The sequence below is a fragment of the Ruegeria sp. CDSA193 genome, assembly GCF_059611885.1.
On the sequence record NZ_JBXWPN010000008.1, the window covers coordinates 57,121 to 111,549 of the forward strand.

Consider the following 54,429-nt stretch of genomic DNA (forward strand, 5'->3'; position numbering starts at 1 on the left):
CCCATTCACCAGCATCATGTCATGGTAAAGCACCGTTTGAACCGGCTTTGCTGCGTCAGGTTTGTCGTGTAATCCCACACAATTTTTCTGATCTGAGCGCCTGTAGCGCATTCAGATACAGCAGATTTTGCGTTGAGTAGGAAAAGGCAGGTACCGGCGAGGCAGGCAGTTTTGGACGTTTGCGGCCTCTGAGCCTGCCATTGGTCTGTGGCAACAGGCACGGCTTAAACACTTTTTCACGCTCTGTCAGGATGCTGTGGGCAGATTGTACCGGGATCACCTTTGATGAGTCTTGCAACCAAACTGGCACAGGAAAGACGCGCACGGCTTGCCGCTGAACGTCTGCTGGAGATGAAACAAGCCGAGCTATCAGCGGCCAACCGGAAATTGGGCCTGCACGCGATGGCTCTGACCAAACGCATTGGTGAAACGCGGGCCGAGGTTGAGACGGTGCGCGATGAAAATGAAAAAGTTAAATCGGACCTGACATTGGCCAATGCCAAAATCGAAGTGGCCGAACGGCGGCTATGGCATTCGATCCAGACCTTCCCGGACGGGTTTGCGTTTTTCGACGAAGAGAGCCGGTTGATCGGGGCAAATGCCTCATATTTCAGCCTGTTTGAGGGGCTGGATGAAGTAGCGCCCGGTATCAGCTATGGCAGAATTCTGGAAACCCTCACGCAGGAGGGTCTGATTGATACCGTCGACGAGGCACAGGATGATTGGCGCGCCAGGATGCTGGCCCGTTGGAAGTTGTCCAACCCGCCGTCAGAAATCGTCAAACTGTGGAACGGGCTCTATATCAAGCTGATTGATCAACGCGGTGGCGGTGGCGATGTGGTCAGCCTTGCGCTTGATATAACCGCCTCGGTCCGGCATCAGGCCGAACTGACCGCTGCGCGCGAACGGGCCGAGGCCGCAAACCGCGCGAAATCTGCATTCCTGGCCAATATGAGCCATGAAATCCGCACGCCCATGAACGGTATTGTTGGCATGACCGAGTTGATGACCGAAACCGCGCTGGATGAAGAACAACGGCTCTATCTCAACACGATCCGCAATTCCGGTGAAGCCTTGCTGGTGATCATCAACGATGTTCTGGATTACTCGAAGATTGAGGCGGATAAGCTGGTCCTGCACCCCGAACAGTTCGATTTCGAACGCTGTATCCTTGAGGTGGCGATGCTGCTGCAGCCCAGTGTTCGTGACAAGGGTTTAAGCCTTTTAGTCGACTATGACCTGTTTTTGCCAACCCTGTTCGTGGGCGATCCGGGCCGGGTGCGTCAGGTCTTGACCAATCTGGTTGGCAACGCGGTCAAGTTCACCGCGGAAGGGCATGTCTTGATCCGCGTCACGGGGGTCCCCCGCGCGGAGGCCCAGGCCTGTGATATTCATGTTGCCATAGAAGATACCGGTATCGGTATTGCCGAGGATAAAGCGGCGCATATCTTTGGTGAATTCAATCAGGTCGAGGATGAACAAAACCGACAGTTTGAAGGGACCGGGTTGGGTCTGGCCATCACCAAACGACTGATCAAATTGATGGACGGTGTCATCTGGGTCGAAAGCGAGCCGGGCGAGGGGTCCTGTTTTGGATTTCGGATAACGCTGCCGACGGTCGAAGGTCCGCAACCCGCCCCCCCGAATCTGGAAGGATGTCTGCGCCATGTGGTCGTGGTTGAAGATCTGGCTGTCAATCGCGCGATCCTGTCAAAGCAACTTGGTCGCCTGGGTGCCAAGGTTACCGAATGTACCACCGGAACCGAGGCGCTGGCTATGCTTGATGACACGGTAGATCTGGTGCTGTGCGATCACGATCTGCCGGACATGGACGGGCTGGATTTGGCGGCCACGATAAAGGGCCGGGGGTGGACGGATACCTCTGTCGTGGTCATGTCGGCCAACCCCGGCGTGATTCATGCTCATCCGGCCTGCGAGCTTATTGACGGAGTGTTGCAAAAGCCGATCCCTCGTTCAGAATTATATGCACGTCTGACCGCTCTGGGACGATCAGCGAATTCGATATCGAATGGTTCCGACACGCAAAACCCAACGGTTGCGCAGGTCAGACCGATTGCCGAGGATCAAAGGCTCATGCGGGTTCTGGCTGCTGAGGACAACAAGACCAACCAGCTGATCCTTCGCAAGATGGTCAAGGATCTGAACATTGATCTTCGCTTTGCGGGCAACGGGCTTGAGGCGGTCGCCGCCCATCTGGAATTCGACCCGGATTTGATATTCATGGATATCTCGATGCCCGGAATGGACGGTAAACAGGCTACAGGTGAAATCCGCCGCCGCGAGGTTGAAACCAATCAGCACGTCCCGATCTTAGCCCTGACCGCACATGCAATGAGCGGAGATGATCAGGGTATTTTATCGGCTGGATTGGACTACTACCTGACCAAACCGCTGCAAAAACAGAAAATCCACCAGATGATCCTTGACCATCGGCCAGACGGAACGCAACCGGTTCTTGATGACGAAACCCGAGCGTTCTAGGCTGCCGACATGACTGATGACCGTGGATTTCACCCCCGCGCGCTGGGCGAGATTGCCATTCGCTGCGCAGATATGGCCGCTATGGTGCAGTTCTATGAACAGGTGATCGGCCTGCAGCGTCTGAGCGGTGACCATGACAGCGCTTTAACCTTCTTCCGGATAGCCGAGGGGTTTGGCGGCCATACGCAAGTTCTGGCCCTGTTTCACCACAGCACCGCGCCACGACCGGGGCAACATCGGGCCGGTGCAGAAGGTCCCGTAACAGGAGCGGGATCGTCGCTGCATCATATCGCATTGTCGCTGCCCTTCGACGAGCAGCCGGCGGTCACGAGTTGGTATGACAAGATCGGCCAACCCTATCGCGTCGAGCAGTTCGGATGGGTTGGTTGGCGCGGAATTTTCACCGAAGACCCGGAAGGCAACACAGTTGAACTGGTCTCTTACGACCCGTCGATGCTGGCTGAGGCCTGATAGGGCCGGATAAAGACCGGCTTGTCGTTCTCTGACAGGTCGGGTCGGTATTCATAGCCGCCCGAGTCGAACTCTGTCAGGCTGGCGGGTTCGGACAGACGGTGTTGAATAACATAGCGGGCCATCGCCCCGCGTGCCTTTTTGGCAAAGAAGCTGACGATCTTTGGCGTGCCGCCCTTGTCTTCCATGAAGACCGGCGTGATGACCCGTAATGTCAGCGCTTTGGGGTCTACTGCACCGAAATATTCCTGACTGGCGCAATTCAACAGCACATCGCTACCGATCCCGGCTGCCTGAGCGTTTAGCGCCTTGCTTAGTTGGTCGCGCCAATAATCGTACAGGTTCTTGCCGCGCCGGGTCTTCAGCCTACTGCCCATTTCAAGCCGATAGGGCTGAATGGCGTCCAGCGGACGCAATATGCCATATAGTCCGGACAGGATACGCAGGTGATCCTGGGCCCAGGCTATCTCTTCCGCATCCAGCGAAGTCGCTTCGAGCCCCTGATAGGTGTCTCCGGCAAAGGCCAGTGCGGCCGGGCGTGTCGCCACAGCATCGGGGGCGTCCGAAAAGGCGCGATAACGGTCGCGGTTCAGGCGGGCCAGATCATCGCTCAGATCCATCAGCTTTTTCAGGTCGCCCAGCGTCAGATTGCGGGCGGTTTTCGACAGGCGGATCGCGTCATCCTGAAAGTCGGGTTGCGTGACCTCAACATTCCGTTCTGCCCAATCCAGCCGTTTGGCCGGGGAAATCACTACCAGCATAGTCGCCCTCGTTTCTTGCCTGTTGGTGGGTATCTAGCTTGCCATACGCAGCACGTCCAGAAAGGCGGCGCCAAACCTTTCGTGACGGCGGTCACCCAGAACCTGTTCGATGGCGCGCGGGTCGTCTGATCGCAACTGCGCCACCTTTGCCAGTTGCGAGGCGGTACAGGTCAGCGGCTTGTCGATTCCATCAGGGCCGCGCGACAGTTGCGACTGAACTTCGAGCAGGCGGTCGTAAATCTCGCCCTGATCGCGCCCGGCCAGTTTGCGGCGGGCCGGGTGCAGTTCTTCGACCGCGCCGGTCAGAACCTCCAGAAACGTGGCCCCGTAGCGTTCCAGCTTTTTAGCACCGATCCCGCTGATCCGGGCCATATCGTCCAGCGTTGCAGGGCGGGTTTCCGCCATTTCGATCAGGGTGCGATCGGGAAAAATAACATAGGCCGGGACCCGCGCGGATTCGGCCAGCGCACGGCGTTTCGCCTTCAGTGCGCTCAGCAGCGGTGCGTCTTCTTCGGATACCATCTCTTTGACTGCAGGCCGACGGGTTGCTTTGCGGATCGTGTCCTTACGCAGGTTGATCTGCGCCTCGCCTTTCAGGATCGGCTTGGCGGCCTCAGTCATGCGCAGCGCACCGTGGCGGTCGGGATCAGGACGGACCAGATCATGGCCCATCATCTGCCGAAAGATCGCCTGCCATTGCGGGCGCGACCAGTCCTTGCCGATACCATAGGTGGACAGCGCATCATGGCGGCGGGCGCGGATCTTGTCGGTCTCGTTGCCCAGCAGGATGTCGATCAGATGGCCTGCGCCGAACCATTCCTCGGTGCGCAGGATCGCGGACAGGGCCATACGAACCGGGGTGGTGCCATCGAACACTTCCGGCGGGCTGTCACACAGATCGCATTTGCCACAGGGTTCGGTCTGTTCACCGAAATAACCCAGCAAAGTCTGACGGCGGCAGGCCAGCGCCTCGGCCAGGCCAAGCAGGGCGTTCAAACGGGCGTGATCGGCCATCCGCCGGTCAGAGGGAGCAAGCCCCTCGTCTATCTGTGACCGGCGCAGGCGAATGTCATCTGCCCCAAACAGGGTCAGGGTTTCTGCCGGGGCGCCATCACGCCCGGCGCGGCCGATTTCCTGATAATAAGCTTCGATGGATTTGGGCAGGTCCGCATGGGCGACCCAGCGGATGTCGGGCTTGTCGATGCCCATGCCAAATGCAACCGTGGCCACCACGATCAGACCATCCTCGCGCGCAAAGCGGGTCTCGACGATGCGGCGATCCTCGGGATCCATGCCGCCGTGATAGTGACAGGCGGTGTGGCCTTCGGCACGCAGGGCATGTGCCAGAACCTCGGTCTTGTTACGGGTGCCGCAATAGACAATGCCGGATTGGGTTTTGCGCGCGGCGGCAAAATCCAGGACCTGTTTGCGGGGCCCATCCTTGGCGGCAAAGGCCAGGTGGATGTTGGGCCGGTCGAACCCGCGCAGGAACTTGCGTGGGGCCGCGCCGTCAAACAGCTTTTCGACAATCTCGTCCTGCGTTTCCGCATCTGCTGTGGCGGTGAAAGCGGCCAAAGGCACATCCAGCGCACGTCGCAGCTCTCCGATCCGAAGGTAGTCGGGGCGGAAATCATGGCCCCATTGACTGACGCAATGCGCCTCGTCCACCGCAATCAGGCTGACATTGATCCGCCGCAACATGCCCAGCGCCGATCCGGCGGCCAGACGTTCGGGAGCCATGTACAGCAGCTTGAGCCGCCCGGCCTCTAACGCTTCCCACACAGCATCGGTTTCTTCGGGCGTGTTGCCGGAGGTCAGCGCGCCGGCCTCAACCCCGGCCTCTTGCAACCCGCGCACCTGATCGCGCATCAGGGCAATCAGCGGAGAGATCACCACCGTGACCCCATCGCGCATCAGCGCAGGCAGTTGGAAACACAGGGATTTGCCACCGCCCGTGGGCATGATGGCCAGCACGTTTTCGCCCAGCGTGACGGCATCGACGATCTCTTCCTGACCCGGTCGGAAATCGTCGAATCCAAAGACATCTCGCAGCAAAGGCGCGGCGTCAAACATGTGCGGGGGTGCCCTGTTTTAAGGTTTATCTGCTCTTAAGACAGGACAATCACATACTAAGATTCACTGAACAAGAGGTCAGTTAAAGAAGCTTTGGTTGTTGTAAAGAATGGTGCGCAAAATCGCGATCCCGATTAGAACGACCAGAGGTGTCAGGTCCAGCCCACCCATGGATGGCAAGATACGGCGGATAGGTCCATAGAGCGGTTCGAGGATACGATTGAGGCCGTACCATATCTGCGCCACCATCTGTTGATGCAGGTTCAGCACCTGGAAGTTGATCAGCCAACTCATGATCACATGGGCCAGAATGAAGTACCAAGCGATGCTAAGTAGCATTTGCAGGATATCGTATAGTGACTGCATGGGGCCTCCAGTTTTCGCTTGTGATGAGACCTAAGCGCCCCTGCACAAAAGAGCAAGTCCGCGCCAACAGAACGCTTGCGAATTGGGCCAAAGCCCCGTCTTATGACGCCAACGATAAAAAACGGGGCAGGTATGGCAGAGATTTCCAAGCGCAAACGCATCTGGGGCTGGTGGTTCTTCGACTGGGCAAGTCAGCCCTATCACACGCTGTTGGTGACCTTTGTTTTTGGGCCCTATTTTGCCGGAGTAGCCGCCGAGTATTATCTGAACGCCGGGCTGGGTTCCGATGCCGCAGACGCACGGGCGCAGACGGTGTGGGCGAACTGCATGACCATCGTGGGGCTGATCATCGCCTTCGGTGCCCCGCTGATGGGGGCGATGGCGGATGTTTCGGGCCGTCGAATACCATGGATATTCGGCTTTTCCATCATGTACGCGGTGGGCTCTGCTGCGCTGTGGTACACGTTGCCGGACGGGTCAAACATGTGGCTGATGCTGTCGGCCTTTGGCCTGGGTTTTGTCGGGGCGGAATACGCGCTGATCTTCGCCAATTCTCAGCTGCCCGATCTGGGTGATGACAGTGAGGTGGGCGAGATATCGGGTTCGGGTTTTGCCTTTGGCTATTTCGGCGGGCTTATCTCGCTGGCAATCATGCTGGCCCTGTTTGTTGAGCAAGGTAATGGCAAGACCCTGATCGGCATGGATCCTGTTTTTGGTCTGGACGCCGCAGCACGCGAAGGCACGCGATTTGTCGGGCCGTTCACCGCCGCGTGGTTCATTCTGTTCATGATCCCCTATTTCCTGTGGGTGCGCGACGATCCAGATGTCGAAAAGAAAGGCAGCGTCAAAGAGGCGCTGCAGCTGCTGGTCAAATCAGTCTCTAACCTGCGCAATCGCGTCAGCCTAGCCAGCTATCTGGCCTCGTCCATGTTCTATCGCGATGCGTTGAACGGGCTGTATACATTTGGCGGCGTTTATGCGCGGCTGGTGCTGGAATGGGATCTGATCAAGATCGGCGTATTCGGGATTGTCAGCGTTCTGGCTGCGGCAGCCTTTGCCTGGCTTGGCGGCAAGCTGGACAAGAAATACGGCCCCAAACCTGTCATTCTGGTTGCGATCTGGGTACTGATCTTTGTCTGTATCACCGTCGTGATGATGGACCGGACCCAGATCTACGGCATCACCTTGCCCGAAGGGTCGGGCCTGCCGGATCTGGTGTTCTTTGGTTGCGGTGTTCTGATCGGCGGCATGGGGGGTATCCTACAATCGGCCAGCCGTTCTCTGATGGTGCGCCACACCGATCCCGTTGCCCCGGTCGAGAGCTTTGGCCTGTATGGCTTGTCCGGCCGCGCCACCGCATTTGCGGCCCCGTTGTTGATCGGGATTGCCACAACCCTGACCGGTAGTGCGCGACTGGGGGTGTCACCCATAGTTCTGTTGTTTATTCTGGGACTGTTCCTAATGCGCTGGGTGAAACCGGAAGGGGATCAGAGCAGATGATTTTATTACGTTTTTTCGCGGTCATTGCCGCAATCACATTCGCCGGTACCGCAGGTTCTGAGCCGCTGGCCAAGCAGTTATTCGGAGGCCAAAAGCAAAGTTCACAACAAAAACCGGCCGCTTTCGGCAGTTATTCGCGCGGCTGTGCGGCGGGGGCGGTACAACTGCCCGAAACCGGACCCACATGGCAGGCCATGCGCCTGTCACGCAACCGCAACTGGGGCCATCCGCAGGCGATCGACTATGTCCAGGATCTGAGCCGGTTTGCGGCCAAGCAGTCAGGATGGAATGGTCTCTATATAGGCGATATCAGCCAGCCGCGCGGTGGGCCGATGACATCGGGCCACCGCAGCCACCAGCTGGGTCTGGACATCGATATCTGGATGCTGCCCGGTGACAACATGCGTCTTTCCCGCAAGGCGCGCGAGAATATCTCTTCGATTTCCCTGCGCCGCTCGAACGGTGCCTTCGTCAACGGCAACTGGACCAAACAGCATCACGCAGTGCTGCGTGCAGCGGCAAAAGACAAGCGCGTGGCGCGGATATTCGTCTTTCCCGGTGCCAAGGTGCAGATGTGCAATGACGAAAAGGGAAACCGCGCTTACCTGCGTAAAATCCGGCCGTGGTGGGGCCATCACTATCATTTCCACGTGCGGCTGGCCTGTCCAAGGGGATCAAGCGGCTGCGTGAACCAGGATCCGCCGCCCAAGGGTGATGGTTGCGCCGAAGCACAGCAATGGGTGAACAACATCCTCAACCCGCCGCCGCCCGATCCAAACGCGCCAGCACCCAAGAAACGACGCGAATACCGGCTGGCCGATCTGCCCAAGCAATGCACAAACGTCTTGCAATCCAACTGATCGCGGCGCTGCTACTGACAGGTATGGTCTGGGCGGAGGGGGTAAAGCCTGCCGCTTTGCTGAACAATTTTGCCTGGCGACATCAGGCGGATTGGTTCGGCGGATATTCCGGAATTCACATCTTTGACGGTGGGACCCGTATGATCGCGCTGAGTGATCGTGCAACGATGTTGGACGCTCGTATTGATCGAAGCGAGGGTGCGATTACCGGCATCGAGATCCAGCGGCACTGGCCCATCCTGTCCAGCACCGGCAAGGTTCTGGTGGGCACAGCGGGCGATTCCGAAGGCCTGGCAATCGCCCCTGACGGTGGGGTCTATATCTCATTCGAGGGTGTGCACCGGGTGGCTTATTATTCCGATCCGACCGGCCCGGCGCAGGTTCTGCCACGCCCCAAAGCCTTTGAGGTTCTTGACCATAACGGCTCGTTCGAGGGGCTGGCCATTGACGGGCTTGGGCGGCTGTACACCCTGACCGAAAAGAGCCGTACCGTATTGGGGGACATACCGGTGTATCGTTGGGATGGTCAGGCCTGGTCGACACCTTTTGTCCTGCCGCAACGGGGCAAGTTCCTGCCAGTGGCGGCGGATTTTGGCCCCGACGGGCGGTTCTATGTGCTGGAACGATCGGTGTCCCTGACAGGCTTTCGGTCGCAGCTCAGGCGTTGGGAACTGAATGGTGACACTCCGCAATCCGAAGAGATCTTGCTGCAAACCGCGCGCGGGACGCATGACAACCTCGAAGGCCTGTCGGTCTGGCGTGACGATCAGGGAAGGTTGCGGGTTACGATGATTTCGGATGACAATTTTCTGGCCATTCAGCGGACGGAACTGGTGGAATATCTGCTGCCCGATTGACAGGCTTGAAACAAAGGTCTAAACGCACGGCTTGCCTTGGGACAGTCCCTTGGCCAAGTCGCCGCTACCTTGTCAAAACGGGCATCAAAATATGCAACGCGCTTTTATTCCCGGCATCCTTGCCATGGCCACCATCGTTGTGGCTTCGAACATTCTGGTCCAGTTCCTGATCCTTGACGGGCTGTTGACCTGGGGTGCTTTCACCTATCCGCTGGCCTTTCTGGTCACCGATATCATGAACCGCGTCTATGGCGTGGCAACCGCCCGCAAGGTCGTGTTTGCCGGGTTCGTCACCGGCATCGTTTGCTCGCTGATCGGCAGCCAGATCATGCTGCAGGGCGACGGGTTCACCTATGCCGCTGTGCCGCTGCGGATCGCTGTTGCCTCTGGCACTGCTTTCCTGATCGCCCAGCTGACCGATGTCACCGTGTTCAATGCAATGCGCGGGGGTCGCTGGTGGCGCGCGCCGCTGGTCTCAACCCTGGTTGGGTCCGCACTGGACACCGCGCTGTTCTTCACCATCGCCTTTTCCGCCTCGATCGCGATCTTTGGCGCCAATGCAGACGCTGCGATCAGCTGGGCGTGGGAGCCTGTTCCCTTCATGCTGTCTGGCCCGATGGCACCCCTGTGGGTCACGCTGGCCTTTGCGGACTGGCTGGTAAAGTTGTCGCTGGCACTGATTGCGCTGATCCCCTTCAAGGTGATCGTTGCGCGCCTGACCGCGCAGCCCGTGTAAAAAACGCTTTGAGAATGGCACAGCTTGTGTCACCATCCTTGTTAACCGCAACAGATAGAAAAGGAGGTGATCCAGTGTCGAGAAAGAGATTGGAGAGAGGTGTTGGAACAACCGGGGGGATCGCCCGTTAGGGCAGCCCTTGGCGGAGCGCTCGCTCCGGCTGGTCGATTGATCTAACCGACCCAACCTCCTGAACTTTCGAAGGGCCGTCCTGCTAGGGCGGCCCTTTTTGTTTCCGCACAGCACTTGTAAGGTCCGCCCCATGTTGCGGATCAATGACGATATCACCCTGCAAGACTGGGAAATGACCGAAAGCTTTGTGCGCTCTTCCGGCCCTGGCGGGCAGAACGTGAACAAGGTTTCGACCGCAGTCGAGTTGCGGTTCGAAGCGGCGCGCTCGCCCTCACTGCCTGATCCGGTCAAGGCGCGGCTGAAACGGTTGGCTGGGCGGCGCTGGACCAAAGAGGGCGCGATCATCATCCAGTGCGAGGAAACGCGTAGCCAGGCTCGCAACCGCGAGATTGCGCGGGTGCGATTGGCCGAACTGATCACCCGCGCGCTGGTCAAACCCAAACGGCGTATCGCCACCAAGCCCACCTATGGCTCGGTCAAACGTCGATTGGCCGCCAAAAAGGCCCGTTCGGATGTCAAATCTCTGCGCGGCAGGGTCGACGAAGATTGATCTGGTAACTTCTTTGCGCCTTGCTACTCTGCCCTGACAGGCGACAAGGAGGCAAAGCCATGAGGTTGGAGGGAAAAACCGCAATCGTAACAGGCGGCGCGTCCGGGTTCGGGGCCGGTATCGCGCTGAAGTTCATTGCAGAGGGCGCACGCGTGATGATCGCGGATATCAACGGCGCTGCGGCCCGCGAAATGGCAGAAACGCTGGGCGCGCAGGCCATCGCGCAGCAGGTTGATGTGGCCAGCACGGCATCGGTTCAGGAAATGGCGGACACCGCCCGCGACGCCTTCGGCGGGCTCGACATCCTGGTCAACAATGCCGGAGTGACCCATCTGCCGACCCCGCTGGAGGACGTCTCCGAAGAGGATTTCGACCGTGTCTTCAACGTGAACATGAAATCCGTCTATCTGACCGCCCGCGCCTTTGTGCCGATGATGAAGGCACGCGGAACCGGGGCGATCCTGAACGTCGCCTCAACCGCCGGGCTGTCCCCGCGCCCCAACCTGAACTGGTATAACGCGTCCAAGGGTTGGATGATCACCGCAACCAAAACCATGGCGGTGGAACTCGCCCCGTCCGGCGTGCGTGTCAACGCGATCTGCCCAGTTGCGGGCGAAACCCCATTGCTGAAATCCTTCATGGGCGAAGACACCCCCGAGAATCGCGCCAAATTCCTGTCGACCATCCCATTGGGTCGCTTCTCGACTCCCGAAGACATGGCCAACGCCGCCTGCTTTCTGTGCTCGGATGAAGCCAGTATGATTACGGGCACCACGCTCGAAGTGGACGGGGGCCGATGCATTTGATCCGGACTTCATTTGGCTCAAAATATCTCCGCCAGAGGCAGCGCGCCGAGGCGCGCTTCCCTGCCCAACGTCAGAGGTTTCGATGACTCCCGGATCCAAAAACCTGATCACCGATGTCCCAGGGCTGAAGGTCGGCAACGCGCAGGACGAGGCGTTGAAATCGGGCACAACTGTTCTGACAGCGGACAAACCCTTTGTTGCTTCTGTCCATGTAATGGGGGGCGCGCCGGGCACGCGTGAAACTGACTTGTTGGCACCGGACAAAACCGTTGATCAAATCGATGCGATCGTGCTGTCTGGTGGCTCGGCTTTCGGGTTGGACGCCTGCTCAGGGGTTACGGATGGTTTGCGGGCCGACGGGCGCGGCTTTGCTGTCGGGAATGCGATTGTGCCCATCGTGCCGGGAGCAATTCTGTTCGATTTACTCAATGGCGGCGATAAAACTTGGTCCGAGAATCCATACCGCGCTCTCGGAAAGGCAGCCTACCACGCTGCCGCAGAACGTTTTGCGCTCGGTTCAGTCGGGGCAGGAACCGGCGCATTGGCGGCTATGCAAAAAGGTGGCCTGGGTTCTGCATCGTTGGTTCTGGACGACGGCATCACTGTAGGCGCGCTTGTGGCAGCCAATCCGGTCGGCAGCGTCACGACACCTGGGGATCGCCACTTTTGGGCGGCGCCATTCGAGATCGACAACGAATTTGGCGGCCTGGGGCCAGACCTCTCATCGGGTCAAGCACAGATTCAGCAAAGCCGCAAAGCTCTAGCTATGGGGCAGGTTGACCCGGACCGGGCCAACACGGCCATTGCAATTGTCGCAACTGATGCAGCGTTAACCAAGACACAGTGCCACCGCCTGGCGGTGACAGCTCATGATGGCATCGCTCGCGCGATTGTGCCTGCGCATACTTCACAAGATGGTGATCTGGTTTTCGGCATCAGCACCTCCGGTCAAGCTGTTGACCCAAGCGTGCTGCCTATGATCGCGCATGCAGCCTCGGTTTGCCTGTCGCGGGCGATCGCCCGTGCGATTTATCTGGCGTCACCCAGTGCAGGCGATCTTCTGCCCTGTTGGGCAGACGTACATGACTTAAGTTAAGGACGACCCGATCCCGGCTGTGACACAGTGCCATCGCGCGGCAATCTGCGCGTTGACTCTCTGCTGCGCCAGAGGTCCTTTCTGTGCAGCCAATTCGTATCGGAGCAAAAGTTATGAATCGTATCCTCGCGACCGCAATTGCCGGCCTACTGGCCCTTCCAGTCTATGCTGAAGGTGACACCGAAGCTGGCAAGAAAGCCTTCAACAAATGCAAATCCTGCCATCTGATTGCTGATCCCGATGGCGAGGTGATCGTAAAGGGCGGAAAAACCGGCCCGAACCTCTATGGGGTTGCAGGCCGTACTGCTGGGACGGTCGAAGGGTTTAAATACGGTGACAGCATTGTCGAAGCCGGTGAAAACGGCTTGGTCTGGGACGAGGCAACCTTTGTCGAATATGCCCAGGACCCCAAAGCCTTCCTGCAATCCTATCTGGATCAGACCTCGGCCAAGTCCAAAATGACCTTCAAGCTGAAAAAGGGCGCTGAGGACGTTTACGCCTATATCGTCAGTGTTTCGGGCGAATAACCTGGGAAACCACGCAATCGGTAAGACCAGAAAAGGCCGCAGCCCCTGCGGCCTTTCGTGCGGTTGATAACCGGATCAATAGACGCCAGTTTGGAATCGCGTGGTGCATTGCCCGCTTTGCACCACAGCCAAGCCTATCAGGCCAAAGCTATTCCGGAATTCCCGGTCGCACAGGCGGATCGGCAGCAGGAGACGACAAATGGGAATCATGATCCCGGCCTGGGTTGATGGTGAATTGACCCCCGTTGAAAAGCTTGAAGCCCATGAAAAGGGTCTGCGGCACAAAGCGGTGTCGGTCTTTGTTGTGCGCGGCACCGAGATTTTGCTGCAGCGCCGGGCGATGGGCAAATACCACACGCCGGGTCTTTGGGCGAATACCTGCTGCACCCATCCTGACTGGGGTGAGATGCCCTCGGTCTGTGCAGTGCGTCGCCTGCATGAGGAACTGGGGATCACTGGGCTGTATCCCGAATATCGTCACCGGCTGGAATATCATGCCGATGTCGGCAATTCCCTGATCGAGCATGAGGTGGTGGATGTTTTCCTCGCTCATGTCCGCGGGCCATTGAAGATCGAGCCGAACCCCGAGGAAGTGATGGATATCCGCTGGATCGACTACCACGATCTGCTGGCCGAAGTGCAGCGCCATCCCGACCGGTTTACACCCTGGCTGAAGATCTACCTGCACAACCACGCCGACACGATTTTCGGCCCCGATCTGATTATCTCGGCCAAATCCTGATGCACCTCGGCGCTTTGCGTTTCCTGATAGAAGGCTATCGAGCTGCGCGTTCGATCAAAGGGAGAGGCAGCGCAATTCGATTCAATTCGAACGCAAAGCGCTCTGGGCTTGCAAGGCCCGCCCAAGGGGCCTAAATCAACCCGTCATGGCCAAGCAGAAGACAGACCCGAATTACAAAGTCATCGCCGAAAACCGGCGTGCCCGCTTCGATTACGCGATCGAAGAGGATATCGAGTGCGGCATCATGCTGCACGGGTCCGAGGTCAAATCCCTGCGGGCAGGCGGTTCTAACATCGCCGAAAGCTATGCCACGGTTGACGACGGAGAGCTGTGGCTGGTCAACAGCTATGTCGCCCCCTACGAACAAGCCAAGGTGTTCAAGCACGAGGAACGCCGCCGCCGTAAGCTGTTGGTGTCGCGCAAGGAACTGTCAAATCTGTGGAACGCGACCCAGCGCAAGGGCATGACCCTTGTGCCGCTGGTGCTGTATTTCAACCATAAGGGCCTGGCCAAGATTAAGATCGGCATCGCCAAGGGTAAGAAAAACCACGACAAGCGCGAAACCCAGGCCAAGCGCGACTGGTCACGGCAAAAGCAACGCTTACTGAAAGATCACAGCTAAAGGCGCTCGATTATCGGTTGTCAGATAGATTTGATCCTCGCGTTCTCAATCAGGCTACCGGGGCTACAGATGCGGCAGATGTCAGGTTTGAGCCCAAAACAACGAATGCTGCAACCTGCACCAATGGCTGCTTCGAGATTATCTGAAAAAGCGGCCAACGAGCCGCCGCTATGTTGGCTGGGCGACGTCTATCACCCAACCAACCTGTCGAGGTCCGCGGATCAGAAGGGCGCAAACCCGTCCGATGGATCGGTCGGGACCGTCCAGCGCGCGCGCGGATCGATTGTGGGCGCGAACGCACCAGGATGCGGGATCTGGCCGTTTTGACCGTAGAGCCACAGCACGAAATTGGAGCGTTGACCTTCGGTGATCGGTTCAGACGCATGGGGGACGCTGCCGTGGTGGATCAAGGCCGTGCCGGGCTCAAAGTGCAGTTTTTCGACCCGTCGCGACGCGGGATCAATGAAGCTGACAGCGGAGCCAGAAAAGGCCTCGTCCGGTAGATTTAGATTGATATTCAGCGTGACCGATGATGCGTCTGAGTGAGGCCGGAGCGACGTGTCGTTATCTGCTTGCCACTGGATGGAAAACCCGAAGGTCTGCGTGTCGTATCCCATCACATCCGGGAACAAGAGCCGTGAGATGGGCCGCATATAGGTGTTCATGAGGTCGCGGTAGAACGTCTGGAAGGCTGAGGCCCCAAGATGCCCTTCCGAGCGCGGGTCAAGCATTGCACCGCCCCGGTTGAGGGAAATGCCATAGGGTGGGCGCAGCGGAATGCCTGCATCGGCGACGCTGTCCAGATAGCTGCGCAAAACGAACAGCCGTTCGGGGTCAAAGAACTGGGTTTTGTAGACACCGGGGAAGACCTCTTCCCATAGTTTTTTCACTTCGCCTTCGGTTGCCGGGTCTTTCCAGGCCCCCTCGACCGCTGCGCGGAGACGGTCGTCATGAACAGATGCATCCAAGGCGGTTTGATTGGCCTGCTCCCATTCCTTCCATGCGTGTTTGAACAGCTCCTGGTTGTCATTCCAGAATTGCGCGACTTGCGGGGCGCGTTGCAGCATTGCTTCGCGTGTGGGGCGTTCCACGGCGCGTGCGCGCTCTAATGCAGATTGTGTCATGTCCTGTCTCAACTTTCTGATGGTCAAGCCTGTTGCTTCCGAGACATCAGATATTACCCTTAGATTGCGTATGAATGGACATATTTTTGATAACAGAATTCGTTTTCTCTACATAATAGAGGTGTGGCGCCTAGGACCCGGCCCAAGCCGCTGACCGTCCGATCTGTTGGATCAGATAGTCCATGAAGACGCGGACCTTTGCGGAGACTACGTTGCTTTTGGGGTAGATCAGCCAAAGCGCCGGATTGTCCGCCAGTGTGTACCCAGGCAGCACCTGCACAAGGGACCCATCATTCAGCTCGCTGTAGACCGCCCAGAGGGAGTTAATCGAAATGCCGGCACCCTTGAGCGTGACACGCACTTGTGTCAGCCCGTCGTTCACGATCAGCCTGTGGGAGGCTTTGTGGAGGTCGAATGTTGCTTTGGCTCCGTCATCTGACACCAAGGCGCGCGGCTCCAGATCCTTGAAGGCGACCAGACGATGCGCCGCGAGGTCATCCGGTGTGCCGGGCACCCCATGTGTTTCCAGATAGTCTGGTGCTGCACAAAGAATACGTGTGTCGTTTGCCAGTTTGCGCGCCGTCAGACTGCTGTCCTCCAGAATAGAATTGCGGAGGGCCAGATCATAGCTGCCCTCAATCAGGTTGAACTGGGTATCTGATAAATGCAAATCGAGCGTCAGGTCTGGATAGGCATCCATAAAAGCGGGCAACAGGGGCGCGATATAGAGCTGGGCAAAGGTGCTTGGAGCGGCAAAGCGCAATGTCCCGCTCACCTCGGCCTTGCCTTTGCCGAATGCGGCGAGGGCCGCTTCTTCCTGTTCGATCATCTCTCGGGCGTACGGCAAGAAGTCCTGCCCCTCTAGGGACACCGAGACTTTCCGCGTGGATCGATGCAACAATTCGGCGCCCAGCAGTTTTTCAAGCTTTGCGAGCCGCGCGCTGGCTACCGCCGGTGCCATCCCTAGCGTTCGGCCCGCCGCGCTGATGTTCAGCGTTTCAGTAGCAAGGACGAAGAGGCGGAGGCTTTGCGTATCCATATTGTATATTTTTCCAGAAAACTGAATTCGATTATCTACCGTTTATATATCTGCGCAGCGGTATAGGTCAAAGCTCAAGACAGAGCGGAGAGCGGAATGACTCAGACAGCGACAGTGAATTATCACGTCCACAAACCGGAGCGTCAGGCGTTCGAGCTTGATGCCGGTGGCATCGTTGGCAATCTGATCGCGCCAGAACTCACCCCAACCGAAGTGAAAGTGCGCGACGCGCGCAGGTCAGCCACAGACCCATCATTCGAGGATGACGCTGTCGCGTTTTCTTTCGTCCCAACAGCGGTCTCGTTCGCGCAAGACGATGATGCCTGGCAAGCGGAGTACGACGCAGAGCTGACGTCGCTTCTGACGACCAAGCTGGACGCGCAGGAGGTGATCATCTTTGATCACACGATCCGGGTGGATGACCCTGACGCCGCGCGCAAGCCCGCGCGAAACGTCCACAGCGACTACAGCCCTGACGGCGCAGAACAGCGACTGATCGACATTCTTGGTGCTGATACAGCGGCAAAATGGAGCGCGGGGCACTACGCCTTCATTAACATCTGGCGACCGATCGAGGCGGCGATCAACTCAGCCCCGCTCGGGTTTATCCTGCCGTCGAGCGTCGCCCCGGAAGACTGGATCCTGCTTGATCTGATCTATCCCGACCGCAAAGGACAGATCATGGGGTTGGCGGCAAACCCGAATCATCAGTGGATCTACATGTCGAAGATGACCCCGGATGAGGTCGCCTACTTCAACATCTTCGACAATCAGGGACGGCCCTCCATCGGGCACTCCGCGTTGGACATGGTCGAAGACCCAAACGTCATGACCATCCGCAAAAGCATTGAGAGCCGCACCCTAGTGCGTTTTGCCTGATCCCATCATCGGACCCACGAAACACGAGCAAACGGAGAGAGACAATCATGACCAAGACAATTCTTATCACCGGATCAACAGACGGCATCGGTCTTTTGACGGCGCAGACCCTCGCAAAAGAGGGGCACAAAATTCTGCTTCATGGACGCGGTGCAGCCAAACTGGAAGCCGCCGTCAACGAGGTCGGCGGCGACGTCGAAACCTATGCCGCTGACCTGTCGCGTATGGCCGATATCCAAACCTTCGCGGCAGAGGTGCGCGAGAAACACGACCGCCTTGATGTGCTGATCAATAACGCGGGCGTGCTGAAAGTCGCGGAGACCCAGACCGAGGCCGGCCATGATGTGCGGTTCATGGTCAACACCTTGGCGCCCTATGCGCTGACCCGCGCGCTTCTGCCGATCATTCCGAAAGACGGGCGGATCGTGAATCTATCCTCTGCCGCGCAAGCGCCGATTGATTTGGCTGCCATGCGCGGGGAAAAACAGCTTGGCCACAATGACGCCTACGCGCAAAGCAAGCTCGGCATCACGATCTGGACCCGCGAATTGGCGAAGGAGTTGACCGACGGACCCGTCGTCGTCGCCGTCAATCCCGGATCGTTGTTGGCTTCGAAGATGGTCAAGGAAGGCTACGGCATCGCGGGCAACGATCTGTCCATCGGCGCGAACATCCTGCGTGAAGCGGCGCTCGGGTCGTCGTTCGCGGATGTTTCGGGCAAGTATTTTGACAATGACAGCGGCCAGTTCGCGCAGCCACATGCGGCTGCACTGGACGCAACTCATTCGGCGCAGGTGATGCAAGGCATCGAAGATGCTTTGAAATCTCTCAGCTGATCCCACTGACGCCCGTCTGACGTCGGGCGTCTTTTACACCACCTGAAGCTGCAACCCTCCGGCGACATGCGTTGTCCGGACCCAAGAAAGGACTGACTGATGAAATACGAGAATTTTCAAACCTTTGACGTGAAGGTCCAAGACGCCATCGCAACGGTGGCATTCGATTTTGGAACAGTGAATGTGCAAGGCCAGGAAATGCTGGCCGACCTCAACAGCCTTGCCATGCGGCTGGAGCGGGACCGCGATACCAAGGTGGTCATCTTCCAATCCGCGAACCCCGAGGTTTGGGTCTGCCACTACGACACCGAGCTGCTCAAGGACATGTCGACCGAAGCTGTCTCCCGCGATGAAGCCCAGCTGCTCGATTTGCAAGCGGTCTGCGAACGCATCAGCAAGGTGCCTCAGGCCACGATCGCGAAGCTGGAAGGCTTCGCACGCGGTGGTGGCCACGAGTTGGCCCTGGCGCTGGACATGCGCTTTGCGGCGCGTGGCAAATTCAAGTTCATGCAGATGGAAGTCGGCATGGGTATCCTGCCCTGCGGCGGCGGTGCGTCCCGCATGGCCCGTCAGACCGGTCTGGGCCGCGCGCTGGAAATCATCCTGAGTGCCCGAGACTTTGACGCCGATGAAGCCGAGGCAATGGGCACGATCAATAAAGCGTTGGATGCTGATGAGATCGACGACTACGTAAACACCTTGGCGCAGCGGATTTCCAAGTTCCCGGCAGAGTCCATCAATGCCTGCAAGCAGATGGTCTACGAGTCGATCGACAAGCCTATCGATGAGGCCCTGAAGGCCGAGGCCTATTGGCTCTACCAGGCAACGAGCAAAACATCAGCCGTTAAACGCTTCACGATCGCAGACGAGCAGGGCCTAGAGCACGACATGGAAAACCAGCGGAACTGGGAAAACCTGGTCATGGATGTTCAGGATATCAACTGAGATTGATTGGATTAAGCGGACATCCGGCCTTGTGCGTCGGATGTCCGTTTTGTCCCGCGGTCCCGACATTGACCAAAAGCCTTACTCGCAGCATTGACTTGCCGTAGAAATTCACCGTTCGCACAGGTGGCCCCATAAGAACCCAACTTTGAACAAAGCAGAGCCCAAATGCGGCTGCGATCAGAACGCCATGGCCGCCTGAACAGCGCGTTGCCAGCGGTCATAGGCGGCGTCGCGTTCCTCTGTGGAGAGTTTGGGTTCGAACCGGCGATCCAGCGCCCAGGTTTCCGCGAACTCCTGTTGATCAGGGTAGATGCCTGCGCGCATACCCGCCAGCCAGGCCGCGCCCAGTGCGGTGGTTTCCTGCATCACGGGTCGGTCGACCTCGGCGCCGAGGTAATCCGACAGGCCTTGCATCGCCCAATCAGATGCGCTGGCACCGCCGTCGACGCGTAAGATGACATCGGTATCTGCGCCCCAGTCGCCCTGCATGGCATGCCAAAGGTCTCGGGTCTGATAGGCGATGCTTTCCAGTGTTGCCTTGGCAAATTCTGCCCGCCCGGAATTGCGGGTCAGGCCAAAGACCGCGCCCCGACAATCTGGTTTCCAATAAGGCGCGCCCAATCCGGTAAACGCGGGCACCAGCACAACATGCTGGTTGGGGTCGGCCTGCTGCGCCAGCTCGCCACTTTCCGGGGCGGTTTCGATGATCTGCAGCGCATCGCGCAGCCATTGGACTGCTGCGCCTGCGACAAAGATCGAACCCTCAAGGGCATAGGTTTTTTGCCCGTCCAACTGATAGGCGATCGTCGTCAGTAGGCGGTTCTTCGAGGCGACCGGCTGTGGCCCGGTATTCAACAGCGCAAAACAGCCTGTCCCATAGGTCGATTTCATCATGCCGGGCTGAAAACAGGCCTGCCCGATGGTCGCGGCCTGCTGATCGCCCGCAACACCCAGAATCGGGATTTTTCCCCCAATCAGAGTCGTTTTTCCGAAATCCGAGGCGCAATCCTGTACCTCGGGCAGCATGGACATGGGCACATCCAACAGATCGCAAATCTCGGTGCTCCAACAGCCTTTGTGGATGTCGAACAGCAGTGTGCGGGCAGCGTTGGTGGCGTCTGTCACATGGTTGCGGCCTTCGGTCAGGCGCCAGATCAGGAAACTATCGATGGTACCGAACAGTAGCTCTCCTGCCTCGGCGCGATCGCGGGCGCCGGGGACATTATCCAGTAGCCATTTGACTTTGGTTCCCGAAAAATACGGGTCCAGCAACAGCCCGGTCTGCTGGGTCACGTCATCCTCGCAACCGGCTTGTTTGTAGCGGGCGCAGATATCGGCAGTGCGTCGATCCTGCCAGACGATTGCGTTGTGGATCGGCTCGCCGGTCTGTTTATCCCAGACCACGGTTGTTTCACGCTGGTTGGTGATGCCGATACCGGCGATCTGATCGGGGGTGACGCCAACGCTCTGCATCACTTCGCGGCAGACGCGCAGGACGCTGTCCCAGATTTCCTCGGGATCGTGTTCGACCCAGCCTTCTTGTGGGAAATACTGCGTAAATTCATGCTGCGCGGTGCCTGCCCGTTGCATGTCTGCGTCGAACAGAATGGCCCGTGATGATGTGGTGCCCTGATCAATGGCAAGAATATAGGTCACGCCTGCGCCCCCCTTCGCATTTGGTTTTGCGAGACTTTAGCGCAAACAGTCGGTTGCGTACCAGAGTGTTCAGACGGGAATATTGTCGATTAGACGCACTCCATCCGCCCAGGCCGCGGCAAACAGGCGGGCGGGTCGGTCGGCATGTGTCAGCGGGTTCAGAGATTCCGCACAGCGCAGTTGGATATATTCTACTTGTGTAAAACCTGCGGCCAAAAGATCGGTACTGGCCTGTGCTGCCAGTGTGTCGAACGGGGCGCCGTTCTTTAGCGCGTTGGCAAGATCCAGCATGATGCGGTGTTTGTGCGCTGCAATCTCCATTCCCTCGGGCGAGAGGCGCTGATTGCGTGAGGACATGGCCAGACCCGAAGGTTCACGCACCGTGGGGCAGCCGATCACCTCGATCGGGATATCCAGATCACGCGCCATGCGGTGCACGACAAGCAGCTGTTGATAGTCTTTTTCCCCAAAATAGGCTCTGTCTGCCTGGGTTTGCAGGAACAGTTTGGCGACCACAGTGGCGACGCCATCGAAATGACCGGGGCGGAATTCGCCCTCCATCACATTGGTCAGGCCAGTTACAGATACGGTAGTGGCAAAGCCTTGCGGGTAGATCTCGTCCGGGTCCGGCACATAAATTGCATCAACGCCATAGGGGGCCAGTTTCTGAGCATCTTCGATTTCGGTGCGCGGATAATTGGCCAGATCCTCGGGGTTGTTAAACTGCTTTGGGTTCACGAAAATCGTCACGATAACTCGGTCGGTGCCATTTTTGGCCGCCTCAACCAGAGACAGATGCCCCGGATGCAACGCGCCCATAGTTGGGACGACGCCGATTGCCTCACCATTCTTGCGCCAGTTGGAGGTCAAGGCGTGCAGATCGGAGAGGCGACGCAGGATCGGAGCGGTCATTTAGCTGTGCCCTGTGACCGAGCCTGATCGGCAAAGACATGTTCATCGGCGGGGAAAGCGCGTGCGCGCACTTCGGCGGCGTACTCGGCGATGGCGGCCTCGGCCAGTGGCCCCAGCTCGGCATATCGTTTGACGAATTTCGGTTTGAAAGCGGTGAAAAAGCCGACCATGTCGTCCACCACAAGTATTTGCCCGTCACATTCGGCGGACGCGCCAATGCCGATAGTAGGGATGGCGACCTCGGCAGTGATTTGGTTGGCTAGACCCTGCGGGACCTTCTCTAACACAAGGGAAAAGGCGCCTGCATCAGCCACGGCATGGGCATCGGCCAGTACCGTCTGTGCCTGATCATCACGGCCCTGCACCTTGTATCCACCCAGCGTGTTGATCGACTGTGGGGTCAGGCCGATATGCGCCATCACCGGGATGCCGCGCTTGACCAGAAAGCGGATGGTCTCGGCCATTTCGACACCGCCCTCAAGCTTGACGGCACCGGCACCGGTTTCGGCCATCAGGCGGGCAGCATTGCGGAACGCCTGTGCGGGGCTTTCCTCGTAACTGGCAAAGGGCATGTCGATGACCAACATCGCCTTGTCCAGCCCGCGAGCAACAGCCTGACCATGCAGGATCATCATCTCCATCGTCACGCCAAGGGTGGATTCCAACCCGTGTAGCACCATGCCGACACTGTCACCGACCAGAACAAAGTCGCAATGATCATCCATCAGTCGGGCCATCGGAGTTGTATATGCGGTCAGACTGACCAGTGGCTCGCCACCTTTTCGGGCGCGAATATCCACGGCATTCGGGGCTCTTTTGCGGGCGGTGGCGCTCATGCTCGCTCCTCGCGGTTCATGTTGCAGTGCGGCATAGCAGATTGGGCCGGGCCAAAGATAGCCCGGTTGCGCGAACATTTCCTTGATTGACCTAAGGTTTAAAGGGACATTGGTCCGCAGACCGGTCCGCGACATGCAGGACCACGCAGTTTCAGTGGGGAGACAACGATATGACAAAGCAGATGTTTCGGTCTTTTGCATCGGCGCTGGCGATTGGAGCCAGTTTGATAGCCACCCAAGCCCTGGCCAAATCCGACATCACCATCGCAATGCAGCTTGAGCCGCCGCATCTGGACCCGACCAGCGCTGCGGCACAGGCCATCGATTCGGTTGTCTATACCAATATCTTCGAAGGTCTGACCCGGTTTATGGGCGACGGATCGGTCGTGCCCGGGCTGGCGGAAAGCTGGGAGATTTCAGACGACGGCACCGTCTATACCTTTAAGCTGCGCGATGGTGTGACCTTCCACGATGGCACCACCATGGATGCCGAGGACGTCAAATTCAGCCTCGACCGGGCCCGCGCTGAAGACAGCGCCAATGCACAAAAGGCCCTGTTTGCCGGGATCGAAAGCGTTGAGGTCGTGGATCCGCTGACCGTCAAGGTCACCCTGTCAGGGCCAAACGGGAATTTCCTGTTCAATATGGCCTGGGGGGATGCGGTGATTGTCGCCCCCGAAAGCATAGAGGCGATCAAGACCAACCCGGTCGGCACCGGCGCGTTTGCCTTTGGGGACTGGGTGCAGGGGGACAGCATCACGCTGACGCGAAACCCCGACTATTGGGGTGATCAGCCCGCGTTAGAGTCTGCTACATTCAAGTTCATCTCGGACCCGACCGCCGCCTTTGCCGCCATGATGGCCGAGGATGTGGATGTGTTCGACATTTTCCCGGCGCCTGAGAACATGCCGCAGTTCGAGGCTGATCCGCGCTTTCAAGTGCTTGTAGGCTCGACCGAGGGTGAGACGATTCTGTCCACCAACAACAAGCAGCCGCCCTTTGACGACATCCGGGTGCGGCAGGCGCTGGCCCATGCCATCGACCGTCAGGCAATTATTGACGGCGCGATGTTCGGCTATGGCACGCCCATCGGAACGCATTTTGCCCCGCACAACCCGGCCTATGTCGATCTGACCGGCAATTCGGCGTATGACCCCAAGAAGGCCGCGCAGTTGCTGGCCGATGCGGGCTATGCCGAAGGGTTCAAGACCACTCTGCACCTGCCGCCGCCTTCTTACGCTCGCCGCGGAGGCGAGATCATCGCCGCGCAACTGGCCGAGGTCGGGATTGAGGCTGAAATCATCAATGTCGAATGGGCGCAGTGGCTGGAATCGGTGTTCAAGGGCAAGGATTTTGGTCTGACTATCGTCAGCCATACCGAGCCGATGGATATCGGCATCTATGCGCGGCCCGACTATTATTTCCAGTATGACAGCATCGACTTTCAGACGCTGATGGAGACGTTGAACGCCACCACCGACCCTGATGAGCGTACCCGCCTGTTGGGCGAAGCGCAGCGTCTGATCGCAAATGATTACGTAAACGGGTATCTGTTCCAGCTGGCCAAGCTTGGCGTTGCCAAGGCTGGCGTTCAGGGCCTTTGGGAAAACGCACCCACAGCGGCCATCGACCTGACCGCCATCAGTTGGGCGGAATAAGACCAGTTCCAGAGAGGAGATCGGCGCATGAGAAGATCAACCCTCGTTGCGTTGATGATCGCGGTTTTAGCCGTGATTGCGCCGGTCGCCAAAGGGGATACGCCGCTTGAACAGGCGGTGACACTGTGGCTGGAAGGCGATGATGAACGCGCTTTGCCACTGCTGGCGGAGCTGGCGGCTGATGGCAACGCGCAGGCTCGTCTGCTGTTGGCGCGAATTGAAACCGCCGACCTTGGACCATCTCCGTTCCGCCAATCGCTGGGCCGAATGGGTTCGCGCAAGCTGTTTCGTCAAAAAGACCTGACGGCCTTTGGCCGATCCTGGCTGTTGGTTGAGGCGAAAGGTGGAAATGAGCTTGCCCAAGCGCTGTTGGATGCCAAACGCCCCACACCAGACCCGAAGCTGATTGCACAGCTCAATGCGTTGGGAGAACATCAAGCTACGGACTACCCGACGCGAATTGTGGCGCTCTATGGCGATCCAGAAATGCGCGGCGACCTGTTGGCGGATGGGCAGCTGATGCAGGACCTCAAACCTTACCTGAGTTATCTGACGGTCGATCCCGAGCCGCGCGGCGACGGTCTGGCCGCGCTGCGCCACATTCAGCCTGATCCAGTTGACATGAATTCCGATCAGGCGCTGGGCATGGCGGGATTGCTGGCCCTGGGGCTGGGATATGGCGATCTGTCAGTGGACAATAGCTGGCGCCCGGCGGTGGAAAACTGGTTGATGACATCCCAGTCGACCCGCCCCATCGCGCAGCTCTGTTCTGACCAATGCGGGGCCGAGGCACCAAACTGCGCCTTCGCCTTCCTTGCCCTGTTTGGCGGCTATTTCGAGGTCATCCGCATCGACAGCCCGCTGGAAACGCTCATCCCGCAGGAGCAGTTTCTGGACAGCCCTCGCGCGCGCCTGATGGTCCTTCGTCGGGCGGCATTGGCCCGGACCGAGACCAATCTGGAAACGCTGGCAGGTAGCGCACCGGCGGCGCAACTTTCGAGCTGCGCGATGGATTTGGTCCGGCAAGAGCAGCAGGCCTACAAGTAGCTGTTGCGCAGGCGCGGCCCGCGCCCGTAACCTGCACTCAATGCTTCGTTATGCCCTCAAACGTCTGATTTCGCTGGTGATCAGCCTGGCCATCGCCTCGGTGGTCATTTTCGCCGTGATCGAGGTCGCGCCGGGCGATCCGGCCTCGTTCATGCTGGGCGTCAACGCGCAGGCGGACACGCTGGCCGCGCTGCGAGCCGAGCTGGGGTTGGATGTGTCCAAACCGCAGCGTTATCTCAACTGGGTTAGCGGCATGTTGGTGGGGGATTTCGGCACCTCATACACCTATCGCACGCCGGTGTCGCAGATGATCGGGGACCGGCTTTGGGTGTCGCTGCCGCTGGCGCTTTATGCGCTGACCCTATCAACCCTGATCGCCTTTCCGGCTGGGATCTACGCCGCTGCACGCCGGGGAAAGCCGGGCGATGTGGCGGTCATGGGGGCCACTCAGCTTGGCATCGCCGTGCCCAATTTCTGGTTTGCCATGATGCTGGTGCTGGTCTTTGCCATCAATCTGCGCTGGTTCAACGCGGGCGGGTTTGCAGGCTGGGATGACGGGTTCTGGACCGGCCTGCACTCGCTGACCTTGCCCGCCATTGCGCTGGCCCTGCCACAGGCGGCGATCCTTGCGCGGGTTATGCGCTCGGCGCTGCTGGATATTCTGGGCGAGGATTTCATGCGCACCGCACGGGCCAAGGGCCTGTCCCGCCGACAGGCGCTGTGGCGGCACGGGGTGCGCAACGCGCTGATCCCGGTGCTGACCATCATCGGGCTGCAGTTTTCCTTTCTTCTGGCCGGGTCCATCATCATCGAGCAGGTGTTCTACCTGCCCGGTCTTGGGCGGCTGGTGTTTCAGGCGATCTCGGCCCGCGATTTGATCGTGGTGGAATCGGTGGTCATGCTGCTGGTCTTTGCAGTGATCACGGTGAATTTTCTGGTCGATCTGGCCTATGCCGCAGTTGATCCCCGTTTAAGGAGCAGGACATGAGCCGCAACCTGATCCTTGGTGCAGTGCTCTCGTCGCTGGTGGTATTGGCGGCGGCGCTGTCCTTTGTCTGGACGCCCTACGCGCACGCCGCGCTGAATATTCCCACCAAGCTGCAGCCGCCCAATGCGCAGCACTGGTTTGGCACCGATCATTTCGGGCGGGACATGTTCTCGATGATCATGGTGGGCGCGCGCACCTCAATCGCGGTGGCCTTGGTGGCTGTGGGGATCGGCATGGCCTTGGGCGTGCCCCTTGGTCTGGCCGCAGCGGCGCGCAAGGGCGCGTGGTTGGATGAGGTGATCATGCGCGGCAACGATCTGGTCTTTGCCTTCCCCTCGCTCGTCATCGCAATCCTGATAACGGCCGTCTTTGGCGCAGGCGCGATCAACGCGATCATCGCCATCGGTATCTTCAACATCCCCGTTTTCGCCCGCATCACCCGCGGCGCGGCCCTCTCCCTGTGGGAGAGGGAGTTCATCCTCGCCGCCCGAGTCTCGGGCAAAGGCGCGGCGCGCATCTCGGTCGAACATATCCTGCCGAATGTGGCCAACCTGCTGATCGTGCAGGGCACCATCCAGTTTAGCCTTGGCATCCTGGCCGAGGCTGGCCTGTCTTATGTCGGCCTTGGCGCGCAACCGCCCACGCCCAGTTGGGGCCGGATGTTGGCCGATGCGCAGACAATGGTCAGTTTTGCCCCGCATTTGGCTCTAATTCCGGGGCTGGCGATCATCGTCACGGTTCTGGGGCTGAACCTGCTGGGCGACGGGCTGCGCGATTGGCTGGATCCAAGAATACGGGTGGCCCGCGCATGAGTTTGCTGCAAATCGAAGACCTCGCAGTGTCCATTCACGGCATGAGTATCCTCAAACAGGTCAGCCTGTCTGTTGCGCCGGGTCAGATCGTGGCCGTCACCGGGGAGAGCGGGTCGGGCAAGTCGATGACCGCGCTGGCGGTGATGCAACTGTTGCCAAACGGTGCCGGTGCCGAAGGTGCGATCCGGCTAGACGATCAGGACATGCTGCGCTGTTCGGAGGATGAGATGTGTGCCCTGCGCGGCGCCTCGGTCGGGATGGTGTTTCAGGAACCCATGACCGCCCTGAATCCGGTCAAAACCATCGGCGATCAGGTGATGGAGACAATCCTGATCCACAAAGCCATGCCTACTGCACAGGCCCGGTCCCGTGCCAAAGAAGTGCTGACGCGCGTCGGTCTTCCACCCGACAGGTTCCCTCTGACCCGCTATCCACATGAATTATCCGGTGGTCAGCGTCAGCGCGTGGTGATCGCCATGGCCATCGCGTTGCGCCCAAGGTTGCTGATCGCGGACGAACCTACGACGGCGCTGGACGTCACTACGCAGGCGCAGATTTTAGACCTGCTCACGGGGTTGGTGCGCGAATATGACATGGGATTGCTAATGATCACCCATGATCTGGCGGTTGTGGCCGATATGGCCGACCGGATCATCGTCATGCGCTATGGCGAAGTCGTCGAGGCCGGCGCCACTGAACGCTTGCTGCGGAACATGCAGCACCCTTATACACGCATGCTGTTCCGGGCTTCGGGCCATCAGGTCGACCTGCCGGAACTCAAACCGGCACAGCCTTTGCTTGAGGTTGCACAGGTGGTCCGGGATTACCGTTTGCCCCGAAAGGGCTTGTTTGATGCGCCGCGACACCACAGGGCTGTGGCTGGGGTCAGCTTTACACTGAACAAAGGCGAGCGCTTAGGCCTGGTCGGAGAGTCCGGGTGCGGAAAATCGACCCTAACACGGGCTATCCTGGGGCTGGAAGAGGTGCAGAGCGGCCAGATTCTGCTGGACGGGCAGCCAGTATTCACCGGGCACAAACCCAATCTGGCCGTCCGGCGTAAGATGCAGGTTGTGTTCCAGGACCCCTATGGCAGCTTCAACCCCCGACACCGGGTCACGCGCCTGATCACCGAGCCGTTTCACCTGCTCGAACATCCCCCAACCGGATCCGAGCGGCAGGATCGGATCGCCGAGATTCTGACGGCCGTAGGTCTCAGCCCCGATGACGCGGGTCGGTACATTCACGAATTCTCGGGCGGGCAGAGGCAGCGTATCGCCATCGCCCGTGCCCTGATCATCCGGCCCGAACTGATCTTGTTTGATGAGGCGGTCTCGGCCCTTGATGTTTCTGTCCGGGCGCAGATCCTTGATCTGCTGGCCGAGCTCTGCGGCGCCTATGACCTGACTTATCTGTTCATCAGCCACGACCTAAGCGTCGTGCGCACCATTACCGACCGGGTTTTGGTGATGCAGGCGGGGCAGATTGTCGAACAGGGTGAGACCGAACAGGTCTTTTCCAACCCGCAGCACCCCTATACCCAAACCCTGATCGCCGCCGCACCGACCCTGCCGGATATCGGTCAGGATGTAGCATAAACTTCAATGTTAGAGACGAAATGGAGCCTGACATGACCAATCCCCTGTGGTTCGATCCCAGCTTGTGCCTGATTGGCGGCGCGTGGCAGCGGCCTGCGTCTCAGGCCGATTTGCCGCTGATCAACCCGTCGGACGGGTCCGAGCTATGTCGGATCGCGCGCGGGGATGCTGATGACATCGATGCTGCGGTGAACGCGGCGCAAAAGGCGCTGGATGGGGACTGGGGCCGCAAAACCGCACTGGAGAGGGGCCGCATTCTGACCCGATTGGGCCAGATGGTGCTGGAACGTGTCGATGATCTGGCTGCGTTGGAGGCGATGGATGTCGGCAAACCCCTGACACAAGCGCGCGCCGATGCGGTGGCACTGGCGCGGTATTGTGAGTTTTACGGAGGCGCGGCGGATAAGGTGATGGGCGAAACGATCCCTTATCTGGATGGCTATACCGTCTATACCCTGCGTGAACCGCATGGTGTGACGGGCCACATTGTGCCGTGGAATTATCCTATGCAGATCATCGGCCGCTCTGTCGGGGCGGCTTTGGCGATGGGCAATGCCTGTGTGCTGAAACCAGCGGAAGAGGCCTGTTTGACCGCGCTTGCCTTTGCTCATCTGGCGCAGCAGGCCGGGTTGCCGGCGGGCGCTTTGAACGTGGTTCCGGGGTTGGGGGCCGAGGCCGGGGCGGCGCTGTCGGCGCATCCGGGGATTCAGCATGTGTCCTTCACCGGCTCCGTTGCCACCGGCGCGTTGGTGCAACAGGCCGCTGGGCATAACGTGGTGCCAGTGACGCTGGAGCTGGGGGGTAAATCCCCGCAGCTGGTGTTCGACGATGCAGATCTGGATGCGGCCCTGCCGTTTCTGGTGAATGCAGGCGTTCAGAACGCAGGGCAGACCTGTTCGGCCTCCTCCCGCGTTCTGGTGCAACGCGGAGTGTATGAGCAGGTCAAATCGCGCATGGCCTCGGCCTATTCCGAGTTGACCGTTGGGCCCGCGTCCGAAGATTTGCGCCTGGGGCCCCTGATTTCAGCACGTCAGAAGGACATCGTGACCGGATTTATCGACAAAGGCGCAGATCTGAATATCGTGGGACAGGGGCCGATTGTTGGCCACGCACCCGAGACTGGTGCCTATGTGCAACCGACCCTATTTGCCGACGTACCCCCTGATCATGTTTTGGCACAGGATGAGATTTTCGGCCCAGTCCAAGTGCTGATCCCCTTTGAGACTGAAGTAGAGGCCCTGCAGATCGCCAACTCCACCGATTACGGGCTGGTTGCCAGCATTTGGACACGCGATGGCGCGCGGCAGATGCGGCTGGCGAAGAAGTTGCGGTCGGGGCAGGTGTTTATCAACAATTACGGCGCTGGCGGAGGTGTGGAGCTGCCCTTTGGCGGTGTCGGGAAATCCGGCCATGGTCGCGAAAAAGGGTTCGAGGCGCTGTACGGATTCTCACAGGTGAAAACGGTAGCCGCGTTCCATGGTTAGGGCCTAAACGATGACCTCGATTGGCTGTTGCACGCCAACGCCAAAGACACGTTTGTAGCGCTCGATCTGATCCGCCGGACCCATCGCTTTTTCCGGGTTGTCCGACAGTTTGACCGTCGGGCGACCATTGGCCGAAACCGCCTTGCAGACCAACGAGAAGGGTGCCAGCGCGTCATCGGGAACCAGCCCTCTGAAATCATTGGTCAGTAGCGTGCCCCAGCCGAAGGATACTTTGGTGCGGCCCGCAAACTGACTATGCAGTTCGCGGATTTTGTCGACATCCAGACCGTCAGAAAAGATCACGCGTTTCTGTTTGGGATCCTCACCGCGTGATTGCCACCATTTGATCGCAGTTTCTGCACCGGTTGCCGGATCACCGCTGTCGATTCTGATGCCAGTCCATCCCGCCAACCAATCTGGCGCGTCGTCCAGAAAACCCTTGGTGCCATAGGTGTCAGGCAGGATGATCCGTAGGTTGCCGTCATGTTCCTCGTGCCAATCGCTAAGCACGTCATAGGGTGCCTGCGCCAGTTTCTCATCAGTATCAGCCAGCGCAGAGTAAACCATGGGCAACTCGTGGGCATTGGTGCCGATGGCCTCGACCTCGCGCCGCATGGCGATCAGGCAGTTCGAGGTGCCGGTAAATGCAGGGCCCAGACCTTCGATCATGGCTTGGACGCACCAGTCCTGCCATAGAAAGGAATGCCGCCGTCTGGTGCCGAAATCGGCGATGCCCAGCCCCTGAATCCCTCGTAGATGTTCGATTTTCTCCCATACACGGGTCATCGCACGAGCATAGAGAATTTGTAGCTCGAACCGCCGCATCGCATTCAGCACCGAGCGGGATCGCAGCTCCATCAGGACTGCCAATGCGGGAATTTCCCACAGCATGACCTCGTGCCATTTGCCTTCAAAGGTCAATTCGTACTGATCACCTTTGCGTTCAAGGTGATAGGGCGGCAGTCGCAGGTTCTCGAACCACCCCATGAAATCCGAACGGAACATCTGACGTTTGCCATAGAAGGTATTGCCGCGCAGCCAAGTGCTTTCCCCCCGGCTCAGGCTGAGTGACCGAATGTGGTCCAGTTGTTCGCGCAGCTCTCCCTCATCAATCAATTCAGCCAATGGAATGTGATTCGACCGGTTGATAAGTGAAAACACCACATCCGTTTGGGGCTTATTTCGAAACACTGACTGGCACATCAGCAGTTTGTAGAAGTCTGTGTCGATTAAAGACCGGACAATCGGGTCAATCTTCCATTTGTGATTGTATACTCGCGTCGCAATATCGACCATTGGGAACTCCTGCGATTTCCGTTGTTAGATCAATAGGTGCGTGGAATGGCAAGAGTCGCTAAATTGATGACAATGACAAGGTCAAGTCACAATGCGAGCATATTGTGGGGTCTTTTCACCGGTTAGTGGAAAGAGGGGGATGGATAGTCGAGGTTTAGTTAGTGAATGGTTCTCGAGTACGACTTTGATATTGTAACGATCGCTTCGGGGGAAAACGATCCGGAGGCGACCCCGTCAGGGGCGCAAAACGGACGCAAAGTGCGTGCGCTGTTTCGGAATGTGAAAACAGCCGATGCATTGCGGGCAGCGTCACCCAAAATACGCAAAATTTTTCATGATGCCGGTTTTGGTCTGGATTCGACGCGCAGCGAGATTACCCATGGATATTACCGTCCACAGGATACGGCGGACAGGGATCGCATTCTGCGAGCCTTGTTTCACAATATCCGGACGACGGGAGTCAAAGGCGAATATTGCGGCGAGTTTGATTTCCTGAAGTTCATGAACGATGTAAAAGCCGCCAAGCCGCGCGCCGGGTTGCCCAAAGAGGTTCCAATGTGGAAACCCAGGCCACAGCAGGCGGAATCGGCCGGACCAAATCGCCGAACTGTACCAGGCCGGGTTGGGTTTGCTTTGGGGTTGGCGGTGATTATCTTTGCGCTGCTCAAATATCTGGCGGCTGCGGGGGCAACCCCTTAAATCAGCCGAACGCCAGCATCTTTCATCGCGGTCTCTGCCGAGGCCAATGACCCATCCAGGTTAATTGCCCGGCAGGCTCTCATCTGAACTGACACGTCGAAACCCAGCCGCGCTGCGTCAACCGCAGAGTAGTAGACGCAGAAATCCGTGGCCAGTCCGACGAGTGTCAGTCTCTCGATTTCACGGGTGCGCAGATACCCTTCCAACCCGGTGGGCGTGGTCTGGTCGTTCTCAAAGAACGCCGAATAGCTATCGATTTTGCTGCGGAACCCTTTGCGCAGGATCAGATCGCCATCCGTACGCAGGTTCGCATGAAATGCTGCCCCATTTGTTCCCTGCACGCAGTGATCTGGCCACAAAACCTGAGGCCCATAAGGCATCTCGGTCATGTCATAGGGGTTTTTGCCCGCATGGCTGCTGGCAAAGGACGAATGCCCCGCAGGGTGCCAGTCTTGAGTCAGGATCACCGCGTCAAAATCTGGCATCATCGCGTTGATCGGAGCCACGATCTCATCCCCGCCGGGAACCGCCAACGCACCGCCGGGACAGAAATCGTTCTGAACATCGATCACAATAAGGGCATGGGTCATGGGGACCTCCTTCGGTTGCGTTATCGGTAGTGGGCGCGACAAGGGGCGTCAATCCGGTCTCTTGCGACTCTGTCCGCGCGGGTTTAGACCGCGCGCATGTATACGATCGCTGCTCTCTATCATTTCACCCGGTTCGCCAACCACGAAGCCCTTCGTGCGCCCTTGCTTGAGCTGTGCCGCGCGCAATCGGTCAAAGGGACGCTCTTGCTGGCACAGGAAGGGATCAATGGCACTATTGCCGGACCCCGCGCTGGCATTGACGCGGTTCTGGCCCATATCCGTGCGCTGCCCGGCTGTGCTGATCTGGAGTGGAAAGAGGCCACGTCTGACCAACCGCCATTTGGCAAGATCAAGGTACGCCTGAAAAAAGAGATCGTGACCATGGGCCAACCGGACATCGATCCGCGCGCCCGTGTCGGCAATTATGTCGAGCCCGAAGACTGGAATGATCTGATCCGCTCGGATGATGTGGTGGTGATCGACACCCGAAATGATTACGAGGTGGCAATCGGTACGTTTGAGGGCGCGTTAGACCCTGAAACAAGCAGTTTTCGTGAATTCCCCACCTGGTGGGAAGAAAACAAGGACCGGTTCCACAATAAGCGTGTGGCGATGTTCTGCACGGGTGGCATCCGGTGTGAGAAATCCACCAATTACCTGTTGGGTCAGGGGGTCGAGGATGTCTATCACCTGAAAGGTGGCATCCTGCGGTATCTCGAGGAAATGCCCGTCGAGAACAGCACCTGGCAGGGCGAATGCTTTGTGTTCGACAACCGCGTATCCGTTGGGCATGGGCTGGTCGAAGGGCCGCACAACCTGTGCCATGGCTGCCGTCGCCCGATCCTGCCTGAGGATGTGAAACGTGCCGAATACGAACACGGCGTGTCCTGCCATCAATGCATAGAGGAAACCTCTGAGGTCGACAAAACCCGGTTCCGGGAACGTCAAAAACAGATCCTGCTGGCACGTCAGCGGGGACAGGAACATCTGGGCACGGACTGATTTTCTGAAATCTGGTTGCCACGCAGGACAGTCCACCGGATAATCCCGGAGATTTCAGCGCGTTGGAGGTTCCATGTCCCGAAAACCCACGACTTTGGAAGAATGGAAATCAACGCTGCTGGCGGCAGCCGCAATGGTGGTTGCCAGTTTCCTCGCATGGTTCGGTCTGTCCCGTCTGAGCGAGGGCACCGCAGGTGACACGATCGGTACGATCGCCTCTGTGGGGCTGGTTGTGTGGATGGTGTCTCAATCCTGGTTCTATATGACTCAGGTGAAATCACCGCGCCGCATTCTGTTTTTGATGGGTGTGTCCTTTATTCAGGTCGTTCCGTTCCTGTTCGCCGCTGCCTATGGCGCATTCGGGTACCAGGATAACTGCGTCATCGGGGCGCAAGGGCCCGCTGATATCCTGTATTTTTCTTATGTTACATTCACCACCGTTGGGTACGGCGATATGTCCCCAACCGGGCTGTGCCGCGCCCTGGCCGTGGCCGAGGCGGTGACCGGCTATATCCTACTGGGCCTGTTCGTCGCGGCGGCGGTGGCGTTGTATGCCCGCAATCATAGTCCGGATTAGGCTCTGATTTCGTCTATTTGTTTTGATCTATCCAACGCGACATCATCTGTTTGTCGCGAAAGCACTCCGACGGGATTGGGCGGCGTTTGCTGCGCGAGATACGTTCGGCAAAGGTAACCTGCTTGCCGGTCGGGTAATTTGCAAATGGCGAGGGATCATCAGGTTTGTGTTTGGAAATCCAGGCAGACATGGACTGACGGTCGCGCTGCGCCTCGACCGGAATCTCAAGAGCAGTTTGCTCCGCGATGGCGCGGGCATAGCGTATCTGCCGATCGGTGGCGGGCAGCAGGTGATAGTCGTTTGTCGGGCCGTGCGGGGCGGTGTTTCGCAATGAATGGGCCATCGGTTGATCCTCTGACTATGTAGAACATAAATAGAACATTAACCGAAAATTTCAAGCCGTGGCCTGTTGGAATTGGCAGGAAATCGCTCTGGATCAGTTTTATTGACTGCCGAGTCAATAAAATATAAACGCGGAGGAAACAGCTTCTGATCAGGGAATCCCCACAATGAGATTTCAGCCCAAGGCGAGCCATTTCATCAACGGTGAATATGTCGACGACACGACCGGAGCACCCATAGACGTGATCTACCCCGCAACAGGGGAAGTGATCGCACGGCTGCATTCTGCTACTCCGCAGATCATAGATCAGGCTCTAAACAGTGCAAAATCGGCACAGGCAGACTGGGCCGCGATGTCTGGGACCGAAAGGGGCCGTGTTCTGCGCCGCGCCGCGGACATCATGCGCGAACGCAATCGTGATCTGTCGATCATCGAAACCCACGATACTGGAAAACCGCTGCAGGAAACTTTGGTTGCCGACGCTACTAGCGGGGCCGATGCGTTGGAGTATTTCGGAGGTTTGGCGGCCTCGCTGACCGGCGAGCATATCCCGCTGGGTGGTGGGGATTTCGTCTATACGATCCGTGAGGCGCTTGGGGTTTGCGTCGGAATCGGCGCGTGGAACTATCCAACCCAGATTGCCTGCTGGAAAGGCGCGCCTGCTTTGGCCTGCGGCAACACGATGGTATTCAAGCCTTCCGAGACCACGCCCTTGTCTGCTCTGCAAGTGGCCGAAATCCTGGTCGAGGCCGGGGCACCAAAGGGTGTCTATAACGTAATTCAGGGTTATGGCGATGTGGGCGCATCACTTGTGACGGACCCCCGTGTTGCCAAGGTCTCGCTGACCGGATCGGTACCGACAGGGCGCAAGGTTTATGCCGCAGCAGCCGATGGCATGAAGCATGTCACGATGGAACTAGGCGGCAAGTCCCCCATGATCGTGTTCGACGATGCAGATATCGAAAACGCCGTGTCTGGCGCCATTTTGGGGAATTTCTACTCCTCGGGTCAGGTCTGTTCCAACGGCACCCGCGTTTTTGTACACAAAGGCATCAAAGAAGCCTTCCTCGATCGCCTGTCCCAGCGTCTGGCGAATGTGAAAATCGGCGACCCGATGGATGAAGAGGTTAATTTCGGTCCGATGGTTAGCGAAAACCAGATGAATATCGCTCTGGGTTATGTTGAAAAAGGCAAGGCAGAAGGTGCGCGTTTGGTCTATGGCGGTGCGCGTATCGAAGGTGACGGGTTCTACATTCAGCCCGCCGTCTTTGCCGATGTGACCGATGACATGGCCATCGCGCGCGAGGAAATCTTCGGCCCGGTTATGTCAGTGTTGGATTTCGAAACCGAGGAAGAGGTGATGGCCCGCGCCAATAACACCGAATTCGGTCTGGCAGCCGGTGTGTTCACCAAAGATCTGACCCGAGCCCATCGTATCGTGGCCGCGTTCGAGGCGGGCACCTGCTATATCAACACCTACAACCTCGCACCGGTTGAAGCCCCGTTTGGCGGGTCAAAAATGTCTGGGGTCGGGCGGGAAAACTCGAAATTGGCAATCAATCATTTCAGCGAGATGAAAACGGTCTATGTTTCGATGAATGACGTCGAGGCGCCTTACTGACTAAATCCACCAATTCAGGCTCTGTTCATGGGGTTTTCCCTCGGGAACAGGGCATTGGATGCCGCGGTTCGTCAGGAGATCAGCCCTGACTAAGTGGCCACCCTGAGTTTTTCCCAGACGTTTCAGTCCGCCCTCACAAGTGCGAGAAGCTGAGCGATGTTCTCTCGTGCGTTGGCCGTGTTTTCAAGCAGGGCAGTTGCATCCGCCAATGGTCGTTCTTCAATCCTGGTTACAGGTTCTGCCAATGCCAGAGTCGCCCGCCTGACCTGTCCAAATTTTTGGTCGACCTCAGGCTGCGGGACGTCTTCCATATCAGAAAGCCAGAACAATCTTTCTGCTTCGTTCACCCTGTCAAACTGCAACAATACCCGCCCTGCATTTTCAAACTCACCTATATCCAGATCGGCCTGCGCCCGCAGTGACATGGCCTTGTCCGAGGGGTCATCCCCTAACTCCAGCAAGGCTTTGTGTGGCTGGCCGGACAACAATGCCGCCTGCGCGCGCAAAAGGGCTCGGTCCTTTCGCCTGATAGTGTCCTGAGGTCGGTTGGACCAAAATAGCGTTGGACGGGCAAACCCCAGCGATGCCAACCTTTCGGCAATGGAGATTGCGGTTTCGGTTTTCAGCGATTGTGCCATCGGTTCGGGCAGGTTGAAGATGCGCCGCAAAAAAGTATCGTCGTCGGCGCGCGCAGTCAGTACTTGAACGGCCCGGTCCAGCGTTTCAGCTGAATTCGGAATATCTTCTAACAGATCAAAAGACTGGTCGAACTCTTGGCCCAAACTCAGCGCCAGCGCATATGTCCGTTGCATAAGTGGGCCGATCTCAGATCGGCGCAATTCGACCGTGTAAGATGCGGCAAGTTCGAGCTCCCGGGCGGAGGCTGACCCGCGTTCCGCCCACCGCTGTTCAATCAGTCGCGCCAGCGCCAGAGGCGCTTCGAGCCCCGCTTCCGAGCTGCCCACCACGTCTTTCAGCAAGGTTTCGGATTTTTCCTGATTACCTTCGGCCTTTGCAACACCGGCCTCGGCCTGAATCGCGCCGGGGCTGGGTTTGGTTTCGATGCGATCAACAGCCCGCAAGACGCGCCGCGCGGCTTCAAGTTTTTGGGCTGCAACGAAAATGTCGGACAGCATAGGTCCGACTTGCCGACGCAGATGATCCGGTAGTCGCGCAAAGGATTGTTCCATAACCCTTATCTGGGCATCCTCCGCAAGCTTACCCTCGGTCAGAGCGGCCCAGATTGCGGCGTCACTTTCGCAACGCTGTAGGTCGCGGAATGGATTTGACCCTTTCAGTGGCCGGTCGTCCAGAACAGCGGCAATCGCAGAAATCCGGTTCGTTTCCGGCGTCTCTTCACCCATCCAGCCAAGGCTGCGAACCGCCTCGGCACCGAAGCCGAAATACGCATAGAGCTTGGCAAGCTTCATGGCCCGTTCTTTGTCAACGCGATCGAACTCCTGAAACAGGCCAGTGCGCAGCTCTGCCACTTGTTCGGGGAACAGGCGCCCATCGGACCAGCTGTCAAAGCCTAGCTCGGCGCTGGAAATGCAGGCCGGTTTCTTCTCCAGTTGTGGAATGGATGGTCCCAGCAAGCCATCCAGATCGTCCAGTACCGACGTAACTGCGATGTTCAGGTCCATACGCGGTGGCATGTCGAGCGATTGATTGCCATTCGAGTTCCTGGGCCCAATCTGAGATAGTTCAAGATCAACCAGATCTCGGTCAGCGCCCTGCAACAATCGCGTCGATAGCTGGTCCTCAAATACCTGCGCATTGAGATTCAAAAGCGGCAATACCAGAGGATCAAGCGCCTGTGGCCCGGGCAGCGGGGCGTTTACCACTGCCGTTTTGGGCAGCGTTGGGGGTGGAATGTCGCTGCTGATCGGTGGAAGGGCTGCCCCCGGCGCAATATCCACAACGATCATCGTGTTTTGATGCAGAAATGCGGTGGCAAAGCAGTCGCAGCCGAATTCCATCTCTAACGCATCACCCGGGTTGGTCTGTGAGATCGCAGACAGACGGTTCTGCGACAGCCGCTGAAACACTGCCCCGGTCTGAAATTCGGCATCAAAAAGCGCTATGTCGAGTCTTGCGCCATTCTTCGTTTGCTTCAGACCCCATTCCGTACCCGGGGGCACCTGCACAACAAGACGCGTATATCCGTCATGCTCGCCCGATCGCACAGAAATGTCGCGCGCGCCAGCCTGTCCAGCGGCCGTAAGCGCCGCTGAAACCATTAGGGCGTATCGGATCATGCCGCTGCCTGCTTTAGCTCTTTCAAGGCCTCTTCAAGTTCTGAGAAACCCGGCCTGTTATGGGTGGGAGTGTTCTGCCGTCCGACTTCGATGCACATGGCAGGGTTGTGGTTGTGCAGGTTGGCAACCAGAACCTCTTTGATCAACTGATAGAAATGATTGTCTTCCTCCACCACGGATTTGAGTTTTCCTGCAAATGGGCCGACCAGCCCATAAGCCAGAAAGACCCCCAGGAACGTCCCGACCAAAGCGCCACCGATCAGCTTTCCCAACACTTCTGGGGGTTGATCAATCGAGCCCATCGTTTTGATAACGCCCAGAACTGCCGCAACAATTCCAAGTGCGGGCAGGCCGTCAGCAACAGTCTGTAGCGCGTGGCTAGAGTGCATGGCGTGGTGAAAATTCGCCTCCATCCGCTTTTCCAGCACCTCTTCGACCTGGTGGGGATCGTCATAATTCAAAGAGGCAGCCCGCATCGTGTCGCAGATCAAATCGACGGCTTCTTTGTCGGCCTGAATTTTCGGATAAGTCGAAAACAGAGGCGAGTTTTCGGGGTCTTCGATATGCTGTTCAACCTCGACCGGGTTGGCCTTGGCGATACGGATCAGCGAAAACAACAGGCACAGCAGGTCACGGTAGTCATCTGGTTTCCATTTAGGACCTTTGAATACTTTTGCCATATCCTTGATCGTGTGCTTCACGGCGCTCAGGTCATTGCTGATCATAAATGCGCCGACCGCAGCGCCACCAATCATCATCATTTCAAACGGCAGGGATTTCATGATGATGGTCATTTTCCCGCCAGCCGCCAAATAGCCGCCGAACACCATGACGAAAATAACGACAATTCCGACAATTCCGATCATAAGAGGTCTCCGGCGAATTCCGATGCAGGGTTGAAAATCATGGGGGCTACTCCTGCGGAGCCGAAGCGTTTCGCCCGGCCATAATCACGCTGATTGTATAGGCAGCCTCGGGGTTCAGGCCTGCCAAAACACCGGCTGCGGCATCGGGCGGCATCCGTGACAGGAATCCGGCGGCAAAGGTCGGGTCCATCGTTTCAAACAGGGCGGCCGCATCTTTCGGCTTCATGTTCTGATAGACATCCGTCAGGCGCGTAAGGTCTGTCTCAGCCGCTTTTTCTGCAATGGCCAGCGTCTCACGCAGCGCCTCTTCTGCCTGCTGCAGGGCGGCCAGGCGGGTCTCGATGGCCTCATCGGCAATGGCCAGCGCCTTTTCCCGATCAATGGCTGTGGCTTCGCGTTTTTTCAACGCTTCTTCGCGCCGCAGCAATTCGGTCAGCAGTATCCGGGCTCCGGGCAGCTCTGCTGGGGTCTCTTTTGGTTTTGCTTCTGCCTGCTCGGCCCCTTTTGCCAGGGCTGGTGCAGCCTCAAACCCCAGCCGAATCGCGGCTGACCCAAGCATCAACAGTGAAATAACTGTCAGGACACCGCTTCTTGGTCGTTTCTCTACAACGTGTCCGCTCATGTCGCGGCCTCTCCGCTATTGCGGTCGTGGCGGAAAAACATCAGCCCGCCCGGGCGCTTTTCCTGAGTGTCCTCAAATTTGGGCGCAGCAGGATCCTCTGGCTTTTCCACCGCCTCGATTGGAACCTCTTCAGGCACAGGATCCGTCGTTGGTTCCTCGGCCTTGGGTTCTTGCGGCTTGGGATCTTCAACCTTGATGTCATTGGCGGGTTCTTCGGCCGGAATGACATCATGCATCGAAGCCATCATCAGTTCGAGCCGCTGAGCAACCGATTCCGCCCTTTGGGTCAGGGCCTCAAGTACAAGGCCCGACTGGTCCGAAGCAGTTCGTGCCGAATCAAGCGACTTCTTCAGCTCATCCGCCTGGGATGACAGGACAGCGACCGCGCCACCTACACCTTGTTCCAGATTAGTGAACCGCTTTAACCGACGGGACAGCACAAAACAGTAAAGACCCGCGCCCAGCGCACCTGCGACCAGCAAAGTATCTGCAATCAGCTCCATCTCGGCCTCCTAATTCAATACGAATTCCATCACGAGGACATCGCGCACGCGCCCTTCCCCGACGACGATTCCAATGCGACGCAAAAGGTGACCGCGAATGCGCATCAGTGCGAGCGAATCCTCCAGATCCGACACTTCGACCGCCCGCAGGTACCCGTTCAGAACATCCATGATACGAGGCTTCATCTTCTCGACATCCGAGGCGTAGCTGCTGTTCACCTCAAGCTGGGCATGGAATTTCAGGTGCCGCGAATCGCCAGCATTGACCGAGACGATCACCGCCGGCAGGTCGATAAAACCAACCTCAGGCAGGGCTTTAACCTCGGTCCCTTTGTCTTTTTCCTTGGCGTCTTCCGCGGCTGGTTGGCCGCCAAATGGCAGGAGTCCCGAAGTGGTCAGGAAATACCCGCCCGCAGCCCCGGCAACGGCCAGAATCACCCCAATGATCAATCCTTTTTTCCCCGATTTTTCCGGGGCTTCTGCCTGTTCTGCAGTCGCGTCAGTCATGACGTCCTCATTCATTCAGTCTGGGGATGTCATAACCCGGCAGGGACTAACCGATTGTTAAGGGCAATCGTCCAAACAGGGGATGCGCCGGGCAGAATGTCGGCGAGTCGGAGGTGAGCGTGCAGCAGATCGGAACTGTCTGGGCAAGTTTGGACAGGCGAAAGCAAATCATTGTCGCCGGTGCAGTCGTGCTGGTGTTTTTGGGGGTCCTTGCGATGTCGCGGTTGGCGACGGCGCCGTCGATGACCCTACTCTATGCCGGGCTGGAAAGCGGCGCGGCGGGGGATATCGTTCGATCACTGGATCAGCGCGGCGTACAGTATGAGATTCGAGGCGGTTCGATTTACGTGCCCGGCTCGCAGCGGGACGAATTGCGCATGACTCTGGCCAGCGAAGGCCTGCCTGCGAACGGGAACCGCGGGTATGAGCTTTTGGATTCACTCAGCGGCTTTGGCACCACCTCGCAAATGTTCGATGCGGCCTATTGGCGTGCGAAAGAGGGTGAGCTTGCGCGCACGATTGTCGGCAGCCCTCACATAAGTCAGGCGCGCGTGCATATTGCCAACGGGTCGACGAATCCGTTTCAGCGCAGCGTCGCGCCGACGGCTTCGGTCTATCTGGTGTCCTCGGGTGCGGATATCACTTCGGATCAGGCCAAGGCGATCAGGTTTCTGGTTTCCTCCGCCGTCAGTGGCCTCGCGCCCGAGAATGTCGCGGTGATTGATTCCAATGGTGCGGTCATTGGCGCAAAAGAGACTGCGGTTGCGGCAGATACTGCGGATGACAAGTCGCGCCAGCTGCGCGAACGGGTCCTGCGTCTGATTGAGGCCCGAGTGGGGGCCGGAAATGCAGTCGTTGAGGTCAGTGTTGATACGGTCACTAAAATCGAATCCATCCGTGAAAGGCGCTTTGATCCTAAGGGGCGCGTGGCCATTAGCACCGATGTCGAGGAACGGTCTGACAGCGCCCGGAACCAATCGTCCGATGTCACGGTGGCGTCGAACCTGCCCGATGGCGACGGCGCAGGTGGGGATGCATCCAATTCGAATGCCACACAGACACGGGAACGGGTCAATTATGAGGTGTCCGAGACGGAGCTAGAGGTTCATACCGCACCCGGTGCGATCAAGCGCCTGACCGTTGCAGTTCTGGTGAATGGAACGCGGACGGTTGATGCCTCGGGTGCCGAAAGCTTTGCGCCCTTGCCCCAGACCGAGCTTGATGCATTGGGTGAGCTTGTGGCCTCGGCCGTTGGGTTCGATGCAGAACGAGGTGATGTCATCACCCTGAAATCGCTGGATCTGCCCGCAGTAGAGCCTGGCGGAACTGTGGTTTCCGCTTCGATCTGGCAGCAGATTCATTTCGACGCCATGTCGCTGGTTCAAATGGCGGTTCTGGCGATTGTGATGCTGGTGCTGGGATTGTTCGTGATCCGTCCGATCCTGATGAAACCGGCCCTTGCCCCCGCCCTTTTGCCAGCAGGATCGCCGCCAGAGCCCGAGGCGGTTCTGACCGGTGAGATTGCGACCGAAGAGGGCGGGCAATTCGCCGCTATTCCGGGACATACCCCGGGGGATGTACCCGCGCTGACGGCAAATCCGGGCACTGATCCGGTTGATCGGCTGCGGGCCATGATCGGCGACAAGCAGGAGGAGACCGTGGAAATCCTGCGCAGTTGGCTTGAAGAAAGTGAGGAGCGTGCGTGATGTCGATAGCCCATCTTCTTGAGGATTTCACCGTACAGGCAGGCGGCGGCAAAGTTCATTTGCTGGACGAAGAAGCGCTGGAGGAACAGCGGCTAGGCGCCTTCGAACACGGCTATCGCGCCGGATGGGACGATGCCCTTCAGGCCCAAGAACAGGGTCGTGGACAGGTATCAGACAACCTCGCCCGCGCGCTTGAGGATATGTCCTTTACTTATCACGAGGCGACGAGCCGGATGACACTGTCGTTGGAGCCCATGTTCCAGAGCCTCGTCAATCTGGTGTTGCCGGACACCCTGGATCGGGGGCAGGCCCCGCGGCTAATCGAACAGCTTACCGAAATGGCCCGGGAACAGATTGGTCAGCCGATGCAGGTCTTTGTGCCTTCGGGTTTCGCGGATGCGGTCGAGGGGCTGTTGCCCCCTGAATTGGCCACCCCGACACGGGTTGTCGAGGACCCGTCTCTGGGGCCTGGTCAGGCGCGTCTGCAGGTTGGTACCTCGCAGCGAGAGGTGGATAGCAGCGCCTTGCTAGAGACAATCCGTTCAGCATTTGACGCTTACGTGTATGAGGCAAAAGAGGCATTGAACAATGAGTGACCCGCAATCCCCCAAACCCGAAAAAGCCAGCCCGTTTGATACCGTTCCGATCGAGGTAACCGTGTCAGTCGGCCGCGCCCGCCCGCTCATCCGCGATCTGCTGAGTATGGGTGAAAACGCTGTTCTTACCTTGGACAAGCGGATCGAAGACCCTGTGGACCTCTATGTTGGCGACCAACTCGTGGCGCGTGGTCTGCTGGAAGAGATGGAGGGTGATCAGGCCGGGCAACTGGCCGTGCGCCTAACCGAAATCGCGGATCTGCAGAACGGGATCGGGTAATGCGTTTCCTGTTTTGGGTGGCGGTGCTGCTGACGCTGACGCCGTCTCTGGCCGCCGCGCAAGAGGTGTCGCTGTCACTGGGCGAAGGCGGGTCGATTTCCGCGCGCACCATTCAGTTGATTTTGCTTATTACCGTGCTCAGCCTCGCGCCTGGGCTGGCGATCATGATCACCTGTTTCCCGTTCCTGATCACCGTTCTGGCCATCTTGCGGCAAGGGATCGGATTGCAGCAATCCCCCCCCAACATGCTGATCGTCAGCCTCGCACTGTTTCTGACCTATTTCATCATGGAGCCTGTCTTTTCGGAGGCCTGGACCACAGGTATTCGCCCCATGGTCGAAGAAACGATGGAGGTCGAACCAGCGTTGGAGCGCGCGTTGCAGCCGTTTCGTGCCTTTATGGCAGGGCGAGTTGATCCCGATACCTTCCATGCCATGGCGGCCCTACGCCCTGGGGGTGATACGGTGTCTCTGTCGGCTGAGGCTCCTTTGTCGATCCTGATGCCGTCTTTCATGCTATCTGAGATCGCGCGGGCCTTTCAGATCGGGTTTCTGATCTTCCTGCCGTTTCTGATCATTGATCTTGTGGTGGCCGCTGTGCTGATGTCGATGGGGATGATGATGGTTCCGCCTGCAACAGTGTCGCTGCCGTTCAAACTAGCCTTCTTTGTCATTGCCGACGGCTGGTCGCTGATCGCAAGCGCGCTGGTGCGTAGCTATATGACATGAATCGTCACTGCCTGGTGATCTGCAGACGTGCGCGCAGGCCTTGCTCTCCGGCTTCGAAGCTGAGCGTGCCGCCATGCTGTTCCGCGATTGTCGCCGCGATTGTCAGACCCAGACCAAACCCATCCGAAGACCCGGTGTTTGACCCGCGCCGGAACGGGGCCATCAGGGCTTCGATATCCGAGACGGACAGGTCGGCCCCTTTGTCCTCGACGGTGATGGTTGCTATTTTGGCATCGGTTTCCAGCTGAACTTCGGCATGGCGCCCATATTTCAGCGCATTGTCGATCAGGTTGGTCAGGGCGCGCTTCAGCGAAATTGGCCTGCCGACGACCAGCATTCTCCGGGTCTCGGGCAGTGATCCATGCCCTCGGCGCGACATGAAAACTGACGTGCCGCCCTGTACCGCCACCGGGGCCAACTTTTTCAGGGTCACCGGCAGTCCCATATCCTGATAGTCCGCGACCAGAGCCTCGACCAGCGATGTCAGTGAAATCTGCCGCGGTTCCTCAATGCTCAGCTCGGACCTTGTGTAGGTCAGAACGCTTTCGATCATGCCGGTCATCTGATCGACATCGGCCTCAAGCTTTTCGCGCAGCTCTACATCCGGGATCAAAGCGGCACGCAACCGGACGCGGGTGGCCGGGGTGCCCAGATCGTGGCTGACACCCGACAAGACAGTGGCGCGCTTTTCCAGCTGCATGCGCTCGGCGTCCAGATGCTCGTTCACGGCCGAGACGATGTCGCGCAACTCGGCCGGGCCATCGGCCTCATAGCTGTTCGGCCCGCCCCGTCTTTTGCGGTCGCGCAAGGCAGTAGAGAAGCGGGTGAAACTGTCCGATACATTGCCGACCGAGGTAAGGATCACCGCCAGCGCGACAATGGCGACCAGAATCGTGGGCAGACGCAAGTCGGTTGGGGCTGCACGGCATCCCCAGATATCTGTCCCGTCCACCTGTTGCCATGCGCCGCGCCCATAGCGGGCGATCAGTATCGGTTCGCTGCAATAGGTCGCCAAAAGCCGGGTCAGGTTGCCCATTTTCTCTGGGCCGGTCTGGTCGATGCCGGAGAGGATGTCGGACACCGGGTAAACCAGCCGGTCTGACATCACAGCCAGCGTCAACTCTCGGCCCGAAACCGGTGCCGAGCTGTCGGTCAGGATCGACAGGTTGGTGACAAAGCTGCGATCCGAAAACCCGGGGAGTTGTTCGAACTGCCCGGCGTCCGCCAGGCTGGCGGATTTGGGTGGCAATGGAGTAATGGTGATGCCCGGCGGTGGGGATTTACCGATGCGCAAATCCTCATAGACCGCGAACCCGGCAACATAGGCGCGTGTCTGGAATTCCTGCCATGCGCGGGCCGAGGCGAACCAAAGGCCTGCGGCCAGCAACCCCGAGGTAAAAGCGGCGCAGGTCCAGATCCAGCCCAGGCTGCGCAGGCGCGTGGCGCGGACGGTCATGCGGTTTCGTCCACAGACACCTCTGCGGCAAAGATATAGCCCACACCGCGTTCGGTCTTCAGCATTTGCGGGTCTTTGGGGTTGGCTTCGATCTTGGATCGCAGCCGCCCGACCAGCATGTCGATGGCGCGTCCCTGGCTTTCGGTCTTGTCAGCCGCGCCGGTTACATCCAGGGCGGCGGCGATTTCATCCCGGGTCAGCGGAATATGCGGGTTGGCCAGAAACACCTTGAGCATCGCCGTTTCGCGTTGGGACAGGGAAACCAGATATCCGTCCGGCGAATGCACTTCGTCGCGCTTGCCATCATAGAGCCAGCCATCAAAGCGAAAGCTTTTTGTCCGACGGCGATAGGCAAGCGAAGGTGTACGACGCGCCCGTTGCATGACGGCGCGTACGCGAGCCAGCATCAGTTGCGGATTAAAAGGCTTGGCGATGTAATCGTCGGCGCCTACCTCATACCCGGCCATGCGTTGATGATCGGCGGACAAGGCCGAGACCAGAATGATCGGCACGTCCTGTTCGGCCCGCAGGCGGGCACAGATATCAACGCCGTTTTCATCCCCCAGCATCACATCCAATAGAATCAGGTCGATCCGACCCGACTTGAGATGGGCGCGGATTTCGCTTTCGGAACTGGCGGGCAGCGCAATGAAGCCATTCTGTTGCAGGAACTGGGTCATCATCGACCGCATTTCAGGGTCGTCATCCACCACCAACAGCCGCGGAATGCTCACAGTGTTCTTCCTCCTGTTCTCTGGCCCCAAACTTCGTCCATTGTAACGAACGGAAACAGATTCAATGCTAACGTAACACGCTGTAACAAAAGCGGTGAAAATTTGCGCCTTTCCCGGGTATTGGCCCGGATTAAGCGTTGTCAGACTCAGATAGGGGCACAGTATTGCGGCATTGCCAATTTGACTGGCACCGAATTCTCAGGGAGGAGAAAACATGAAACGATTTTCTTTTGCGACTGTGTCCGCATTGGCCGTCGCGGCCGGATCATCTGTGGTGGCCGAACCACAGGCGGAGGTCTTGCATTGGTGGACATCCGGTGGCGAGGCCAAATCGGTGGCCGTGCTTCAGGAAGAGTTTGCCTCGAACGGGGGCACATGGACCGATATGCCTGTCGCAGGCGGCGGCGGTGATGCAGCCATGACGGCGCTGCGGGCGCGGGTTCTGGCAGGCAACGCGCCGACAGCGGTTCAGCTGAAAGGCCCGGCGATTCAGGAATGGTATGAAGAGGGCGTTCTGGCCGATATCTCGAACGTGGCCGCCGCCGAAGGCTGGGCCGACGTTCTGCCCGCGTCGATCGCTGGTCACATGATGTGCGAAGGCACTTGGTGCGCGGCGCCTGTGAACGTTCACCGCATCGACTGGATCTGGGCCAATGCCGATGTGCTGGCTGCGAATGGCATCGAAATGCCCACCACATGGGATGAGTTCAACGCCGCTGCCGAGAAACTGCAGGCCGCCGGTGTGATCCCACTGGCCCATGGCGGTCAGGCCTGGCAGGACGCCACGGTTTTCGAAGCCGTTGCACTGGGTCTTGGCGGACCCGAGTTCTATCAGAAAGCCCTGGTCGATCTGGACCCCGAGGCGTTGACCTCGGACACAATGATCCAGGTCTTTGACCAGATGCGCACCCTGCGTGGCTATGTGGACGAGAACTTCTCGGGCCGTGACTGGAACCTGGCCACCGCGATGGTGATGAACGGCGAAGCGGCCTTTCAGATCATGGGTGACTGGGCCAAGGGCGAATTCCTGGCAGCGGGCAAGAAGCCTGGTGAGGATTTCCTGTGCGCCTCGACCCCCGGCGATGGATATCTGTACAATGTCGACAGCTTTGCCATGTTCGAGGTTGAGGGCGACGACAATCGCGCCGGTCAGGAATTGCTGGCCAAGCTGATTGTTGCACCGAACTTTCAGGAAGTGTTCAACCTGAACAAAGGTTCGATCCCGGCCCGGACCGATGTGTCGCTGGATGCCTTTGACATCTGCGCGCAAATCTCGGCCGAAGACATGGGCTCGACCTCGGCAGGTGGTTCGCTGCTGCCATCTTATGCCCATGGCATGGCGCTGCGCGGGTCGCAGGCTGGTGCGATCACCGATGTTGTGACCGCGCATTTCAACTCGGATATGTCCTCGGCTGACGCGGTTCAGCAACTGGCGGACGCGGTGGCCAACAGCTACTGATCCAATACGCTCTGCCCCCCAAGGTGTGGGGCAGAGCATCTTTCCCCGGAGGAAAATATGTCCGAATGGCTGGAAAACCACCTGCCCAAGGTGGTGCTGGCACCGTCGTTCATCGCCGTATTGATCTTTGTCTACGGATTTATCGGATGGACCGCATGGGTGTCGCTGACCCGATCGAAACTGCTGCCGAAATACGAGATCCATGGCTTCATCCAGTATGAGCGCCTGTTCGACTCTCCGCGCTGGGATACGGCGATTGGCAACCTGTATATCTTTGGTACTCTGTTCATCGTGATCGCGATGCTGCTGGGCCTGCTGCTGGCCATCCTGCTGGATCAGAAAATCCGCGTCGAAGGAGCGATCCGAACAATCTATCTCTACCCCATGGCGCTGTCGATGATCGTCACGGGCACGGCGTGGAAGTGGATCCTGAACCCCGGTCTGGGGATTGAGTCCATGGTGCAGGGTTGGGGCTTTCCCAACTTCGAATTCGATTGGCTTGTGAATCCCGATTACGCGATCTACACCATCGTCATTGCCGCACTCTGGCAAAGCTCGGGCTTTGTGATGGCGTTGTTTCTGGCCGGTCTGCGCTCGGTCGATGGCGAGATCATCAAGGCCGCACAGGTCGATGGTATTCCAACATGGCGTATCTATACCGCGATCATCATCCCGTCGATGGCCCCGATTTTCCTGTCCGCTTTCATCGTGTTGGCGCATCTGGCAATCAAGAGCTTTGACCTTGTCATCGCCCTGACCGGAGGCGGTCCGGGCTATGCGACCGATCTGCCCGCCACCTACATGTATGCGATGGCCTTTTCGCGCGGCGATATCGGTCAGGCGGCGTCTTCTGCAATGATCATGATGCTGGTCGTCTTTGCCATCGTGGTTCCTTATCTCTACTCAGAATTGAGGGCTAAAAATGACTGATCTGTCGATGCCCCACACCCAAACCCGCAGCCAAAGTAACATGAGCAAAATCGCCCTGCGCTGGCTGCTTTACGTGGTGCTGTGTCTGTTCGCGCTGTATTACCTGATGCCATTATTTGTGATGTTGACGACATCGCTCAAAAGTCTTGAGGAAATCCGTACCGGTAGTCTGATATCGTTACCGCGTGAGGTGAGTTTCGAGGCCTGGAAAACCGCTTGGTCGGGCGCCTGCACGGGTATCCAATGCGAAGGTCTGCGGCCTTACTTCTGGAACTCGGTCCTGATTGCGGTGCCTGCGGTGGCTATCTCGACCCTGCTGGGCGCTCTGAATGGTTACGTTGTCGCGCAGTGGCGGTTCAAAGGGGCTAACATCATCTTCTCGCTGATGCTGTTTGGTTGCTTCATTCCGTTTCAGGTCGTCCTGCTGCCGATGGCGCGCCTTCTGGGCATGATGGGTATTGCCGGAACCATTCCGGGCCTGATCTTTGTCCACGTAATCTATGGTCTTGGCTTCACCACGCTGTTTTTCCGCAACTATTATGTCTCTATCCCGGCCGAGCTAACCAAGGCCGCCCGCGTCGATGGGGCCGGGTTCCTGCGGATTTTCTGGTCGATCTTCCTGCCACTGTCACTGCCGATCATCGTGGTAACCGTGATCTGGCAATTCACGCAGATCTGGAATGATTTCTTGTTCGGCGTGTCGTTCAGCCAGGCGGGCACACAGCCTGTGACCGTGGCGCTTAACAACATCGTAAACTCCACCACCGGTGTCAAAGAATACAATGTCGACATGGCCGCCGCGATCATCGCGGGTCTGCCGACGCTGCTCGTCTATGTCGTTGCCGGTAAGTATTTCATCCGCGGCCTGACCGCTGGCTCTGTGAAGGGATAGAATGATGGCTCCCATCCTTGATATCAACAAGCTGTACAAGAATTACGGCGCAACCGAGATCCTGAAAGATATCAATATCTCGATCGAACCGGGCGACTTTCTGGTGCTGGTTGGCCCCTCGGGTTGTGGCAAATCCACCTTGCTGAACTGTATTGCCGGGCTTGAACCGATCACCGGCGGCACGCTGGCCATTGGCGGCAAGGACATGACCCATGTCAGCCCCAAGGATCGCGACATTGCCATGGTGTTCCAGTCCTATGCTCTGTACCCGACCATGTCGGTGGCCAAGAACATCACCTTTGGCATGAAGGTGCGCGGGGTTGATCAGCCCACGCAGGACGCCAAGCTGAAAGAGGTCGCGTCCCTGCTGCAGATTGAACCCTTGCTGAACCGTCGCCCCAGCCAGCTGTCCGGTGGTCAGCGTCAGCGGGTGGCGATGGGTCGGGCGCTGGTGCGCGACCCCAAACTGTTCCTGTTTGACGAGCCGCTCTCGAACCTCGACGCCAAGCTGCGGGTCGAGATGCGGACAGAAATCAAGAAGCTGCACCAGACTCTGGATGCCTCTATCGTTTATGTGACCCACGACCAGATCGAGGCGATGACGCTGGCCACCAAGATTGTGGTTCTGAAAGGCGGGATCGTGCAACAGATCGGCAGCCCGGCCGAGATCTATAACAACCCCGCCAACCTGTTCGTCGCCGATTTCATGGGCTCACCTGCGATGAACCTGATCCCTGCAAAGGCAACCAAGAACGGCACGGGCACCGAAATCGCCATTGAGCGGTCATCCGGTGAAACGCTAGTCCTGAAGGATGCCCGTGATCTGTCACTGCCGCAGGATGTCATTCTGGGCCTGCGCCCCGAGGATATCGCCGAAGCCGGTTTCCGCGCCGGAGACGGTGTACAGGAAGCGGTTTGCATGGTCGACATGGTCGAACCTGCCGGAGCTGACACCTATGTAGTGTCCGAACTGGGCGGCAAACAGGTCACTGCGCGCCTGCACGCGGAAACCAGCGCCCAGGCCGGGCAAGAGCTGAACCTGGCCTTTGACATGAGCAAAGTGTCCTATTTTGCCAAGGAAACCGGCGAGCGGTTGAACTAGCGCACTGCGCAGGACTTGTTCTTGCTAAACTCGGGCAATTTCGCCAAGTACTGACGCCATGTCAGGCCAACGAGATTGCCCGGGGAATATCGATGATACTGGAAATTCGACATTACACACTAAAACCGGGCCGCCGAGAAGCGTTCATAGAATTCTTTGAGAAACACAATCGCGCTGCGTTGCGGGATGCAGGAATGCTTGTGTTTGGGCCGCTCAGAGATCTGGAAAATCCTGACAAAGTGCATTGGATGCGCGCGTTCTCTTCGTTGGAAGAACGCGACAGGATAAAGGACAGCTTCTATGGTGAGGCGGTCTGGAATGACCAGATCGAACCCATTGCAATGCCAATGATCGCACACTATGAGGCCGAACTGGTCGAAACTACGTGCGGATTTGAAAGTTTTGACTGCAGCAAATCGCTGTGAATTCACCCGGTTCGCTTCATATCTTTGATCAGACGGTTCAGATCACCGCCGCGCGCGTCCAGCATGGCGCCAATCTCGGTACGTTCGGTCAGCAGCATGTTCACGCCTTCGATAAACATGTTGAAGAATTTGTCGCGGCCGGATTTATCGGACACTAGGAAGGTCACCTCGAAGGGCGAGGAGCCTTGCAGCTTGACCGAGGTACGCACCTCGTATCCGGCTTTGATCTTGCGCGCATTTCGAACGGTCACCTCGCCGCCAATGAACTCGCGAAAGCGACGTCCGTATTTGTTCGAGATATAGCCCTGAAACGCGTCGGTGAACTGCTTTATCTGTGACGCACTGGCCGAGCGGCCATCGGCCCCCAGCACATAGCGGGCCATGATCGGAACGTCAGCATATTGCACGAAGATCTTTTCAAAATCGCGGATCATGCTCTTTTCGGATTTTCCTGAACTGATGACGCGGTTGATGTCATCCACAACGCTAACGACCAACGCTTTTGCACTGGCCTCTGTCTGGGCAAAGCCTGGCAAGGGGAGGGTGGCTAGCGCCAGGCCGGCGATGCCAGATGCAATAAACTCTCTTCTCTTCAAATAATTACTCGGCATATGGATCCTCGTAGGGGTCAAGGTAGGGGTCTCTGACAGGGTCGGTCCCGATATCTGCATAGGGATCGTCATACAATCCCAGATAGGCGTCCTCATCATCGCGTGCCAGTTCGAAACGTCGATTTTGCAGGTAAATTGTTTGTGCCTGCTTATAGCTGTCAGCACTTTCATAGAGGATGGAATCGACTGTGTCCGAGAACCGTCCACGGTCGCCCATCCGCCTTACGATTTCGGCGTAGACGCCGATATTCTCGACCGGGCGCACCGGTGTGAAGTTGATCGGGTTCGAAAACAGGTTGACGACGACGCCGACCGCATCCCTGGATGTTGAGGGGCCATAGAAAGGCAATTCCACATAGGCGCCTTCGCCAAAACCCCAGACGTGCAGGGTTTCACCGAAATCGGTATCCACGGGCGGCAGGTTCAATTCGCTGGCCGGGTCAGACAGACCCGCGCCACCAACGGTCGTATTGATGAGGAACCGCAGCAGGGCATTGCCCGACTGCTTCAGATTGCCCTGCAGCAGATAATCCAGAGCCTGACCCGGCATAGTCAGGTTTTCGGCAAAATGGTTGAAACTGGTCACCATCGGATCGGGCACGATCTTCACATAGCCCTTCGAGGCCGGACGGAACAGGAACCGGTCGACGCCCAGATTGAACTTGTGAATGCCGCGGTTTGTATTCTCGTAGGGATCGAAAGTATCGCCGCGCGCGGCCTGATCGGCGGGTTGGGACGCACAAGCGCCAAGAACGGTCATCAGGGTCACGACAATCAGGGGCTTGAATCTGATCTTGCTCAACACGGTATTTCAACTCCAAACGCGCCAGCCGTTTTGTGAGTGGGGCTGGACGCTCAATCAATAATGCCTGCGGCCATTTTGCGGCTCAATCTGTCGTCACATAAAGGTTTTGGGCCCATTTTGAAACAGTTCGCGTTTAACCCGGCCGACTGCATCAGGTAAAGTGACACAAGTTCAACACCTCGGGATAAGAGAAGTTACGCTTAATACGCCACTGACCGCAGTTTTACTGGTTTCACACTTTTCCAGCCGAACGATCCCGGATAGCGTCCGGCCGAGTCTATATCAGGTGAGGATCAACCGATGAGTATCGCAGCAAAACTGGAAAGCCTGGGAATCAGTCTGCCGGACGGGCCGGCGCCCGCCGCCAACTATGTGCCTTTCGTGCGGGTCGGCAATATCGTCTACGTTTCAGGACAGATTTCCAAGGATGCGGAACTGATCACCGGCAAGCTGGGTGATAACATGGATGTTGCAGCGGGTGCTGCGGCCGCCAAGGTCTGCGCGATCAATCTTCTGGCGCAGGTCAAGGCTGCTTGCGGTGGCGATATAGAAAAGCTGGTGCGTGTGATCAAACTGACAGGGTTCGTGAATTCAACCGCCGATTTCACCGACCAGCCGCAGGTGATCAATGGTGCGTCGGACTTTCTGGTCGAGGCGCTGGGCGAGGCTGGTCGCCATTCGCGCTCGGCCGTGAGTGCAGCGTCGTTGCCGTTGGGCGTCGCGGTTGAGATCGAAGGCATCTTCGAGATCGCATGACCCCGGTACTGCCCGCTACGTTCCTACAGGCCCCGATCACGCATCGGGCCCTGCACGACAAATTGGACAACCGCCCGGAAAACAGCCGGGCGGCGGTTCGTGCCGCTGTTAAGGCCGGTTACGGGATTGAGATTGATCTGCAGTTGAGCGCCGACAACCGGGCTTTGGTCTTTCACGACTATGACCTGGGGCGACTGACCGGGCGACCGGGCCCAGTTCGGCAGATTTCGGCGCAGGTAGCGTCCGAGACACAGCTGTTGCACGCTGATGACGGTATTCCGACACTGGATGATGTGCTGGAAATCGTGGCGGGCAAGGTGCCCCTGCTGATCGAGTTTAAGGATCAGGACGGTGTGATGGGCCCGAATGTGGGCCCGCTCGAGCGCGATACTGTACGAGCCCTTGAGGGTTATGAAGGTCCGGTGGCGCTGATGTCGTTCAACCCCAATTCGGTGGCTGAACTGGCGCGGTTGGCGCCGCATTTGCCCAGGGGGATCACGACCTGTTCGTATCAGCCCAAAGTCGAACTTTTGCCTGCGGCGGTGTGCGATTACCTGCGGGACATCCCGGATTTCGCGAGGGTCGGGGCCAGTTTCATCAGCCACGAAGCCGAAGACTTGTCCCGCCCAAGGGTTGCCGAGCTGAAGGCT

The 54,429-nt window shown here is 58.2% G+C and carries 56 protein-coding genes (1 of these 56 only partly in view); 36 read left to right on the forward strand and 20 right to left on the reverse strand.

Annotated features, from left to right (window positions below; translation table 11 throughout):
• Nucleotides 1-285: 285 nt before the first annotated feature.
• The gene (locus AC2FLG_RS15645; protein ID WP_496706952.1) at nucleotides 286-2,502 is read left to right on the forward strand and encodes a response regulator; all 2,217 of its coding nucleotides are present in this window, start codon (nucleotides 286-288) and stop codon (nucleotides 2,500-2,502) included.
• 9 nt (nucleotides 2,503-2,511) lie between these two features.
• Nucleotides 2,512-2,973, forward strand: coding sequence for a VOC family protein (locus AC2FLG_RS15650; RefSeq protein ID WP_496706956.1), 462 nt, complete (start codon nucleotides 2,512-2,514; stop codon nucleotides 2,971-2,973).
• Here the strand turns inward: AC2FLG_RS15650 and yaaA are convergent.
• The 3 genes from yaaA to AC2FLG_RS15665 form a co-directional block, all read right to left on the reverse strand.
• A complete protein-coding gene (gene yaaA / locus AC2FLG_RS15655) occupies nucleotides 2,943-3,734 on the reverse strand; it encodes a peroxide stress protein YaaA (RefSeq protein WP_496706958.1) in 792 nt (263 codons plus the stop codon). The two genes, AC2FLG_RS15650 and yaaA, sit on opposite strands and share 31 nt — an antisense overlap.
• A gap of 33 nt (nucleotides 3,735-3,767) precedes the next feature.
• Nucleotides 3,768-5,807, reverse strand: coding sequence for a DNA helicase RecQ (recQ, locus tag AC2FLG_RS15660; protein ID WP_496706961.1), 2,040 nt, complete (start codon nucleotides 5,805-5,807; stop codon nucleotides 3,768-3,770).
• 78 nt (nucleotides 5,808-5,885) lie between these two features.
• Nucleotides 5,886-6,173 (reverse strand): YggT family protein, encoded by a 288-nt coding sequence (locus AC2FLG_RS15665; RefSeq protein ID WP_496706963.1) that lies wholly within the window; start codon nucleotides 6,171-6,173, stop codon nucleotides 5,886-5,888.
• A gap of 132 nt (nucleotides 6,174-6,305) precedes the next feature.
• On the opposite strand from AC2FLG_RS15665, the gene AC2FLG_RS15670 reads away from it, so the two are divergent.
• From AC2FLG_RS15670 to smpB, 10 genes are all read left to right on the forward strand, one after another.
• Nucleotides 6,306-7,673: an MFS transporter gene (locus tag AC2FLG_RS15670; RefSeq protein WP_496706965.1), complete on the forward strand. Its 1,368-nt coding sequence runs from the start codon at nucleotides 6,306-6,308 to the stop codon at nucleotides 7,671-7,673.
• Nucleotides 7,670-8,533, forward strand: coding sequence for a penicillin-insensitive murein endopeptidase (gene mepA / locus AC2FLG_RS15675; RefSeq protein WP_271951836.1), 864 nt, complete (start codon nucleotides 7,670-7,672; stop codon nucleotides 8,531-8,533). Before AC2FLG_RS15670 ends, mepA begins: the two co-directional genes overlap by 4 nt.
• Nucleotides 8,506-9,390: an esterase-like activity of phytase family protein gene (locus tag AC2FLG_RS15680; RefSeq protein WP_496706967.1), complete on the forward strand. Its 885-nt coding sequence runs from the start codon at nucleotides 8,506-8,508 to the stop codon at nucleotides 9,388-9,390. The genes mepA and AC2FLG_RS15680 overlap by 28 nt, the downstream gene beginning before the upstream one ends.
• A 91-nt stretch (nucleotides 9,391-9,481) precedes the next feature.
• Complete coding sequence (locus AC2FLG_RS15685) at nucleotides 9,482-10,126, forward strand: queuosine precursor transporter (RefSeq protein ID WP_281973321.1); 645 nt, start codon at nucleotides 9,482-9,484, stop codon at nucleotides 10,124-10,126.
• Between the two features lie 262 nt (nucleotides 10,127-10,388).
• Complete coding sequence (arfB, locus tag AC2FLG_RS15690; protein ID WP_142638575.1) at nucleotides 10,389-10,808, forward strand: alternative ribosome rescue aminoacyl-tRNA hydrolase ArfB; 420 nt, start codon at nucleotides 10,389-10,391, stop codon at nucleotides 10,806-10,808.
• 59 nt (nucleotides 10,809-10,867) lie between these two features.
• Entirely contained in the window at nucleotides 10,868-11,614 is a 747-nt protein-coding gene (locus AC2FLG_RS15695; protein WP_496706968.1) for an SDR family oxidoreductase, read from the forward strand.
• 82 nt (nucleotides 11,615-11,696) lie between these two features.
• Complete coding sequence (locus tag AC2FLG_RS15700; RefSeq protein WP_496692793.1) at nucleotides 11,697-12,710, forward strand: P1 family peptidase; 1,014 nt, start codon at nucleotides 11,697-11,699, stop codon at nucleotides 12,708-12,710.
• Between the two features lie 113 nt (nucleotides 12,711-12,823).
• Nucleotides 12,824-13,237, forward strand: coding sequence for a c-type cytochrome (locus AC2FLG_RS15705; protein ID WP_142638581.1), 414 nt, complete (start codon nucleotides 12,824-12,826; stop codon nucleotides 13,235-13,237).
• A 199-nt stretch (nucleotides 13,238-13,436) separates the two neighbouring features.
• Nucleotides 13,437-13,979: an isopentenyl-diphosphate Delta-isomerase gene (gene idi / locus AC2FLG_RS15710; RefSeq protein WP_142638583.1), complete on the forward strand. Its 543-nt coding sequence runs from the start codon at nucleotides 13,437-13,439 to the stop codon at nucleotides 13,977-13,979.
• A gap of 145 nt (nucleotides 13,980-14,124) precedes the next feature.
• Nucleotides 14,125-14,601, forward strand: a complete 477-nt coding sequence (smpB, locus tag AC2FLG_RS15715) for an SsrA-binding protein SmpB (RefSeq protein WP_142638585.1) — start codon at nucleotides 14,125-14,127, stop codon at nucleotides 14,599-14,601.
• 221 nt (nucleotides 14,602-14,822) lie between these two features.
• Here the strand turns inward: smpB and AC2FLG_RS15720 are convergent, their stop codons facing one another.
• Together AC2FLG_RS15720 and AC2FLG_RS15725 are read right to left on the reverse strand one after the other, a co-directional pair.
• The gene (locus tag AC2FLG_RS15720; RefSeq protein WP_496706971.1) at nucleotides 14,823-15,725 is read right to left on the reverse strand and encodes a 2OG-Fe(II) oxygenase family protein; all 903 of its coding nucleotides are present in this window, start codon (nucleotides 15,723-15,725) and stop codon (nucleotides 14,823-14,825) included.
• Between the two features lie 130 nt (nucleotides 15,726-15,855).
• Nucleotides 15,856-16,764: a LysR family transcriptional regulator gene (locus AC2FLG_RS15725; RefSeq protein ID WP_496706972.1), complete on the reverse strand. Its 909-nt coding sequence runs from the start codon at nucleotides 16,762-16,764 to the stop codon at nucleotides 15,856-15,858.
• A 96-nt stretch (nucleotides 16,765-16,860) separates the two neighbouring features.
• Between AC2FLG_RS15725 and AC2FLG_RS15730 the strand changes: the two genes are divergently transcribed.
• The 3 genes from AC2FLG_RS15730 (at nucleotide 16,861) to AC2FLG_RS15740 (ending at nucleotide 19,424) form a co-directional block, all read left to right on the forward strand.
• The gene (locus AC2FLG_RS15730) at nucleotides 16,861-17,643 is read left to right on the forward strand and encodes a CmcJ/NvfI family oxidoreductase (protein WP_496692789.1); all 783 of its coding nucleotides are present in this window, start codon (nucleotides 16,861-16,863) and stop codon (nucleotides 17,641-17,643) included.
• Between the two features lie 47 nt (nucleotides 17,644-17,690).
• Nucleotides 17,691-18,479 (forward strand): SDR family NAD(P)-dependent oxidoreductase, encoded by a 789-nt coding sequence (locus AC2FLG_RS15735; RefSeq protein ID WP_142640333.1) that lies wholly within the window; start codon nucleotides 17,691-17,693, stop codon nucleotides 18,477-18,479.
• Nucleotides 18,480-18,578: 99 nt separating this feature from the next.
• Nucleotides 18,579-19,424: an enoyl-CoA hydratase/isomerase family protein gene (locus AC2FLG_RS15740; protein WP_142640334.1), complete on the forward strand. Its 846-nt coding sequence runs from the start codon at nucleotides 18,579-18,581 to the stop codon at nucleotides 19,422-19,424.
• 180 nt (nucleotides 19,425-19,604) lie between these two features.
• Here the strand turns inward: AC2FLG_RS15740 and glpK are convergent, their stop codons facing one another.
• From glpK to panB, 3 genes are all read right to left on the reverse strand, one after another.
• A complete protein-coding gene (gene glpK / locus AC2FLG_RS15745) occupies nucleotides 19,605-21,083 on the reverse strand; it encodes a glycerol kinase GlpK (RefSeq protein WP_496706973.1) in 1,479 nt (492 codons plus the stop codon).
• 69 nt (nucleotides 21,084-21,152) lie between these two features.
• Nucleotides 21,153-21,995: a pantoate--beta-alanine ligase gene (gene panC, locus AC2FLG_RS15750; RefSeq protein ID WP_496706975.1), complete on the reverse strand. Its 843-nt coding sequence runs from the start codon at nucleotides 21,993-21,995 to the stop codon at nucleotides 21,153-21,155.
• Nucleotides 21,992-22,831 carry a 3-methyl-2-oxobutanoate hydroxymethyltransferase gene (gene panB / locus AC2FLG_RS15755; RefSeq protein ID WP_496706977.1) on the reverse strand — a complete coding sequence of 280 codons (840 nt, stop codon included), beginning with the start codon at nucleotides 22,829-22,831 and terminating at the stop codon, nucleotides 21,992-21,994. The genes panC and panB overlap by 4 nt, the downstream gene beginning before the upstream one ends.
• Before the next feature lie 170 nt (nucleotides 22,832-23,001).
• On the opposite strand from panB, the gene AC2FLG_RS15760 reads away from it, so the two are divergent.
• From AC2FLG_RS15760 to AC2FLG_RS15785, 6 genes are read left to right on the forward strand one after another with little or no spacing between them, the layout of a single operon-like run.
• The gene (locus tag AC2FLG_RS15760) at nucleotides 23,002-24,489 is read left to right on the forward strand and encodes an ABC transporter substrate-binding protein (RefSeq protein WP_142638604.1); all 1,488 of its coding nucleotides are present in this window, start codon (nucleotides 23,002-23,004) and stop codon (nucleotides 24,487-24,489) included.
• A 27-nt stretch (nucleotides 24,490-24,516) separates the two neighbouring features.
• Entirely contained in the window at nucleotides 24,517-25,536 is a 1,020-nt protein-coding gene (locus AC2FLG_RS15765; protein ID WP_496706980.1) for a hypothetical protein, read from the forward strand.
• A gap of 40 nt (nucleotides 25,537-25,576) precedes the next feature.
• On the forward strand, nucleotides 25,577-26,524 hold the full coding sequence (locus AC2FLG_RS15770; RefSeq protein ID WP_496706982.1) for an ABC transporter permease: 948 nt from the start codon (nucleotides 25,577-25,579) through the stop codon (nucleotides 26,522-26,524).
• Nucleotides 26,521-27,336 (forward strand): ABC transporter permease, encoded by an 816-nt coding sequence (locus AC2FLG_RS15775; protein ID WP_496706984.1) that lies wholly within the window; start codon nucleotides 26,521-26,523, stop codon nucleotides 27,334-27,336. Before AC2FLG_RS15770 ends, AC2FLG_RS15775 begins: the two co-directional genes overlap by 4 nt.
• Complete coding sequence (locus AC2FLG_RS15780; RefSeq protein WP_496706985.1) at nucleotides 27,333-28,931, forward strand: ABC transporter ATP-binding protein; 1,599 nt, start codon at nucleotides 27,333-27,335, stop codon at nucleotides 28,929-28,931. Before AC2FLG_RS15775 ends, AC2FLG_RS15780 begins: the two co-directional genes overlap by 4 nt.
• Before the next feature lie 32 nt (nucleotides 28,932-28,963).
• A complete protein-coding gene (locus AC2FLG_RS15785) occupies nucleotides 28,964-30,415 on the forward strand; it encodes an aldehyde dehydrogenase family protein (RefSeq protein ID WP_496706986.1) in 1,452 nt (483 codons plus the stop codon).
• Between the two features lie 3 nt (nucleotides 30,416-30,418).
• On the opposite strand, the gene pncB is transcribed toward AC2FLG_RS15785, so the two are convergent.
• Nucleotides 30,419-31,711 (reverse strand): nicotinate phosphoribosyltransferase, encoded by a 1,293-nt coding sequence (pncB, locus tag AC2FLG_RS15790; RefSeq protein WP_282022090.1) that lies wholly within the window; start codon nucleotides 31,709-31,711, stop codon nucleotides 30,419-30,421.
• A 165-nt stretch (nucleotides 31,712-31,876) separates the two neighbouring features.
• On the opposite strand from pncB, the gene AC2FLG_RS15795 reads away from it, so the two are divergent.
• Nucleotides 31,877-32,410, forward strand: a complete 534-nt coding sequence (locus tag AC2FLG_RS15795) for a hypothetical protein (RefSeq protein ID WP_281973310.1) — start codon at nucleotides 31,877-31,879, stop codon at nucleotides 32,408-32,410.
• On the opposite strand, the gene pncA is transcribed toward AC2FLG_RS15795, so the two are convergent.
• Nucleotides 32,407-33,000: a bifunctional nicotinamidase/pyrazinamidase gene (pncA, locus tag AC2FLG_RS15800; RefSeq protein ID WP_496706988.1), complete on the reverse strand. Its 594-nt coding sequence runs from the start codon at nucleotides 32,998-33,000 to the stop codon at nucleotides 32,407-32,409. The genes AC2FLG_RS15795 and pncA overlap by 4 nt on opposite strands.
• Nucleotides 33,001-33,096: 96 nt before the next feature.
• On the opposite strand from pncA, the gene trhO reads away from it, so the two are divergent.
• Nucleotides 33,097-34,002, forward strand: a complete 906-nt coding sequence (gene trhO / locus AC2FLG_RS15805; RefSeq protein ID WP_496692777.1) for an oxygen-dependent tRNA uridine(34) hydroxylase TrhO — start codon at nucleotides 33,097-33,099, stop codon at nucleotides 34,000-34,002.
• Between the two features lie 73 nt (nucleotides 34,003-34,075).
• Nucleotides 34,076-34,579 (forward strand): potassium channel family protein, encoded by a 504-nt coding sequence (locus tag AC2FLG_RS15810; RefSeq protein WP_281973307.1) that lies wholly within the window; start codon nucleotides 34,076-34,078, stop codon nucleotides 34,577-34,579.
• A 13-nt stretch (nucleotides 34,580-34,592) separates the two neighbouring features.
• Here AC2FLG_RS15810 and AC2FLG_RS15815 read toward each other — a convergent pair whose 3' ends face one another.
• Nucleotides 34,593-34,922, reverse strand: a complete 330-nt coding sequence (locus AC2FLG_RS15815; protein ID WP_142638625.1) for a hypothetical protein — start codon at nucleotides 34,920-34,922, stop codon at nucleotides 34,593-34,595.
• Nucleotides 34,923-35,088: 166 nt separating this feature from the next.
• Here AC2FLG_RS15815 and betB point away from each other — a divergent pair, with 166 nt between their 5' ends.
• Nucleotides 35,089-36,543 carry a betaine-aldehyde dehydrogenase gene (gene betB / locus AC2FLG_RS15820; RefSeq protein ID WP_281995702.1) on the forward strand — a complete coding sequence of 485 codons (1,455 nt, stop codon included), beginning with the start codon at nucleotides 35,089-35,091 and terminating at the stop codon, nucleotides 36,541-36,543.
• Between the two features lie 122 nt (nucleotides 36,544-36,665).
• On the opposite strand, the gene AC2FLG_RS15825 is transcribed toward betB, so the two are convergent.
• From AC2FLG_RS15825 to AC2FLG_RS15845, 5 genes are read right to left on the reverse strand one after another with little or no spacing between them, the layout of a single operon-like run.
• The gene (locus AC2FLG_RS15825) at nucleotides 36,666-38,801 is read right to left on the reverse strand and encodes a hypothetical protein (protein WP_496706989.1); all 2,136 of its coding nucleotides are present in this window, start codon (nucleotides 38,799-38,801) and stop codon (nucleotides 36,666-36,668) included.
• Entirely contained in the window at nucleotides 38,798-39,667 is an 870-nt protein-coding gene (gene motA, locus AC2FLG_RS15830) for a flagellar motor stator protein MotA (protein ID WP_496678419.1), read from the reverse strand. Before motA ends, AC2FLG_RS15825 begins: the two co-directional genes overlap by 4 nt.
• Before the next feature lie 46 nt (nucleotides 39,668-39,713).
• Nucleotides 39,714-40,289 carry a MotE family protein gene (locus AC2FLG_RS15835; protein WP_496706991.1) on the reverse strand — a complete coding sequence of 192 codons (576 nt, stop codon included), beginning with the start codon at nucleotides 40,287-40,289 and terminating at the stop codon, nucleotides 39,714-39,716.
• A complete protein-coding gene (locus AC2FLG_RS15840; protein ID WP_496706992.1) occupies nucleotides 40,286-40,792 on the reverse strand; it encodes a hypothetical protein in 507 nt (168 codons plus the stop codon). Before AC2FLG_RS15840 ends, AC2FLG_RS15835 begins: the two co-directional genes overlap by 4 nt.
• Before the next feature lie 9 nt (nucleotides 40,793-40,801).
• Nucleotides 40,802-41,299 (reverse strand): flagellar basal body-associated FliL family protein, encoded by a 498-nt coding sequence (locus AC2FLG_RS15845; RefSeq protein WP_496702517.1) that lies wholly within the window; start codon nucleotides 41,297-41,299, stop codon nucleotides 40,802-40,804.
• A gap of 119 nt (nucleotides 41,300-41,418) precedes the next feature.
• Here AC2FLG_RS15845 and fliF point away from each other — a divergent pair, with 119 nt between their 5' ends.
• From fliF to fliP, 4 genes are read left to right on the forward strand one after another with little or no spacing between them, the layout of a single operon-like run.
• Complete coding sequence (fliF, locus tag AC2FLG_RS15850) at nucleotides 41,419-43,005, forward strand: flagellar basal-body MS-ring/collar protein FliF (RefSeq protein ID WP_496706994.1); 1,587 nt, start codon at nucleotides 41,419-41,421, stop codon at nucleotides 43,003-43,005.
• Nucleotides 43,005-43,601 carry a FliH/SctL family protein gene (locus AC2FLG_RS15855; protein WP_496706996.1) on the forward strand — a complete coding sequence of 199 codons (597 nt, stop codon included), beginning with the start codon at nucleotides 43,005-43,007 and terminating at the stop codon, nucleotides 43,599-43,601. The genes fliF and AC2FLG_RS15855 overlap by 1 nt, the downstream gene beginning before the upstream one ends.
• Entirely contained in the window at nucleotides 43,594-43,881 is a 288-nt protein-coding gene (locus AC2FLG_RS15860) for a FliM/FliN family flagellar motor switch protein (RefSeq protein ID WP_142638642.1), read from the forward strand. The genes AC2FLG_RS15855 and AC2FLG_RS15860 overlap by 8 nt, the downstream gene beginning before the upstream one ends.
• Nucleotides 43,881-44,609 (forward strand): flagellar type III secretion system pore protein FliP, encoded by a 729-nt coding sequence (gene fliP, locus AC2FLG_RS15865; RefSeq protein ID WP_496692770.1) that lies wholly within the window; start codon nucleotides 43,881-43,883, stop codon nucleotides 44,607-44,609. Before AC2FLG_RS15860 ends, fliP begins: the two co-directional genes overlap by 1 nt.
• Nucleotides 44,610-44,613: 4 nt before the next feature.
• On the opposite strand, the gene AC2FLG_RS15870 is transcribed toward fliP, so the two are convergent.
• Together AC2FLG_RS15870 and AC2FLG_RS15875 are read right to left on the reverse strand one after the other, a co-directional pair.
• Nucleotides 44,614-46,065 (reverse strand): sensor histidine kinase, encoded by a 1,452-nt coding sequence (locus AC2FLG_RS15870; protein ID WP_496706998.1) that lies wholly within the window; start codon nucleotides 46,063-46,065, stop codon nucleotides 44,614-44,616.
• Nucleotides 46,062-46,799 carry a response regulator transcription factor gene (locus AC2FLG_RS15875; RefSeq protein WP_496702522.1) on the reverse strand — a complete coding sequence of 246 codons (738 nt, stop codon included), beginning with the start codon at nucleotides 46,797-46,799 and terminating at the stop codon, nucleotides 46,062-46,064. Before AC2FLG_RS15875 ends, AC2FLG_RS15870 begins: the two co-directional genes overlap by 4 nt.
• Nucleotides 46,800-47,013: 214 nt before the next feature.
• Here AC2FLG_RS15875 and AC2FLG_RS15880 point away from each other — a divergent pair, with 214 nt between their 5' ends.
• The 5 genes from AC2FLG_RS15880 (at nucleotide 47,014) to AC2FLG_RS15900 (ending at nucleotide 51,607) form a co-directional block, all read left to right on the forward strand.
• The gene (locus AC2FLG_RS15880; RefSeq protein WP_496703494.1) at nucleotides 47,014-48,258 is read left to right on the forward strand and encodes an ABC transporter substrate-binding protein; all 1,245 of its coding nucleotides are present in this window, start codon (nucleotides 47,014-47,016) and stop codon (nucleotides 48,256-48,258) included.
• Nucleotides 48,259-48,315: 57 nt separating this feature from the next.
• A complete protein-coding gene (locus AC2FLG_RS15885) occupies nucleotides 48,316-49,188 on the forward strand; it encodes a carbohydrate ABC transporter permease (protein ID WP_142638652.1) in 873 nt (290 codons plus the stop codon).
• Nucleotides 49,181-50,080, forward strand: coding sequence for a carbohydrate ABC transporter permease (locus tag AC2FLG_RS15890; RefSeq protein ID WP_271952391.1), 900 nt, complete (start codon nucleotides 49,181-49,183; stop codon nucleotides 50,078-50,080). Before AC2FLG_RS15885 ends, AC2FLG_RS15890 begins: the two co-directional genes overlap by 8 nt.
• Nucleotides 50,081-50,084: 4 nt before the next feature.
• Nucleotides 50,085-51,182 (forward strand): ABC transporter ATP-binding protein, encoded by a 1,098-nt coding sequence (locus AC2FLG_RS15895; protein ID WP_496703496.1) that lies wholly within the window; start codon nucleotides 50,085-50,087, stop codon nucleotides 51,180-51,182.
• A 92-nt stretch (nucleotides 51,183-51,274) separates the two neighbouring features.
• Nucleotides 51,275-51,607: a putative quinol monooxygenase gene (locus AC2FLG_RS15900; protein ID WP_496706999.1), complete on the forward strand. Its 333-nt coding sequence runs from the start codon at nucleotides 51,275-51,277 to the stop codon at nucleotides 51,605-51,607.
• 2 nt (nucleotides 51,608-51,609) lie between these two features.
• On the opposite strand, the gene AC2FLG_RS15905 is transcribed toward AC2FLG_RS15900, so the two are convergent.
• Nucleotides 51,610-52,218, reverse strand: coding sequence for an MlaC/ttg2D family ABC transporter substrate-binding protein (locus tag AC2FLG_RS15905; RefSeq protein ID WP_271952395.1), 609 nt, complete (start codon nucleotides 52,216-52,218; stop codon nucleotides 51,610-51,612).
• On the reverse strand, nucleotides 52,208-52,978 hold the full coding sequence (locus tag AC2FLG_RS15910) for an MlaA family lipoprotein (RefSeq protein WP_142638706.1): 771 nt from the start codon (nucleotides 52,976-52,978) through the stop codon (nucleotides 52,208-52,210). Before AC2FLG_RS15910 ends, AC2FLG_RS15905 begins: the two co-directional genes overlap by 11 nt.
• A 345-nt stretch (nucleotides 52,979-53,323) precedes the next feature.
• Between AC2FLG_RS15910 and AC2FLG_RS15915 the strand changes: the two genes are divergently transcribed.
• Together AC2FLG_RS15915 and AC2FLG_RS15920 are read left to right on the forward strand one after the other, a co-directional pair.
• Nucleotides 53,324-53,779, forward strand: a complete 456-nt coding sequence (locus AC2FLG_RS15915; RefSeq protein WP_142638661.1) for a RidA family protein — start codon at nucleotides 53,324-53,326, stop codon at nucleotides 53,777-53,779.
• Nucleotides 53,776-54,429 carry the 5' portion of a glycerophosphodiester phosphodiesterase family protein gene (locus AC2FLG_RS15920; RefSeq protein WP_496707001.1) on the forward strand. It continues 114 nt past the right edge of the window, so 654 of the gene's 768 nt are visible here — the first part of the coding sequence; the start codon lies at nucleotides 53,776-53,778; its stop codon lies off the right edge, out of view. The genes AC2FLG_RS15915 and AC2FLG_RS15920 overlap by 4 nt, the downstream gene beginning before the upstream one ends.

Coding starts and splice junctions, on each gene's coding strand:
- panB (WP_496706977.1), bottom strand. CDS start 22,831: ATGAGCGCCACCGCCCGCAAAAGAGCCCCGAATGCCGTGGATATTCGC.
- AC2FLG_RS15695 (WP_496706968.1), top strand. CDS start 10,868: ATGAGGTTGGAGGGAAAAACCGCAATCGTAACAGGCGGCGCGTCCGGG.
- AC2FLG_RS15885 (WP_142638652.1), top strand. CDS start 48,316: ATGTCCGAATGGCTGGAAAACCACCTGCCCAAGGTGGTGCTGGCACCG.
- AC2FLG_RS15910 (WP_142638706.1), bottom strand. CDS start 52,978: ATGACCGTTCTTGGCGCTTGTGCGTCCCAACCCGCCGATCAGGCCGCG.
- AC2FLG_RS15725 (WP_496706972.1), bottom strand. CDS start 16,764: ATGGATACGCAAAGCCTCCGCCTCTTCGTCCTTGCTACTGAAACGCTG.
- AC2FLG_RS15685 (WP_281973321.1), top strand. CDS start 9,482: ATGCAACGCGCTTTTATTCCCGGCATCCTTGCCATGGCCACCATCGTT.
- AC2FLG_RS15720 (WP_496706971.1), bottom strand. CDS start 15,725: ATGACACAATCTGCATTAGAGCGCGCACGCGCCGTGGAACGCCCCACA.
- AC2FLG_RS15730 (WP_496692789.1), top strand. CDS start 16,861: ATGACTCAGACAGCGACAGTGAATTATCACGTCCACAAACCGGAGCGT.
- AC2FLG_RS15705 (WP_142638581.1), top strand. CDS start 12,824: ATGAATCGTATCCTCGCGACCGCAATTGCCGGCCTACTGGCCCTTCCA.
- mepA (WP_271951836.1), top strand. CDS start 7,670: ATGATTTTATTACGTTTTTTCGCGGTCATTGCCGCAATCACATTCGCC.
- AC2FLG_RS15855 (WP_496706996.1), top strand. CDS start 43,005: ATGTCGATAGCCCATCTTCTTGAGGATTTCACCGTACAGGCAGGCGGC.
- AC2FLG_RS15880 (WP_496703494.1), top strand. CDS start 47,014: ATGAAACGATTTTCTTTTGCGACTGTGTCCGCATTGGCCGTCGCGGCC.
- AC2FLG_RS15760 (WP_142638604.1), top strand. CDS start 23,002: ATGACAAAGCAGATGTTTCGGTCTTTTGCATCGGCGCTGGCGATTGGA.
- AC2FLG_RS15780 (WP_496706985.1), top strand. CDS start 27,333: ATGAGTTTGCTGCAAATCGAAGACCTCGCAGTGTCCATTCACGGCATG.
- AC2FLG_RS15775 (WP_496706984.1), top strand. CDS start 26,521: ATGAGCCGCAACCTGATCCTTGGTGCAGTGCTCTCGTCGCTGGTGGTA.
- AC2FLG_RS15770 (WP_496706982.1), top strand. CDS start 25,577: ATGCTTCGTTATGCCCTCAAACGTCTGATTTCGCTGGTGATCAGCCTG.
- AC2FLG_RS15795 (WP_281973310.1), top strand. CDS start 31,877: ATGGTTCTCGAGTACGACTTTGATATTGTAACGATCGCTTCGGGGGAA.
- AC2FLG_RS15860 (WP_142638642.1), top strand. CDS start 43,594: ATGAGTGACCCGCAATCCCCCAAACCCGAAAAAGCCAGCCCGTTTGAT.
- recQ (WP_496706961.1), bottom strand. CDS start 5,807: ATGTTTGACGCCGCGCCTTTGCTGCGAGATGTCTTTGGATTCGACGAT.
- AC2FLG_RS15890 (WP_271952391.1), top strand. CDS start 49,181: ATGACTGATCTGTCGATGCCCCACACCCAAACCCGCAGCCAAAGTAAC.
- arfB (WP_142638575.1), top strand. CDS start 10,389: ATGTTGCGGATCAATGACGATATCACCCTGCAAGACTGGGAAATGACC.
- AC2FLG_RS15825 (WP_496706989.1), bottom strand. CDS start 38,801: ATGATCCGATACGCCCTAATGGTTTCAGCGGCGCTTACGGCCGCTGGA.
- fliP (WP_496692770.1), top strand. CDS start 43,881: ATGCGTTTCCTGTTTTGGGTGGCGGTGCTGCTGACGCTGACGCCGTCT.
- AC2FLG_RS15845 (WP_496702517.1), bottom strand. CDS start 41,299: ATGACTGACGCGACTGCAGAACAGGCAGAAGCCCCGGAAAAATCGGGG.
- smpB (WP_142638585.1), top strand. CDS start 14,125: ATGGCCAAGCAGAAGACAGACCCGAATTACAAAGTCATCGCCGAAAAC.
- AC2FLG_RS15835 (WP_496706991.1), bottom strand. CDS start 40,289: ATGAGCGGACACGTTGTAGAGAAACGACCAAGAAGCGGTGTCCTGACA.
- AC2FLG_RS15810 (WP_281973307.1), top strand. CDS start 34,076: ATGTCCCGAAAACCCACGACTTTGGAAGAATGGAAATCAACGCTGCTG.
- betB (WP_281995702.1), top strand. CDS start 35,089: ATGAGATTTCAGCCCAAGGCGAGCCATTTCATCAACGGTGAATATGTC.
- AC2FLG_RS15900 (WP_496706999.1), top strand. CDS start 51,275: ATGATACTGGAAATTCGACATTACACACTAAAACCGGGCCGCCGAGAA.
- AC2FLG_RS15765 (WP_496706980.1), top strand. CDS start 24,517: ATGAGAAGATCAACCCTCGTTGCGTTGATGATCGCGGTTTTAGCCGTG.
- pncA (WP_496706988.1), bottom strand. CDS start 33,000: ATGACCCATGCCCTTATTGTGATCGATGTTCAGAACGATTTCTGTCCC.
- AC2FLG_RS15700 (WP_496692793.1), top strand. CDS start 11,697: ATGACTCCCGGATCCAAAAACCTGATCACCGATGTCCCAGGGCTGAAG.
- yaaA (WP_496706958.1), bottom strand. CDS start 3,734: ATGCTGGTAGTGATTTCCCCGGCCAAACGGCTGGATTGGGCAGAACGG.
- motA (WP_496678419.1), bottom strand. CDS start 39,667: ATGATCGGAATTGTCGGAATTGTCGTTATTTTCGTCATGGTGTTCGGC.
- AC2FLG_RS15895 (WP_496703496.1), top strand. CDS start 50,085: ATGGCTCCCATCCTTGATATCAACAAGCTGTACAAGAATTACGGCGCA.
- idi (WP_142638583.1), top strand. CDS start 13,437: ATGGGAATCATGATCCCGGCCTGGGTTGATGGTGAATTGACCCCCGTT.
- AC2FLG_RS15645 (WP_496706952.1), top strand. CDS start 286: ATGAGTCTTGCAACCAAACTGGCACAGGAAAGACGCGCACGGCTTGCC.
- pncB (WP_282022090.1), bottom strand. CDS start 31,711: ATGGTCGATATTGCGACGCGAGTATACAATCACAAATGGAAGATTGAC.
- panC (WP_496706975.1), bottom strand. CDS start 21,995: ATGACCGCTCCGATCCTGCGTCGCCTCTCCGATCTGCACGCCTTGACC.
- AC2FLG_RS15670 (WP_496706965.1), top strand. CDS start 6,306: ATGGCAGAGATTTCCAAGCGCAAACGCATCTGGGGCTGGTGGTTCTTC.
- AC2FLG_RS15665 (WP_496706963.1), bottom strand. CDS start 6,173: ATGCAGTCACTATACGATATCCTGCAAATGCTACTTAGCATCGCTTGG.
- AC2FLG_RS15650 (WP_496706956.1), top strand. CDS start 2,512: ATGACTGATGACCGTGGATTTCACCCCCGCGCGCTGGGCGAGATTGCC.
- AC2FLG_RS15840 (WP_496706992.1), bottom strand. CDS start 40,792: ATGGAGCTGATTGCAGATACTTTGCTGGTCGCAGGTGCGCTGGGCGCG.
- AC2FLG_RS15815 (WP_142638625.1), bottom strand. CDS start 34,922: ATGGCCCATTCATTGCGAAACACCGCCCCGCACGGCCCGACAAACGAC.
- AC2FLG_RS15680 (WP_496706967.1), top strand. CDS start 8,506: ATGCACAAACGTCTTGCAATCCAACTGATCGCGGCGCTGCTACTGACA.
- trhO (WP_496692777.1), top strand. CDS start 33,097: ATGTATACGATCGCTGCTCTCTATCATTTCACCCGGTTCGCCAACCAC.
- AC2FLG_RS15870 (WP_496706998.1), bottom strand. CDS start 46,065: ATGACCGTCCGCGCCACGCGCCTGCGCAGCCTGGGCTGGATCTGGACC.
- AC2FLG_RS15785 (WP_496706986.1), top strand. CDS start 28,964: ATGACCAATCCCCTGTGGTTCGATCCCAGCTTGTGCCTGATTGGCGGC.
- AC2FLG_RS15905 (WP_271952395.1), bottom strand. CDS start 52,218: ATGCCGAGTAATTATTTGAAGAGAAGAGAGTTTATTGCATCTGGCATC.
- AC2FLG_RS15735 (WP_142640333.1), top strand. CDS start 17,691: ATGACCAAGACAATTCTTATCACCGGATCAACAGACGGCATCGGTCTT.
- AC2FLG_RS15915 (WP_142638661.1), top strand. CDS start 53,324: ATGAGTATCGCAGCAAAACTGGAAAGCCTGGGAATCAGTCTGCCGGAC.
- AC2FLG_RS15740 (WP_142640334.1), top strand. CDS start 18,579: ATGAAATACGAGAATTTTCAAACCTTTGACGTGAAGGTCCAAGACGCC.